Annotated in this window: 46 protein-coding genes (2 of these 46 only partly in view); 42 read left to right on the top strand and 4 right to left on the bottom strand. The window is 42.5% G+C overall.

The window, feature by feature from the left end:
- The 5 genes in view from MKX41_RS21380 to MKX41_RS21360 are tightly spaced (at most 13 nt apart) and all read left to right on the top strand, a layout consistent with a single transcriptional unit that may run on beyond the window.
- A protein-coding gene (locus MKX41_RS21380; RefSeq protein WP_076301001.1) for a hypothetical protein crosses the window boundary here: on the top strand, positions 1-242 show its 3' portion. Its footprint begins 40 nt before the window's first position; only the last 242 of its 282 coding nucleotides appear in the window; the start codon falls outside the window, past its left edge; its stop codon occupies positions 240-242.
- A gap of 2 nt (positions 243-244) precedes the next feature.
- Positions 245-445: a hypothetical protein gene (locus tag MKX41_RS21375; RefSeq protein ID WP_036681274.1), complete on the top strand. Its 201-nt coding sequence runs from the start codon at positions 245-247 to the stop codon at positions 443-445.
- A complete protein-coding gene (locus tag MKX41_RS21370) occupies positions 438-827 on the top strand; it encodes a hypothetical protein (protein WP_340972999.1) in 390 nt (129 codons plus the stop codon). The genes MKX41_RS21375 and MKX41_RS21370 overlap by 8 nt, the downstream gene beginning before the upstream one ends.
- On the top strand, positions 799-1,491 hold the full coding sequence (locus MKX41_RS21365) for a M15 family metallopeptidase (protein ID WP_340972997.1): 693 nt from the start codon (positions 799-801) through the stop codon (positions 1,489-1,491). The genes MKX41_RS21370 and MKX41_RS21365 overlap by 29 nt, the downstream gene beginning before the upstream one ends.
- 13 nt (positions 1,492-1,504) lie before the next feature.
- Complete coding sequence (locus tag MKX41_RS21360) at positions 1,505-1,786, top strand: holin (protein WP_094876686.1); 282 nt, start codon at positions 1,505-1,507, stop codon at positions 1,784-1,786.
- Between the two features lie 103 nt (positions 1,787-1,889).
- On the opposite strand, the gene MKX41_RS21355 is transcribed toward MKX41_RS21360, so the two are convergent.
- From MKX41_RS21355 to MKX41_RS21340, 4 genes are all read right to left on the bottom strand, one after another.
- Positions 1,890-3,200: an MBL fold metallo-hydrolase gene (locus MKX41_RS21355; RefSeq protein ID WP_340972994.1), complete on the bottom strand. Its 1,311-nt coding sequence runs from the start codon at positions 3,198-3,200 to the stop codon at positions 1,890-1,892.
- Positions 3,197-4,876 carry an ABC transporter permease gene (locus MKX41_RS21350; protein WP_340972992.1) on the bottom strand — a complete coding sequence of 560 codons (1,680 nt, stop codon included), beginning with the start codon at positions 4,874-4,876 and terminating at the stop codon, positions 3,197-3,199. Before MKX41_RS21350 ends, MKX41_RS21355 begins: the two co-directional genes overlap by 4 nt.
- A 5-nt stretch (positions 4,877-4,881) precedes the next feature.
- Positions 4,882-5,961, bottom strand: a complete 1,080-nt coding sequence (locus tag MKX41_RS21345) for an ABC transporter substrate-binding protein (protein ID WP_149647941.1) — start codon at positions 5,959-5,961, stop codon at positions 4,882-4,884.
- Between the two features lie 86 nt (positions 5,962-6,047).
- Entirely contained in the window at positions 6,048-7,016 is a 969-nt protein-coding gene (locus MKX41_RS21340; protein ID WP_149647922.1) for an ABC transporter ATP-binding protein, read from the bottom strand.
- Between the two features lie 166 nt (positions 7,017-7,182).
- Between MKX41_RS21340 and MKX41_RS21335 the strand changes: the two genes are divergently transcribed.
- From MKX41_RS21335 to MKX41_RS21155, 37 genes are all read left to right on the top strand, one after another.
- Positions 7,183-8,076, top strand: coding sequence for a LysR family transcriptional regulator (locus MKX41_RS21335; RefSeq protein ID WP_340972987.1), 894 nt, complete (start codon positions 7,183-7,185; stop codon positions 8,074-8,076).
- Between the two features lie 236 nt (positions 8,077-8,312).
- Positions 8,313-11,105 (top strand): phosphoenolpyruvate carboxylase, encoded by a 2,793-nt coding sequence (gene ppc, locus MKX41_RS21330; protein WP_076285561.1) that lies wholly within the window; start codon positions 8,313-8,315, stop codon positions 11,103-11,105.
- A gap of 1,152 nt (positions 11,106-12,257) precedes the next feature.
- On the top strand, positions 12,258-12,824 hold the full coding sequence (gene sigW, locus MKX41_RS21325; RefSeq protein ID WP_042192081.1) for an RNA polymerase sigma factor SigW: 567 nt from the start codon (positions 12,258-12,260) through the stop codon (positions 12,822-12,824).
- A gap of 122 nt (positions 12,825-12,946) precedes the next feature.
- Entirely contained in the window at positions 12,947-13,561 is a 615-nt protein-coding gene (locus MKX41_RS21320) for a zf-HC2 domain-containing protein (RefSeq protein WP_042192079.1), read from the top strand.
- 218 nt (positions 13,562-13,779) lie between these two features.
- Positions 13,780-14,610, top strand: a complete 831-nt coding sequence (gene cdaA / locus MKX41_RS21315) for a diadenylate cyclase CdaA (protein WP_042192076.1) — start codon at positions 13,780-13,782, stop codon at positions 14,608-14,610.
- Positions 14,603-16,060 carry a CdaR family protein gene (locus tag MKX41_RS21310; RefSeq protein ID WP_076285559.1) on the top strand — a complete coding sequence of 486 codons (1,458 nt, stop codon included), beginning with the start codon at positions 14,603-14,605 and terminating at the stop codon, positions 16,058-16,060. Before cdaA ends, MKX41_RS21310 begins: the two co-directional genes overlap by 8 nt.
- Before the next feature lie 111 nt (positions 16,061-16,171).
- On the top strand, positions 16,172-17,512 hold the full coding sequence (gene glmM / locus MKX41_RS21305; protein WP_340972981.1) for a phosphoglucosamine mutase: 1,341 nt from the start codon (positions 16,172-16,174) through the stop codon (positions 17,510-17,512).
- Between the two features lie 635 nt (positions 17,513-18,147).
- Positions 18,148-19,980 carry a glutamine--fructose-6-phosphate transaminase (isomerizing) gene (glmS, locus tag MKX41_RS21300; protein ID WP_340972979.1) on the top strand — a complete coding sequence of 611 codons (1,833 nt, stop codon included), beginning with the start codon at positions 18,148-18,150 and terminating at the stop codon, positions 19,978-19,980.
- A 329-nt stretch (positions 19,981-20,309) separates the two neighbouring features.
- A complete protein-coding gene (locus MKX41_RS21295) occupies positions 20,310-21,689 on the top strand; it encodes a hypothetical protein (RefSeq protein ID WP_340972977.1) in 1,380 nt (459 codons plus the stop codon).
- Between the two features lie 135 nt (positions 21,690-21,824).
- The gene (locus MKX41_RS21290; protein ID WP_340972975.1) at positions 21,825-22,649 is read left to right on the top strand and encodes a TnsA endonuclease N-terminal domain-containing protein; all 825 of its coding nucleotides are present in this window, start codon (positions 21,825-21,827) and stop codon (positions 22,647-22,649) included.
- A gap of 3 nt (positions 22,650-22,652) precedes the next feature.
- Complete coding sequence (locus MKX41_RS21285) at positions 22,653-24,857, top strand: Mu transposase C-terminal domain-containing protein (protein WP_340972973.1); 2,205 nt, start codon at positions 22,653-22,655, stop codon at positions 24,855-24,857.
- Positions 24,854-26,527, top strand: a complete 1,674-nt coding sequence (locus MKX41_RS21280) for an ATP-binding protein (RefSeq protein ID WP_340972971.1) — start codon at positions 24,854-24,856, stop codon at positions 26,525-26,527. Before MKX41_RS21285 ends, MKX41_RS21280 begins: the two co-directional genes overlap by 4 nt.
- Positions 26,528-26,541: 14 nt before the next feature.
- Complete coding sequence (locus tag MKX41_RS21275) at positions 26,542-28,332, top strand: TnsD family Tn7-like transposition protein (RefSeq protein ID WP_340972969.1); 1,791 nt, start codon at positions 26,542-26,544, stop codon at positions 28,330-28,332.
- On the top strand, positions 28,320-28,703 hold the full coding sequence (locus tag MKX41_RS21270; protein WP_340972967.1) for a hypothetical protein: 384 nt from the start codon (positions 28,320-28,322) through the stop codon (positions 28,701-28,703). The genes MKX41_RS21275 and MKX41_RS21270 overlap by 13 nt, the downstream gene beginning before the upstream one ends.
- Before the next feature lie 156 nt (positions 28,704-28,859).
- Positions 28,860-29,933 carry a Tn7-like element transposition protein TnsE gene (locus MKX41_RS21265; protein ID WP_340972965.1) on the top strand — a complete coding sequence of 358 codons (1,074 nt, stop codon included), beginning with the start codon at positions 28,860-28,862 and terminating at the stop codon, positions 29,931-29,933.
- 116 nt (positions 29,934-30,049) lie between these two features.
- Complete coding sequence (locus MKX41_RS21260; RefSeq protein ID WP_340972963.1) at positions 30,050-31,924, top strand: SLOG domain-containing protein; 1,875 nt, start codon at positions 30,050-30,052, stop codon at positions 31,922-31,924.
- Between the two features lie 116 nt (positions 31,925-32,040).
- Positions 32,041-32,322 (top strand): hypothetical protein, encoded by a 282-nt coding sequence (locus tag MKX41_RS21255; RefSeq protein WP_340972961.1) that lies wholly within the window; start codon positions 32,041-32,043, stop codon positions 32,320-32,322.
- Between the two features lie 64 nt (positions 32,323-32,386).
- On the top strand, positions 32,387-32,623 hold the full coding sequence (locus MKX41_RS21250) for a hypothetical protein (protein ID WP_340972959.1): 237 nt from the start codon (positions 32,387-32,389) through the stop codon (positions 32,621-32,623).
- A gap of 96 nt (positions 32,624-32,719) precedes the next feature.
- Entirely contained in the window at positions 32,720-34,177 is a 1,458-nt protein-coding gene (locus tag MKX41_RS21245) for an SIR2 family protein (protein WP_340972957.1), read from the top strand.
- 30 nt (positions 34,178-34,207) lie between these two features.
- A complete protein-coding gene (locus MKX41_RS21240; RefSeq protein ID WP_340972955.1) occupies positions 34,208-34,882 on the top strand; it encodes a TIR domain-containing protein in 675 nt (224 codons plus the stop codon).
- A 303-nt stretch (positions 34,883-35,185) separates the two neighbouring features.
- On the top strand, positions 35,186-36,193 hold the full coding sequence (locus MKX41_RS21235; RefSeq protein WP_340972953.1) for a toll/interleukin-1 receptor domain-containing protein: 1,008 nt from the start codon (positions 35,186-35,188) through the stop codon (positions 36,191-36,193).
- Between the two features lie 260 nt (positions 36,194-36,453).
- Positions 36,454-36,825 (top strand): iron chaperone, encoded by a 372-nt coding sequence (locus tag MKX41_RS21230; protein ID WP_076285549.1) that lies wholly within the window; start codon positions 36,454-36,456, stop codon positions 36,823-36,825.
- Between the two features lie 277 nt (positions 36,826-37,102).
- Complete coding sequence (locus MKX41_RS21225) at positions 37,103-38,872, top strand: sensor histidine kinase (protein WP_340972952.1); 1,770 nt, start codon at positions 37,103-37,105, stop codon at positions 38,870-38,872.
- On the top strand, positions 38,869-39,672 hold the full coding sequence (locus tag MKX41_RS21220; protein WP_042192060.1) for a response regulator transcription factor: 804 nt from the start codon (positions 38,869-38,871) through the stop codon (positions 39,670-39,672). The genes MKX41_RS21225 and MKX41_RS21220 overlap by 4 nt, the downstream gene beginning before the upstream one ends.
- 141 nt (positions 39,673-39,813) lie before the next feature.
- Positions 39,814-40,995: an extracellular solute-binding protein gene (locus MKX41_RS21215; protein WP_340972951.1), complete on the top strand. Its 1,182-nt coding sequence runs from the start codon at positions 39,814-39,816 to the stop codon at positions 40,993-40,995.
- A gap of 251 nt (positions 40,996-41,246) precedes the next feature.
- A complete protein-coding gene (locus MKX41_RS21210) occupies positions 41,247-42,611 on the top strand; it encodes an ABC transporter substrate-binding protein (RefSeq protein ID WP_340972950.1) in 1,365 nt (454 codons plus the stop codon).
- A gap of 62 nt (positions 42,612-42,673) precedes the next feature.
- Positions 42,674-43,660, top strand: coding sequence for a carbohydrate ABC transporter permease (locus MKX41_RS21205; protein ID WP_340972948.1), 987 nt, complete (start codon positions 42,674-42,676; stop codon positions 43,658-43,660).
- A complete protein-coding gene (locus MKX41_RS21200; protein WP_042192048.1) occupies positions 43,650-44,504 on the top strand; it encodes a carbohydrate ABC transporter permease in 855 nt (284 codons plus the stop codon). The genes MKX41_RS21205 and MKX41_RS21200 overlap by 11 nt, the downstream gene beginning before the upstream one ends.
- Before the next feature lie 289 nt (positions 44,505-44,793).
- Complete coding sequence (locus tag MKX41_RS21195) at positions 44,794-45,759, top strand: glycoside hydrolase family 43 protein (protein ID WP_340972945.1); 966 nt, start codon at positions 44,794-44,796, stop codon at positions 45,757-45,759.
- A gap of 432 nt (positions 45,760-46,191) precedes the next feature.
- Positions 46,192-47,964: a cache domain-containing sensor histidine kinase gene (locus MKX41_RS21190; protein ID WP_340972943.1), complete on the top strand. Its 1,773-nt coding sequence runs from the start codon at positions 46,192-46,194 to the stop codon at positions 47,962-47,964.
- A 1-nt stretch (position 47,965) separates the two neighbouring features.
- Positions 47,966-48,751, top strand: coding sequence for a response regulator transcription factor (locus MKX41_RS21185; protein WP_076300926.1), 786 nt, complete (start codon positions 47,966-47,968; stop codon positions 48,749-48,751).
- 114 nt (positions 48,752-48,865) lie between these two features.
- Positions 48,866-50,194, top strand: a complete 1,329-nt coding sequence (locus tag MKX41_RS21180; RefSeq protein ID WP_076300927.1) for an ABC transporter substrate-binding protein — start codon at positions 48,866-48,868, stop codon at positions 50,192-50,194.
- Positions 50,195-50,266: 72 nt separating this feature from the next.
- Positions 50,267-51,154: a carbohydrate ABC transporter permease gene (locus MKX41_RS21175; RefSeq protein ID WP_340972941.1), complete on the top strand. Its 888-nt coding sequence runs from the start codon at positions 50,267-50,269 to the stop codon at positions 51,152-51,154.
- Between the two features lie 134 nt (positions 51,155-51,288).
- Positions 51,289-52,053, top strand: coding sequence for a carbohydrate ABC transporter permease (locus MKX41_RS21170; RefSeq protein ID WP_445671346.1), 765 nt, complete (start codon positions 51,289-51,291; stop codon positions 52,051-52,053).
- Between the two features lie 10 nt (positions 52,054-52,063).
- Positions 52,064-54,316 carry an FAD-dependent oxidoreductase gene (locus tag MKX41_RS21165; protein ID WP_340972939.1) on the top strand — a complete coding sequence of 751 codons (2,253 nt, stop codon included), beginning with the start codon at positions 52,064-52,066 and terminating at the stop codon, positions 54,314-54,316.
- 32 nt (positions 54,317-54,348) lie between these two features.
- Positions 54,349-56,643, top strand: a complete 2,295-nt coding sequence (locus tag MKX41_RS21160; protein WP_340972938.1) for a glycoside hydrolase family 95 protein — start codon at positions 54,349-54,351, stop codon at positions 56,641-56,643.
- Between the two features lie 183 nt (positions 56,644-56,826).
- On the top strand, positions 56,827-57,671 hold the start of the coding sequence (locus tag MKX41_RS21155; RefSeq protein ID WP_340972936.1) for an S-layer homology domain-containing protein. Its footprint extends 2,473 nt past the window's final position; the window shows 845 of its 3,318 coding nt (coding positions 1-845); the start codon lies at positions 56,827-56,829; its stop codon lies off the right edge, out of view.

Genomic DNA, 57,671 nt, shown 5'->3' with positions numbered 1-57,671 from the left:
CGCTGGCGGATAAGTATGGGCTGGCTTATATTGTTGCGTTTATTTTGATGATTGTGCTCATGGTATTATTGCGTGCGATTGTCAAAGGGAACCTTGTACCGCGAGAACTGCTGGATCGTGCAGAGGAGGATCGGGATCGTCTGCAAGCGATTCTGGACAAGGAGCGCTCGGAGTTTATGCAGCCGACACTGGACGTCTTAAAGAAACTGAAGATTGACCATACGGAAGACAGGGGGAGTTAGGAATGCTGTCACAATGGATTCGGCGGCTGCTTCTCCCCCGGCATGTTGATAAAGAGATGGAGCTCCGCAGAGCCTCTACCAGCGTTACGCTGACCATAAGTCATTATAAAAATGTCTCGCAGGAAATTCAGGAGGAGATTGATCGTAACCGATTCGCCAAATATTTAGTTTATGATCGAGGGGATCATGATGCACATGATTGATTTTTTATTATTGGTGCTATATAGCACTGCTGCAGCCTGTGGAATATACATCATTTATCGCCACAGACAATATTTTTACGAACGATTCAAAAAAGGTGTGGTCAGCGTGTTTATGCTGGCTATGCTTTTTTTCTTAATGGCCTATACATTCAATATGTTAATCATTCTACTATTCCGTTTGGTAGCTCTACTAGGAATGGACTCGGCAGCATGGCTAATTTGGCTGCAATATAGCTGGGCTATCGCCCATTTCGGTACAACTGGTGGGATCATCATACTCGCAATATTGACCCGTTCGGGGAAATATGACCAATTTATTTATCTGAAAAAGATAGACAGAAAAGAGGATCATCATGCTGACACTAATGCAGGTGAAAAATAAATCAGCCTTGCGCTTAACAGGCCTACATCCCGTAGTCCGTTCCGCTGCCACTGCGCTAATTGAGCGCTGTTACAAACTCAACATACCCATTCTCATTACCCAAGGACTTCGCACAATTGCCGAGCAGGATGCTCTTTACGCACAAGGACGAACTAAGCCGGGAGCGATTGTTACCAATGCACGGGGCGGGTATAGCTATCACAATTTTGGACTAGCCGTAGATTTTGCTCTTTTGCTGCCAAATGGATCGAGTGTGTCATGGGATATGTGCCGGGACGGGAATAACAACCAGATCGCAGATTGGCAGGAGGTTGTAAAAGAGGCCAAGGCACTTGGCTTCGAATGGGGTGGTGATTGGACTAGCTTTAAGGATTACCCACATTTTCAAATGGCATTTGGCTTAATGCTCACTCAGTTACGTGCAGGGGCAAAGCCCTCAACATCTGCGGTGGAGTCAGCGTATAAGGTCATCAATCGGAAGGAGGAAGAAGAATTGAAGAGTGATATTATTGCCGTCGTAAAAGTTAACGGGGTTAAGGTTACAGATGGAGTTCTTGAAAAAGGCATAACCTACGTTCCCGTTCGTATTATTGCAGAAGCGCTAGGTGCACAGGTGGGGTATGATTCCGCCACTCGAACGGTTGAGATTAAAAGTACTCACTAAGGAGGTATCTATCATGGAAACTAGAGAGATTTTAGATGATGTTATGGCGTTTGCTTCTATATTAGCTGTATTCGTACTGGCTCTGGTTCAATTGGTCAAAAATAGTATCAACATCCCGCGTAATGCAGTCCCAATTATCGGACTATTAATAGGCTTGCTCATCGGAGCGGCAGCGTATCCTTTTACCGAACTGGATATCGTCCTTCGCCTTTGGGCTGGGGGGTTGGCTGGTTTATCTGCGACGGGGTTGTTTGAGCTAGCTTTTAAGGATCGACCGGGGACGACGAAAGAGTAAATGGATAATCGGTACGAATCATTAAAAAGGGCTGTTCCAAAACGTCTACATAGACCTAAGGAAGAGCCCCATTGTTTTTTTTACGAGATTACATAGTTAAGCTTCAGAACGAAAGCGTACTTCCAGGCAGCAAAGAGTACAGCCCTGCAAAACCTTCTCTTTCTAATATAGAAGTGACATGATCAATATGCGATTTGGGAGCATGAACGAGCACCGACCGGCGGCTAGGAATCGTTTGGAGCATTTCTCGAATATCCGGTAAGCCTTGGTGGACCTTATAGCGAATGAGTGAGATTGTACATCTCATGTCGCTAGATTCTTCTACCATAGAATGTTTAACGAGACGGTGCCCGAAACTGCCTGCCGCCAAATGTCCCGTGAAAATCACATGGTTCTTAGGAGAAGCAGAGAGCTGATGAAAATACTCTTGTGCTTTTGCCGACTGCATCATTCCATCATTGGTAAACACGATTGAGCTCTTGAGATTCAACAATGCCTTTGCTCGTTCCTCTGAATTAGATATAATACACAAGTTCTTTCTATTAAAAAGCATATCAACGCGCTGAATAGCGCCCTCTTTCAGCCATTCGGTCTTATCGCTCAAACCTCTTAAAGGTGCTATGAGCTCTTCTTCGACGATCAGCTGATCATCCGGGAAACACTCGCTTGCCCATACGATCAATTCCTGGCTTCTGCCATGGATAGGCACCGGAAGGAGGATTGAACCCCCATTTTGCAGAGTGTTACAGATCGCTGACTCTAATTGCTGTAACTTTATAAGCTGCTCATCAGGATCAGCGCCGTATGCGGCATCGATAATGGATAGATCGACGACATCTTTAGCTCCGGCTTCCATAATCGTAGGTGAATCTGCCATGAGCAGCAGCGACTCCTTCGTATAATCCCCTGAGAAAAATACGACTGTTCCGTCCCATTCGAGGATCAGCCAAACCGAACCTGCTAAATGTCCGCTTCGCCCCCATTGTACTCGAAGATTAGGTGCAATCCTCAGCCAAGTCTGAGGGGGGATATGCTCCTCCAAATACATGAACTGAATAGATTGCTTATCTATTTCTCCATAAGGCAGTGATGCGGACTGAGCAGCCACATATTTATCCCAAGCTTCGAAATAATCGGGAAGCTGTTTAACGGTAGCTTTCGTTGTCCATACCTTACCTGAATATCCATACTTATATAGTAGGGGAAGTGCTATGGAATGATCCTCATGCGCATGGGACAGAAACACTGCCTGCAAATGCGGGATGATGTCTGTATCAAGCAGGGGGTATTCACCTGGACCTTCTTTTTTGACACCACAATCGAGTAGAATACCAGATTGCCCATCTTTGTTCTGCAAAAGATAGGAGGAACGGCCATGCTCTCCGGCCCCTCCCCAAATCGTTAGTGTGCTCATCGTTGTCTCCGCTTTCTATCTGGGCTTAAATATTCTAATACTAGTAGTAATATAGTGGTAACGCCGACAGAGATTACTGCCATGGCCATCCCCATCGCTACAGCACCTTGTTCAAACTGGGCAAAAATATAGGTCGCCGATGTCTGCATTGAAGGTGGAAGAATGAGTAAGGAGGCTACCAGTTCCCGATTGGAAATGGTGAAGGTCATCATCCATCCAGCCACCATCCCCGGTAGAATGAGTGGGAGCAGGATACGGCGGAACACATAAAGCTTGCTTCCTCCGAATACTTGTCCCGCTTGCATAAGGGAGGAATCGATCTGCCCATAGCTCGCTTTTACATACTGAACAGTGTAGGGGATGAATAGTACAACGTAGGTAAGCACAACCATCCAGTAGGTATTATAGAGCGGAATAGGCATCCAGCGAGCATTCCATAGCAGGATTAGCCCTACTACAATTACAATTCCAGGAACTGTGTTGGGAAGTAGGCTGAATAGATCTGTAATTATCTGCTTGAATGTAGCTCCTTTTCCTACAGTTAAGGCAAACCAAGTCCCAAGAATAACTGCGATACTGGAAGCAACGATGGCTAATGTGAAGCTATTTAATAAGGCCTCAAGACCTTGAGAACCCGGTGATAGCAGCTCTGCATAATGTTTTAAGGTTAAATTGCTCCAAGATACGCCTTCCCCTCGCAGCTTCAACAATGAGGCTGTAATGATCGAGAAATAGGGAATGCCGATAGATGCTAGAAGTAATAGAACAACATATCCCCAACTAAGAACCCCTACAATTCCAGTACTTTTATAACGTTTGGTACGAGTCCCTTTTCCGCCTATTAAGCGATAAGAAAAGCGGCTGCTAATTAGAGTCTGGATGTACCACATGACGAGACAAACTCCGAGCAGCAAGGAAGCTAGTGAAGTAGCCTTTCCAAAATCTATTGGCCAACTAGAGATATACTTATGGATCTCAGAGGTCAGAACGTAAAAGCCGATCCTACGACCAAAGGTCGCAGGGGTACCAAATTCGGCAATCGTTTTGACGAAGATGAGAAGGGCTCCAAGCCCATAGCTGGATAATAGCAAGGGAATGATTACTCTTTTAAATCTGTAAAAGAACGGAGCGCCATGAACAGAGGCTGCTTCCTCCAGATTGCCTCCGATCTGCAAAAGCGCATTACGCAGCAGTAAATACAGGAAGGGGAATAAATGCAGGCTCATGATCAGCACCATCCCTCCATAACTAAAGAAATACGGAGTCAGCACGGAGGAAGCGGGCAGAAACTGTTCCATATACCCACCCGTTTGCATAAATAACATCCAACCCATTGAACCAATGTATGGCGGAGTCATAAAAGGGATTAGTAGCACAACATCTAGCCAATTATGATGCCCTAAGTCCGTTTTAGCCATAATCCAGGCCAGAGGTAGTGCAAATAGCGTAGTTAGTAGAATAACGCTTACCCCGAGCCCGATAGAATTCAGCAGTACCTCAACCAGATCATGACTACCCATAATGGTTCGTAGTGGCGCGGCTATATCCAGCTGCTCATTGGGATAGATACTGGTCCAAAAAATGAGCAGGAGTGGCAGCAGTACGAGCACTGTCAGTATAAATAAAGCAAGTCCGCCGCTCACCCATTTAAATGAGCGTAAAGAGTTAATATTCATTACGCTTATTTAAAAATTTGTGTGAAGGTCGAGGAAACTTCATCACTATGTTCGTTCATCCATTCCCATTTCACATCAAATGTCTTAATTTCATCGAGATTTGCACGATTCTCTGCTTTCACATCGGTTCTGCCTGGCAATAAGTAGGCTTTAGCAACTAGCGCTTGAGCTTCATCAGATAGAAGATAGTCGATAAAAGCTTTGGCATTATCTACATTCGGGCTTGTCTTAATAATCGCAGCCGGGCGAGGGCTGATTACTGTTCCTTCAGCAGGGTAGACGATATCTACAGGCTCTCCATCAGCTTTTGCCTTATAAGCCATGTAATCTACACCTGAGGCAACGACAGATTTAGCACCGGTAATAACCGGATCAAGTGCCTCCTGATTGGCGCCCGCCATCGCTACACCATTGCTTTTGTATTGTTTAAAAAGATCCCAACCGCTGTCCCCTTTAGCGCTTAAATATCCAGTTACAAAATCTAGTGCCGAGCCAGATAGCGAAGGATCTGGAATATTGACGGTTCCTTTCCACTCCGCTTTAGTGAGATCATCCCATGAAGTCGGAGGTGTGCTTACTTTTTTAGTATTGTAGACAATCCCTAGTGCGGATGCGCTATAGCTAAAATAATTGCCATCTGCTGTGTCTGACCAATCGCTAACGAGCTTATCTGCATTAACCGCCTCTTTATATGGAAGCAATAATCCATCATTCTTCATCCCTTGCATGGACGGAAGGGAGGCAAGAACAACAACATCGACTACTGGATTGGATTTCTCTGCTTCCATACGGGCTAATATTTTTCCAGTAGTGCCTTGGAACATTTCAACCTTCACACCGGTTTTGGCTTCAAAGCCGTCTTTAATTTTATTGGCTAGACCTTCAGGACCTGCGCTGTAGACGACAAGACTGCCACTCAGAGCTTTCTCTGTGGGTTGTGGTGCTTCAGTTTGAGCTGTAGTGTTAGCGGTTGAAGTCGGATTGCTTGCGTTAGCAGCAGGAGTGTTAGTAGAGCTACAGCCGGCTAGACTCGCTCCGATTATAGTTGTTAGAAGAAGTGTACTAAGTCCTTTAGTGTTATTCATTGATTTCAATGTGAATGCCTCCCTAATATTTTTTGCATCTTGCTGCATGGAACAGCATCATACGAGCTATTCCATGCAGTGGACGCTTAATTCAGATGATGGATCTGGTGCTCTGAAGCGTAGACCTGGATCGTCTCTCCAACAGGTAGACGTTGATCATGATAAGCGGTCCAAGCGGTTTGGTTCTCCATTTCTAGAATGACCTCATAGCGATCACCCATATAGCTCACATGTCGAATCGTCCCCGTAAAAGGGAGAGAGGAAGCATTCTCCTGAGACCAACGTAAATGTTCCGGACGAAGCATTTGCTTATCGGGAACGATCCAGTTGGATTTTCCAATAAAATGAGCTACAAAAGGATGATTGGGTTTCTGATAAATCTCCTCAGGAGAACCTGTTTGTAAAATAGTTCCACCTTGCATCACGACCACTTCATCTGACATAGACATCGCCTCGGTTTGATCATGGGTGACATATAGAGCAGTAATACCCATGTTCCTCACCAAGGAGGTTAACTCCAGCCTCATTTCATCTCGCAAGACTGCATCCAGTGCACTTAACGGCTCGTCGAACAATACGAGTTGGGGTCTAGTAACTACAGCTCTGGCAAAAGCAACCCGTTGCTGTTGTCCACCGGACAGCTGATGGGGAAAGCGTAGCTCGAGTCCTTCCAGCTTTACGGATCGAAGGGCTTGCTGAACCCTAATCCGTAAATCCTTTTTCTGCTTAGAGGCACGAAGTCCGAAGGCGACATTCTCGAAGACAGTTAAATGCGGCCAGAGCGCGAAATCTTGAAAGACCATGCCAAAGTTGCGGCTATGGATGGGACGACTAATTTTTTTGTTGCCTGAGAAAATAAACTCGTCATCCATTAGGATTTCTCCAGCATCCGGTGTTTCTAGCCCAGCAATCAGACGGAGTAGTGTCGTCTTTCCACAACCTGAAGGACCGAGTAATGTCGTAAAGCTTCCAGCGGGAATCTTCAGATCTGCAGCCTTCAAGGCATGCACATCTCCGAATTTCTTTTCCAATCTGTGGATTGTAATTTCCTTCATCTCTATCTACCTGCCTGTTCTTAAGCTTGTTCTTAGTGTAAAGGTAAAGAATTCCCGCTATATTTGCTGAATGTAACTGTGATATTAACTTTTTTGCCGATTTATTTTAACATTCATAGAATTCTTCTATGTTACCGTTTAGTGAATAGGCGAGGAGTGGATGATAATGAACCTTAATTTAATCAAGCTGGAAATCGTAGAATTGCTAAATAAACATAAGAAAATAACTACAGTAGCCGATAAACTCGGACTGAAGCAGCCCACCGTTACGTACCATTTGAAGAATTTAGAGCAGCAATTGGGGGAGAAGTTATTTGAATCCAGAATGGATAAAATGATTCTTACGGAGAGTGGAAAAGCGTTTCTTCATTATGCGACTAAAATCAATGCACTAGCTGCAGAAGCGGAGCGGGTTGTAAAAGAGTTCAGTCAGGCGGGGCGAGGAACGCTTAAGATTGGTGCCAGTTACGTTCCAGCTACTTATATTCTTCCGAAAATATTGGGGCTGTTTGGAGAACAACATCCGGGGATTACGATCTCTTTATCGGTTAAGCCTTCCCCTGTAATCAAAGAAATGCTGGCTAGCCATGAGATTGACCTTGGTATTTTGTCTACAGAATCTTTTTATCTACCAGATCTGCATACTCAAGCCTTGTGTGAGGACGAGCTCGTGCTTGTTTTTTCGCCATCTCATGAATTTGCCTCATTTACTAATCTAAACCCGGCTATGATTGCTTCAGCAAGTTTTATATTACATGACAAAGAGTCGAGTACACGCCAACTGACGGATAAATGGTTTGAGCGTGAAGGGAATGAACCGAGGACCTATATTCTACTGGATTCACTGGAGGCCATAAAGCAATCGCTTATGAGTGGAAAGTACGTTTCGTTTATATCGCGTCTTGCTGTGGAGGATGAGGTAGCCAGAGGAAGATTGCTAATGCGCACCATTCCAGATTATAATTTTCAAAGACATATTTATTATTCGTATAATCGCGATCGTCATTATTCTCCGCTTATTGGCCTGTTCATCGATCAGATTCGAACGCTCCGTATTTAAATACACATAATGAAGGTATGCTAGAGCCATTATATATAAGAAAGAATACATAAAATATAAGGACTGTATAAATTGAGAAATTGGTGTATAATCTTAGATACTGTGTCGCTTTACAGCGCAAAATAGTTGGAGATTTTCACGCAGTTTTATTGTATGATATGAGGAAAGCTTTAATAGGCGATTTTTAGACAGACAATAATTAACACATTGATCCGGAAGAGAATGGGGGGAGCAGCATGACCGAACTTACGACTACCGTCAGCAAAAGCAACTCTAACAATCTGCTGCGACGGGACGTACGGTTCTTGGGGAACATTTTAGGAGAGGTCTTGGTTCACCAAGGCGGTAACGAACTACTAGAGATCGTGGAGAAAATTCGCGAAACCAGTAAATCGCTGCGCTCACTATTTTTACCTGAACTGCACAGTGAATTTAAGGAGTTAATCAATTCTTTGGATCCAGAGAACCGTCATCAGGTAATAAGAGCGTTCGCTATTTATTTTCAGCTCGTGAATATTGCCGAACAGAACCATCGGATTCGCCGCAAACGTGACTATGAACGTTCAGCTGGGGAGACAGTCCAACCCGGTTCTATAGAAAGCGCGATTAAAGAGCTTCGTGAACGTGATTTCTCTCATGAGGAAGTTAACGAGATTATTGCAGGATTATCTCTGGAACTTGTAATGACGGCACATCCAACGGAAGCTATGCGCCGTGCTATTCTCGATATTCATAAGCGGATATCTGATGATGTTATGGGTCTGGATAACCCTACCTTAACCTTCCGGGAGCGTGAACAGCTCCGTGAGAAGCTATTAAATGAAGTGATTACGCTATGGCAAACGGATGAACTGCGTGACCGTAAGCCTACCGTACTCGATGAAGTACGTAATGGGATGTACTATTTCCATGAGACGATCTTCCATGTATTGCCCGATGTTTATCAAGAACTTGAACGTTGTCTCAGTAAATACTACCCAGGGCAGAATTGGCATGTACCAACCTACTTGCGTTTTGGCTCATGGATTGGTGGAGACCGTGACGGTAACCCTTCGGTAACTTCTACAGTTACTTCACAGACCTTGCGCATGCAGCGTAAGCTGGCGATTCGGGAATATCAACGGATTATGCGTGAACTCATGAAATATCTAAGCTTTAGCACAAGTATTGTTAAGGTGACGCCTGAGCTAGTAGAATCCATTGAAGCTGATCGTGAGATCATTAATCTTGGCAAGATGGAAGAATGGCGCAATGACAATGAACCTTACCGTATTAAGCTTAGCTATATGATCTCCAAGACACAAAATGTTCTGGATGATGAGAAAAAAGATACTCTTGAGCGTTATTCTACACCAGAAGAGTTTATCGATGATTTGAACGTGATTGACCGCAGCTTACGGCATCACTATGCCGATTATGTGGCCGACACTTATATTAAGAAATTGATCCGCCAAGTGGAGCTGTTCGGTTTCCATACGGCGACACTTGATGTGCGTCAGCACAGTCAAGAACATGAGAATGCTATGACTGAAATTCTGGCGAAAATGAACATTACGCCGGATTACTCCAAACTGTCTGAAGATGAGAAGATTGAGCTACTGGAGAAGCTGTTGAATGATCCACGTCCAATCACTTCTTCTTATCAGACGTATAGTGAGGGTACAGAGGAATGTCTTGCAGTGTACCGGACGATCTTCGCTTCGCAAGAAGAGTACGGCAAACAATGTATCACTAGTTATCTGATCAGTATGGCAGAAGCGGCAAGCGATATTCTGGAGGTTATGGTCTTCTCCAAAGAGGTAGGACTATTCCGCAAAGATAATGACGGTACAGTCGTATGTACGCTGCAAGCTGTGCCACTTTTTGAAACGATTGATGATTTGCATGAAGCACCACAAATTATGAATAGATTGCTCAGCATGCCTATCTACCGCGATGCAGTAAGAGCAATGAATGATTTGCAGGAAATCATGCTTGGATATTCAGATAGTAACAAAGATGGCGGCGTGGTTACCGCTAACTATGAACTGCGTGTTGCTCTGAAAGAGATTACAGCTACAGCCGATAAGTTCGGAATCAAGCTGAAGTTCTTCCACGGTCGTGGTGGAGCGCTCGGCCGTGGCGGCATGCCGCTTAACCGCAGCATTCTGGCTCAGCCAGCCTCGACGATTGGCGGAGGCATTAAGATCACCGAGCAGGGAGAAGTTATCTCCTCCCGTTATTCGATGCAAGGGATTGCTTACCGCAGTCTAGAGCAAGCGACATCTGCGCTTGTGACTGCAGCGATCAATGCGAGAATTCCACAAGCGGATTTATATGAAGAGAAGTGGGAAGAGATTGTTGCCCGTATCTCTGAAGTTTCGCTTCACAAATATCAGGATTTGATATTCCGTGATCCGGACTTCCTGACTTATTTCAAAGAATCTACACCTCTGCCTGAGGTTGGAGAGCTTAATATTGGTTCACGCCCTTCCAAACGGAAGAACAGTGACCGCTTTGAAGACTTGCGTGCAATTCCGTGGGTATTTGCGTGGACACAAAGCCGTTATTTGCTTCCAGCGTGGTATGCTGCTGGAACCGGACTGCAGAGTTTCTATGAGGGTAAGGAAGAGAATCTGAAGATAATGCAGCATATGTATGAGAACTTCTCATTCTTTACTACACTGATAGATACGCTGCAAATGGCTATTTCAAAAGCGGACTTGATCATTGCTAAGGAATACGCCAGCATGGGCAAGAACGAAGAAGCGCGTCAACGGATCTTCGGCCAGATTGAAGATGAATTCAAACTGACCTCTGAGCTGATCCTGAAGATTACTGGCCAGCAGGATATCTTGGATAACGTCCCTGTGATTCAGGAGTCGATTAGACTCCGCAATCCTTACGTTGATCCACTTAGCTACCTGCAGGTTCAATTGCTATCTGAGCTTAGAGCGCTCCGTGAAGTTGACGGAGACGATAGCGAATTGCTTCGCGAAGTATTGCTTACCATCAATGGCATTGCCGCTGGTCTTCGGAATACCGGCTGATATAGTCTTAACACAAAAAGTCCGCCCTTTATCGGGGCGGACTTTTTGTGCTTGTATAGGAAATTACGCAGTATCTGGCAGATTCTAAAAGATTACTTTCATGGATTCATGGAAATGCACGGTCATCATCTGACCAAAAGTCTTCATAGAAGCATTATAGACCGAGAATAAAGCGATGCGCTGTGGCACACGCGTTATGGACATTGCCAGGAATGTGTGCAAAGGATGCACAAAAGGAGCGCTGGAATCCGTGTTTATTTGCATCTTTATAAGAATTACTGTCTGTTCGCACACATAAACATTTTTAAGTTTCATATTTCTCTGCTTCAGGGTCAAAATGCTGAATTAAAGGGGATTATTACCTGTAAATCGGTATTTCAAGCTCATTTCGATAAAATATAGGGAATTGTTCCCTTTATATCAGCTGAACTTGGTGTAATTAATTGAATTTGGCCAATATACAGGGAGAAATTCCTTATAACTTGGTCATAAAACAGCTGTTACCTAATTTATAGGGAGGTTTTCCCTATAACTTGTTCCATCAAAATGAAACCCTAAACCTACACTGGAGTTCTTACTCGCCAAATCACCGAAAACCCTGCGGAAAGTATAACAATGTCTGCTCCATATGCGACAAATTTAAACTAACAGAAGCCTATTCAACCGACGGGATGATTTTGTTGCTTAATACGAGCTACTTTGCTCATAAACTAAATATTGTGCTGCGAAGTGATTCTTTTGTCCTGAAAAATATTGTGGTGCTTTGCCCAATATTGATCTTTCAGGCCCTACCCAAGTAACCGAGATGTAAGCGAAGGTAAATAGTGTGGCACTTATTATTCAGGTGATGGAGTAGCGTAGAGAATGTTTGGAACTGTAGGAGCGTTAGCGATCGCCTTTATTGTCAGATTTCTACCGCAAGTAGCGGTTTTAAATCAGGAAATCTGACAATAACAGCGACCGGAAGTCCAAATATTTCTCGAAGCTGCACTTAATCACTTATACCAAGTTGTCCAGTTTTTAACTCAGTTTACAGAGAAGGTTACAATACAATCCTTGATTTTTACACAAACTTGAATTACGATTTAATTGCTTGTACCGTGGATATTTGAAAATAAATACCAAGGGCGGCAAGTCTGGGGGAGTTAACAGGTGGAGAATTTGGAAGGCAGATTGACAAAGCTCGCCTTAAAAGGCGACCAAAGGGCATTTGCCGAGCTTGTGGAACTATATAAAGACAAAATATATCATCTGGCGTACCGGATGCTGAACAATCGCCATGAGGCGGAGGATATAGTTCAGGAGACCTTTTTGCGTGTGTATAGAAACTTGGATCGGTATGATGATAAACAGAAGTTCTCTACCTGGATTTATCGGATTGGAACGAACCTCTGTATTGATAGATTACGCAAACGGAAACCAACCTATTCGCTCGATGCAGATATGAACGATCAGGAGGGCCTTGACGGCTATTCGTTGATTCCAAGTGATAATGTAACACCTGAGACCGAATTACTGCTCTCTGAGACACAGGGGCTAATCTATGAGGCCATTGACAGTCTGCCTGTGAAATACAGGTCTGTGATGATTCTTAGATACCTGCAGGATTTGTCGCTTCAGGAAATAAGTGATGTGCTCGACATGCCTGTAACCACGATTAAGACGCGTGTACACCGAGGTCGTGAATTTTTACGTAAAAAATTAGGCCCGAAAATGTAAAAATAGATTTTTTTTTATGAAACATCTTTGGGAGAGCGACGTATGTAAGTTAAGCAAGTCTTATGTGTCCTGACCCTTTGTCTTAGGATAATTAAATAGCACTCATGAAAGGATTGGCTCCTATGGAATGCAAACTGGCCGTCTCTATGATGCACGACTACTTGGATGACGACTTGCCCGATCAGCAGCAGAGGGAGTTGAAGGAGCATCTTCTATCCTGTCCAGATTGCCGTGCAAAGTTTAAAGAATTAGAACAGACAGATATGTTGATGTTCTCCCTAATGCATCAGAATCCTGTTGCCTCAGATGATCTTGTGAGCCGGATAATGAGTTCATTGCCAAAGACCAAGAAAGAAAATGCTTTTGTTACTTGGATCAAGAGACACCCTGCACTTACAGCGGCATCTCTGTTTCTTGTCGTAATGCTGATGAGTTCCGTAACTTTTTGGAGTCCAGATAGACAACTTGTAGTTAGAGGTGCAGATCTGGATCAAGTGGTTATCAAAGGGGATACTGTAATCGTACCTTCCGGCAAGATTATTACCGGTGACCTTACCATAGAGAATGGTAAAGCACAGGTATATGGGGAAGTGAACGGCAACGTAACAGTCATTGACGGTTCTTTGTATCAGGCTTCAACAGCTCATATTTCTGGGCAAGTCAAAAGCATAGACCAAGCGGTAAGTTGGCTCTGGTATAAAGTGACGAACATGTTCTCTGAAGTTGCCTACCGTTAAAGAAAGCGACAGTGGTTACCTTGAGCTGGAATATTATTTTGCGCCTCTTTTTCCGGAAAGATGGCGCTTTTTTGTTGCCTAAATTTAGAAAAATTAGAAAATGGGTGAGGGGCTAAACTTGCAACTGGAGCCCGAACGTTATAACCTAGATATTGATACAGATCTAACAGACATTTTACATAAACCCAGCTAATATGAAATGACGGGGGTTTTAGGCAATGAGTTATTTTACAGACTTAACATGGAAAGATTCCATTAAAGATATTATTGATATACTGATCGTCAGCTACATTATTTATAAAGTGCTTAATATGGTCCGCGGAACTCGAGCGATTCAGCTGCTGAAGGGGATTCTGGTCCTGGTTTTGATTTGGGCTGTGAGTACCATGCTAGACCTCTATACGCTCAAATGGCTAATGAATCAAATGTTTACATTCGGGGTGCTGGCGGTCTTTATCATCTTTCAGCCGGAACTACGAAGGGGACTGGAGCAGCTTGGACGAGGTAAATTTTTCGGACGGGCTGGGGAAAGTGATGAAGAACTCAGTAAATTAATTGGCGAAGTGATTAAAGCCGTAAATTATTTATCCCATAGAAAAATAGGGGCATTAATCGTATTCGAGCGAGAGACAGGCCTTAATGAATATACGGAATCGGGTATCGCCATGCGTTCTTTAGTCAGCTCTGAGTTGCTGATTAACATCTTTATACCTAACACCCCTCTGCATGACGGAGCCCTTATTATGCAGGGGAATCAGATCGCCGCGGCTGCATGTTATTTACCTTTGTCTGAGAACCCTTTTATTAGCAAGGAACTGGGGACAAGACATCGCGCGGCTATCGGGATTAGTGAGGTTGCGGACTCTGTGTCTGTCATTGTCTCGGAGGAGACAGGACAGATTTCTCTGGCCATCAATGGTCAAATTGTAAGGGACATTAAGGAAGAATCAATGATTTCGAAGCTCCATCAAGAGCTGAGTGTAAGTTCATCGCTGAAGGAGAAAGGTTCAACTTTCTGGAAACGGAAGGGGGACAAAAATCATGGATAAGTGGATGAGCAATAACAATTTCAATAAGATTCTAGCCCTTGCATTTGGGATCATACTGTTTACTATGGTTCGAATCGACACTGCGCCTGTTGGACAGACCACGGTCGATACTAAATCGAAGATTATTGAGAATGTAAAGATCGAAGAGATCGGTCTAGATAAAGATAAATTTGTACTGGAATACAAGGATGTAGATAGTGTGAGTATGGAGGTTAAGGGGAAGAACTCGGATATCTCTTTTCAGTTCTCGGACGACTATAAAGTGACCCTTGATCTAAGTAAGGTTGAGCCTGGAGATAATACGTTGCCACTCTCATATTCATTACCTAGAGGTGTAACTCTTGTCAGAATGACTCCTAAAGAGGTCAACGTACATGTAGAGCTGCGAAATACAAAATCTTTTCCCATAACATTGGTTACCAAGGGAGAACCAGCAGCGGGGTATCAATTAGGTACCCCAGTCTTGCAGCCTACGGATACTGTTGAGGTTACGCTGCCAGATAATGAGTTAAGCAAAGTGGTGAAGGTACAAGGCACTATTGAGCTAAATGGCGAGAACGAAACCTTTAAAGAGAAGAAATTGAAGCTGCATGCTTATGATAATGAAGGAAAAGAAGTGAAGGATGCCGTCATTGAGCCGGCTACCGTTTCGGTGGAATTGCCAATTACCTTGCCTTTTAAGAGCTTACCGCTGGATATTGGCTTTACCGGACAACTTCCGGGTTCTCTCGTCTTATCAAATGTAACGCCTGAGCTGGAATCAGTCGTGGTATATGGTCAAGCCAATGCGTTAGCTGCATTATCTACCTATGAAGCAAGTGTCGATCTTAGCGCTATAGATTCTGCAGGAACGAAGCAGCTGAAGGTAGAACTGAAACCTCCGGCAGGAACTGAGAAAGTAATGCCTGAAACCGTGAACGTTTCATTAACGATCTCAGAAATTGCTGAACGGACGGTTGAAGCGGTACCCATCAAGTTACAGGGTGTCGGTGATGAGTTTGAAGGAAGTATTGTTAATCCAACAAGCAAGGATATAGCCCTTACCTTAACAGGTGCACCTACTTTGCTAAATCAACTAAATAAAGACGATATAGGTGTTGTGGCTGATGTGACTGGCCTGACTGCCGGGACTCACGAGGTTTCTTTACGGGTATCACTGCCTAAATTCATCGCACTGGCTAATTCAAGTGTGCCTCTTACGGTAACTGTACAGTTGCTGTCACCTGCAACGCCGGTGCCTACGCCTCATCCAGACACGGGTAGTGTAACTACTCCTGAGCCAAGCTCTGAACCTGTTATAGGCGATGAGGAGGCCACTGAGAAGCCTACCCATAGCGGAGAAGTTGGAGCTACAGCGACGCCTGTCCCCACGGATAGCAGTCCAGAGAATAATGGCACAGCTAACACAAGTACGAATTCCGAGAATCCTGTAGGTACAGGGGGAACGTAACCTTTTATTGAAATACGTCTTTTAGGATATGTCCCAAAGGTACACCAAAATAGTATTCAAATCATAGGATAGAACATTAAGCTAATGTAGCGTATTCAAAGGAGAAAAATAATGGGGAAGTATTTTGGAACTGACGGTGTGCGGGGAGTAGCAAACCGTGAATTAACTGCAGAAATGGCTTATAGCATTGGTCGCTGTGGAGGATATGTACTAGCGGGTAACGTGCATAAACCAAAGGTTGTCATTGGGATGGATACACGTATTTCCGGACCTTTGCTCGAATCGGCTCTTATTGCTGGTTTGCTGTCTATTGGGGCAGATGTAATCCGTATAGGTGTAGTGAGTACACCTGCTGTTGCCTATATTACGAGATTATTAAAGGCAGATGCAGGGGTCATGATTTCGGCATCACATAATCCGGTTGAAGATAATGGCATTAAGTTCTTTGGCGGAGATGGTTTTAAGCTTACGGATGAAACTGAGCTGCGTATTGAAGAACTAATGGATGCTGAAGTTGATGAATTGCCTCGTCCTATCGGCTCTGGTTTAGGTATGGTTACGGTTGATAATGACGCCAAGTACCTCTATCTGGAGTATTTGAAGACAACCATTTCTCAAGATTTCAAGGGAATTAAAGTTGTACTCGACTGTGCTCACGGCGCAGCGTATGAACTTGCACCAAGATTGTTCAGAGAGCTGGGCGCTGAGGTTATTTCTATTGGTGCTGAGCCTGATGGATTGAATATTAATGCTGGATTTGGTTCGACACATCCAGAGACTTTGCGTGAGGAAGTATTACGTCATGGAGCGGATTTGGGACTTGCTTTTGACGGAGATGCTGACCGATTGATTGCGATCGATAATAAAGGCGATGAAGTTGACGGAGACTTTATTCTCTGTATTTGTGGGGATGCAATGAACCGTTCTGGTAAGCTGAAAGATAGCACGATTGTATCAACGGTTATGAGTAATATCGGATTCTACAAGGCTACCGAGAAATTATCCCTCAACACTGCTAAAACAGCTGTCGGCGACCGGTATGTGATGGAAGAAATGCGCCGTGGTGGTTTTAATCTAGGTGGAGAACAGTCTGGACATGTTATCTTCCTTGATTATAATACAACAGGTGATGGTATTCTGACGGCTATCCAGCTGGTAGATACGCTTAAAGCTTCCGGTAAGCAACTTAGTGAGGTTAAGAGCATGATGACGAAATACCCGCAGGTACTAGTCAATGTTCGTGTACAAGATAAGACCAATTATCCTAACAACCAGGCTATCGAAGCAGCTATCGCTGAAGTAGAAGGCAAGCTGGGCGACAATGGCCGTGTGCTTGTACGTCCGTCGGGTACGGAGTCTTTGATTCGCGTCATGGCAGAAGGCCCTGATAAGGCAGATCTAGATCTTTATGTGAATCAAATTGTAGAAGTTGTTCAACGCGAATTGGTATAATTCATTACCATACCTATATAGCCGGTGTAGAGAGCGATTCGCGGACTCGTTACACCGGTGTTTATTATTTTTGGATGGATCGTCTGAACAGGGATTTGTGAAATTTAGGTTGGTGCAGCATTGCCAAAGTAATGTAAGGTGCATATAATAGATTAAGTGTCATTCTAGAAGGAAAGCGGGGATTGTGAGGTTTGCAATAGCAAGCGCCAGAGCTTGGTCGAGCGCGGGGGAGAAGGGAAAGCTGCTACATGGTTATGTAGACAAGGGCTTGAACGGATCACGGCAGACGTAAGCTGACGAGGTGGAGGTGTTCGAAATGTTCGGCGGGGACCTCCCGGTGATGCACCAGAGCCGTAAATGGAGACGGAAAATGGAAGGGCGACCTTTCACACAACGTTTTCATGGGTGCATAAGAAATATAAAATTCATGTGTGCGCGCATCGTAAAGAAACACGTTGGTTCTGCCACGGCAGAGAAGAAGGCTGTGCATTTCATGAACATAAGATGTAAGTGACAGTTTATTTTGTTGATCCAAAAATACAACAGAATATTTGCTTTTTCTCAAAAACATGCCGCACGGCACGTTTCTTTCCTTATGCCGCCACATTACGATAACTCGGACGGGGGAAATAATAATGTGTGGTATTGTAGGATATATTGGTAATCAGAATTCGCAGGGGATCTTGGTTGAAGGTTTGAAGAAGCTGGAGTATCGGGGATATGATTCCGCTGGTATAGCTGTATTCACTGGGGAAGGACTGCAGGTAGTGAAAGCACAAGGCCGTTTGGCGAATCTGCAGTCGAAGCTGGAAGGCAGCCCACTGGCAGGTAGCGCAGGTATCGGACACACACGCTGGGCAACTCACGGTAAACCATCCGATGAGAACTCCCATCCACATACGGATAACAGCATGAAGTTCTCGGTCGTTCATAACGGTATTGTCGAAAACTATCTGGATCTGAAAGAAGAGCTGATCGCTGGCGGATGCCACTTTGTCTCCGAAACAGATACAGAAGTTATTTCACACCTGATTGCTCGCGAATATGATGGAGATATTGTGAAAGCTGTGCAAAAAGCGATTACCTTCATGCGCGGTGCTTTTGCATTAGGCGTCCTGACTGAATATGAACCAGATAAATTGGTGGCTGTGCGTCAAGCAAGCCCGCTCATTATTGGTCTTGGCGAAGGAGAAAACTTTATCGGGTCAGATATTCCTGCATTGCTTGAATATACCCGTAACGTATATATTTTGAACGACGGCGAAATGGCAGTCTTGACAAGAGATGCTGTCGAACTGATGACGATTGAAGGAAACTTTATTTCTCGGGAAATGATTACTGTCGATTGGGATGCAGTTACCGCAGAAAAAGGCGGCTACGAGCATTTCATGTTGAAAGAAATCCACGAGCAGCCTAAGGCTTACCGCGACACTATGCGTGGTCGTATTAATGCTGAAGGCAACAAGGTTGTTTTGCCAGAGTTGAACATCACAGAAGAACAAATCAAGAACATCCGTAACATCCAAGTTGTTGCTTGCGGAACGGCATACAACGCTGGTGTGGTAGGACGTACTATGATCGAATCTTTGGTTCGTATTCCAGTAGAGAATGACATTGCTTCGGAATATCGTTACCGTTCACCAATTGTGACCCCGGAAACTTTGGTTATCGTTGTCAGTCAATCCGGTGAGACTGCAGATACATTGGCGGCTCTTCGTGAAGCGCAAGCTAACGGTGCACATGTTCTGGCAATCACAAACGTAGTAGGCAGCTCTATTGCTCGCGAAGCGAATGATGTGTTGGTAACCTTGGCAGGTCCAGAAATTGCAGTAGCCTCGACCAAAGCCTACACTTCACAATTGGTCGCTTTCGGATTGTTTGCTCTTTACTTGGCTGAAATTCGCGGTACACAAACCGAAGCACAAGTTGCTAAGATTCTAGCAGCTATGCAAGCTCTACCAGAACAAGTGGAAGAGATCCTAGCTCAAAAAGAAGCGATCAAAGGTTATGCAGAACAAATTTCTGAGCACAAGAACCTGTTCTTCATCGGCCGCGGCGTAGATTATGCTGTTGCTCAAGAAGGTTCCTTGAAGCTGAAAGAAATCTCTTATATTCACTCCGAAGCTTATGCTGCAGGTGAATTGAAACATGGTACGTTGGCTCTGATTGAGGAAGGCGTTCCGGTTATTGCCCTGGCAACTCAGGAAGCTGTGCTTGAGAAGACCGTCAGCAACATCAAAGAAGTGAAAGCTCGCGGCGCAGACGTGCTTGCAATCACTCACCAAGAGCATTTGACTGACCTGCTTAGATCAGTGGATCAAGTGTTTGTAATTCCTAAGACATTGCCAATGCTGACAGCAGCATTGTCTGTAGTACCTCTGCAATTATTGTCTTATTATGCTTCTCTTGCGCTGGGTCATGATGTGGATAAACCACGTAACTTGGCGAAGAGTGTTACTGTGGAGTAGGTTATAACCTTTCCCAAACAATAGTTGTCAGAAGAAAATAAAGTATTAGACTGAGAAAATAAAGTTGTAGACTGGGAAAATAAAGTATTAGACTGACGTAATTGGCCATACTGCTATTAGGAGCTCTTCTACTGTCTACAGAACCTACATCCAGAATAACATCATGACTTCAACAGGGCAGCCTTCGGGTAGCCCTGTTTCTTTTTTAGTTCAGGTTCAAATACTGAGTAAGAAGAGATAATAAGCCCTCAGTCACTAAGTGTAGTTAGTGCCTTATGGATGTACATTCAATCTGTATGCTGACAGATAATTATAGGAGGAAAAATAATTTGAAACTTCAAATAGAATCTTGGGCGGAAAAAACAAATGCCTTTGAAGGAATAGGTTTTGATCTATTTAAAGAATCAGTAGCTTGTTATAAGATCGGTGCTTATCGATCGGCTTTTTTAATGTCATATCTTGCCCTAATGCAGACCATAAAGCAACGCGTGCTTAATTTTAATTCTAAGCCTGAGCATGTAGAGGAGAGAAAATGGAGGAACTTCCGGGAAGAGTTGGAGAAAGATAGAAATTGGGAAGAAGCTGTTATGAACATTATTATGATGTCAAAACCGAAGTTTATTAAAGCTACAAAGATGTATGAACTTGATGGAAGAATAATTAGATTATCTAATCATGACGAAGTTATTGATGAGTTTAAAAAATGGAGGCATACAAGAAATCAGACCGCACATGCCAAGGTTGGCACAATAAATAGTGCTACAGTTGAATGTTTTTGGAATTTTATTCAGGATAATCTTTTTAAATTTCATGTGAATGGAGGACTGGAATATTACAAGGAGGCTATATTTAAATCTTATAGAGATCAATACGAGAGAGTTACAATTACATTCAAGGAACATCTAAACGCACTTCCTACCGCAGAATTAAACAAGGAAGAATTAATTAGTTTGTGGAGACATTTGAGATCTAACATAGCAAATCTACAAGCAATAAACAATGAGAATTTAATTTTACTTTGGAATGAAATATTATATCATAGCAACCCATTGATAAAAAGTAGCTTTATTGATTTTGTCAAAAGCAGTCCATCCATATTTATTCGGTTCTATAGCTTAATTCCAGAAGTGTTGTCAATTATATTGGGTCAAACTGAAGGACATTTGTTTAAGAAGGATACTTTATATACATGGATAAAGGAAGAAATCAATCATTATGAAAATCGAGTTTTTTGGAAGTTGGTTACTGAGATTATTGAAAGATATACTCCTAAGGAGGATTTATTTAACTTTTATGAACACATCAATATACTAGATATACGTATTTTACCTAATGATCTTGAAACCGATATCCTTAAGCGAAACTCCTTTTTTGACTCAAAGGAAGATAGACTTTGTTCTTATCTTATTTATAGTTATAACGATGCTCCGGATCAACTAAGGAACATAGAGATAATTTATTACTTACTTAAACATATGACCTTAAATCCAAGAATAGTAAGAGTGTTAAATAGTTTCGTGGATGGTTTGGCAAATCATGATTATCCTATAGTCAATCAACTGTACTATTCAATAAGAGACTTTATTGAGGGGGATAGGTTATTGGCAAGCAAAGTGAAAAGTATAGCTTCGGAAAATCAAATTGTATTAAGTGAGTCGCTATCAAGATTTATTGCAACAGCTTTAGAGGATGGAACGACTAGTATTTAAAATTACGTTGCGAAAGAATAATACATTAACCGAGGGCTTCTACTGTCTACAGAACTTACATCCAGAATAACATCCTGACTCCAAACGGGGCTGCCTTCGGGTAGCCCTATTTTCTTTTAAGGAGGTGTTGTCATTGTGGCCAAACGAAAACGTGAAATCACAGACGCGAAGATTGATAGGTTTATCAAAGAAGGCAGAGGACAAGGAACGGGAGCCGATTATCTTCCGTGGCTGCGAGTACAGGATGTGCCCTCAACAGGCAGGTCGACTCGGGGTGTCGGCTGGACCACAGGCAGACAACACACCTTCTTGTCCGATTTGGAACGCGATTATTTCTATGCTCTGGATTATGCCGATGGAGTAACAGACATCCGTGAGCAATATCCCCTCCTTCCGCTTGAGGAGACGAAGCTGATTGCTGACAAGCTTGGTATCGCACATCCCAAAGACCCTAGAACTGGCGTGGATATTGTTATGACTACGGACTTTGTAATTATATATAAAGATAAGGAATATGCGAGGACGGTTAAGTCTGCTAAAGAGCTGGAGAACGAACGCATATTAGAGAAATTTGAAATTGAACGAACATACTGGGAGTCTCATCAGGTTGATTGGGGAATTGTGACCGAGCGTGATTTACCTTATACGTTAATCCGCAATGTCGAATGGATTCATAAAGAGTACCATAACGAGGATGTCGAGAAACTTGGGATCTTTGCTGTCCAGAGTCTGGAGCGTTCACTCGCTGCTTTAATACAATCAGGGACTGCAATAGCTAAAGCGTTTCTCGCATGCGATGAACAAATGGGGTTGGAAGCCGGGACAACCCTGGCTATGTTCAGACATTTTGTAGCCAGAAAGATCTGGTCTGTAAACATGAATGAGAAGATTAATCCATCGAATAGTGCTAATGGGTTTCATATCACTGGAGCAGATGGCTTATTGGCGAAAGGCGGCTGAGATATGCAGATACTCTATGAAAATATGGTAGTCGAATGGCAGTTGCCTGAGTCCGATGTGCGTCAGGTTGAGAGAATACTATGGATCTCACCAAATGAGGAATACCTCTACTGCATTGCAATGGATGATGATAAGGCTTTTCCTGTTATGAAGGCTTATTCGGAATATGCTGCAGGCATTGCATCGAAGCTTTGCAGACAAGTGGATTGGATCAATGATAGCGTCCCAGTAATTGATACTGATATTGCCCCTGAGCATTTGGCGCTCCGTGATAAGTCATGGGACACTATCAAAGATATCGTCCTGGATGAGCCGAACTGCTATGACAAGAAATTCAGAGGGGCTCAAATCCAAGAGGTTCAGGGACGGACTACTGTTCATAAAAGTACAATTTATCGCTACTTACGTAGATATTGGCAGGGAGGGAAAATGAAGAATACGCTGCTGCCTCACTATAACAATTGCGGTAGTTATGGCAATGATCGTACTCCTACAGAGGCCAAACGTGGGCGTCCTCGAAAGTTTGAACATGAGCCAGCAGGTATAAACATTGACGAAGAAATCAAGCAGTTACTGAGATCAGGAATACGATTATTTTATAACACCAAGGAGAAATCTCCTTTAAAACATGCTTACCAAAAGACACTGGAGAAATTCTTTGCGAGCGGGTACCGCCAAGAAGGACAAGCTCTGATTCCCGTACTGCCTCCCCCGGAGAAGTTGCCCACATTTGGCCAATATAAGTATTGGTTTCAGAAAGAGCAGAACCTTGCAAATACACTGAAGAGTCGACACGGTAAAAAGAGATATGAACTGAATCACCGCCCAATACTCGGGAGCTCTACTCTTGAGAGCTTCGGTCCAGGCTCCAGATTTCAGATTGATGCTACGGTTGCAGATGTTTATCTGGTTAGCGAATATCAGCGCGAATGGATTATTGGCCGTCCGATTGTTTACATTGTTATCGATGTGTTTAGCCGCTATATAACAGGGATATACATTGGCTTGGAAGGCCCTAGCTGGGTTGGCGCCATGATGGCTTTAGCTAATACAACAGCTGATAAAGTAAGGTATTGTGCCGAGTATGGCATTAAAATTACCGAGCAGCAATGGATGAGCAGCCATTTGCCGCAAAAGATTACAGCGGACCGCGGTGAGTTGGAGGGTGATAAACCGGCTAGACTTATTGACGTTCTTGGTGTGGATGTCGAGAATGCCCCGCCTTATAGAGCAGACTGGAAAGGAATTGTAGAGCAACAGTTTCGTTTGGTGAACTTGAGAAGTGTTCGATTTGTACCGGGGGCAATCAAGGAACGCTTCAGAGAACGCGGCGAACGGGATTATCGTCTTGACGCTAAATTGACGTTACGAGAGTTTACTCAGATTATGATTCAATACGTTCTTTATCATAACAACAATCACCGTATGCTCTGGTATGATCGCAATGAATTTATGGTAGCAGATAATGTCGAGCCGATCCCGTACCAATTATGGCAGTGGGGGATAATAAACCGGACGGGGCGCTTAAAGAAGCTTCCGGAAGCTATTGTTAAGCTCAACCTCCTTCCCCAGGGAGAAGCTACCGTAACATCTGCTGGAATCCAGTTTAAAGGTGTTCATTATGGCTGCGATTTGGCTATGCGAGAGCAATGGTTCGTTAAGGCCAGGGTCGGCAAGACTTGGCGAGTAAAAGTGTGCTATGACCCGCTTTCCACTAATGAAATCTACTTATGGTTGGATGCGGGAAGACAGTTCGAAGTATGCACGCTGCTTGATCGAGAAGAACGATATCTTAACAAGAGATTTGAAGAAATAGACGACTTATTGGAGATTGAACGATATCATGGCAGACATCATGAGATAAATAATATGTTGGCCAAGATTGACTTGGATGCGCAGACCCAAGCCATTGTAGAGCAAGCGACGAAAAAGACAAATGAGGCGTTACGCAATAGCGATACAAGCAGTAATCAACGTGTTAAAGGAATCAGGGGGAATCGGAGTGGAGAAAAGCAGTTGAATCGGCCACAGGAGGTTTTCCAACTAGCTGAATCTCGTACAGTTGAAGGAAAGAGCTCGAAGGACGATAACGTAGTACTACCGATAAACCGAGATGCAACAACAAAATCGCAAGAAGCCTATATACCTCCGGCTGACAAGCTTTCCAAGATTAAAGCCTATTTGCAGGAAGACGGTGATGAAGAGTGAACGAGATAGATGTTCCATTATTTCACTTCAGTCGTGGTCATTTTGTGGAGGCCGATTATCAAGATCCGCTGCTTGAGGATTATAGGAATAATCCTCTCTTGGAGGCTTTGCCGCCTATTTGGGACGACAAGACTGTAGCCAAGCAGCTGGCATCCAATCCGAGTTTCAATATTGCTGAACGAGGATTACCGGTCCATTTGAGAATGCATTGTGTACAGCGGATTTCAAGAGATTTCTTCAGGCCATTATCGAGACATCTTGAACTGCAACAAAGTATCTCCAGACTTATAAGGGATGGTTATGTAGGCCGAAACCCTCTTACCCCTAACTATGCTTTCAGAGCCCGTAAAGACGCTTATGAGCTCATATTGAAAGGTCATACAAATGGTTATCCCGTAAACACACCAACATCTGCAGGTTTTGCTTTGGTTGGCATATCAGGTATCGGAAAATCAAGCAGCCTGATGCGTATTCTCCAGATGTATCCGCAAGTCATTCTGCATCGAAAGTATAAAGGTCAGCATATGCCTGCTCCCTATCAAATTGTATGGCTAAAAATGGACTGTCCGCATGATGGATCTATACGAGGCTTATGTTTAAATTTTCTACTGGCTGTCGACAGCTTGGTCGGGACGAAGTATTACAAGAAGAATACGACAAAAACGACGGATGAATTATTGCCGATTATGGCTCAGGCTGCCGCCGTACATTGTCTTGGCGTACTTGTCATTGATGAAATTCAGAATCTGCAGGAAGCAAAAGATGATCGGGCTGCACAAATGCTGAACTTCTTCGTCCAACTGGTGAATACGATTGGTCTTCCTGTCATTCTAGTTGGTACCTATAAGGCGCTGCCTGCCTTGAATGGTGAATTCAGGAATGCGCGGCGCAATAGCGGGCAAGGTGATGCAACCTGGCACCATTTTCAGAAAGATGAGGAATGGGAATGGCTTCTGCAAGGGTTGTGGAAGTACCAGTGGACCGACAAAAAAGTAGAGTTAATACCTGAGTTTATAGATATCATGTTTGAGGAATCTCAAGGTATATCGGATATTGCAATTAAGCTGTTTATGCTGACGCAGTGGCGTGCGCTGGACAAGGAGATAGAGCATATTACACCGGAACTTATCCGCTCTGTGGCCAGAGATCGATTTACGCTGATTAAGCCAGCACTTGAAGCGCTGCGATCGGGGAAGAAGAATCAAATTCAAAAGTTTGCAGACATATATGACAGCGTATCTATAGATGACTACCTAGATCGAATTGAAGCAGAGAAACGGAAGGTTGCGCGGTTTGAGGTGATAAAAACCGAGCTTGGTTATGACTTGCAAGAGCAAACGGTTTCTGAAGTTAATGTGTGGCTGATTGAGGCTGGCATAGGAGAAGCCATCGCATTAAAAGCAGCGCAGACTGTAGTACAGAAGCATCTTCATGAAATTGATACCGTAGATTTGCACAAAGAAGCGTTGAAGATTGCTTTACAAGTGCAGAATAATACTTCTTCCACTAATAAGTCTATTCCGCGAAGCAAATCGAAAGTGAAGTCAAAACCGACAGAGCCAAATGATTTACGCGTAATTGTATCTCAGGGCAAGAAGCAGAAGCTGCCGGCATACGATTCCCTCAAAGTTGCCGGATATATTAAAGATCCAATGGAGTTTATCGGATAGAAGGCGGTGAAAGTATGGATATGTATGGCGGTATGCCTCTCCCTTACCCGGATGAGTTACTCTATAGCGTGATTACTAGATTTCACCTGCGGATGAACAACTCCAGCCCAAAATGGACATTCCGGGAATTATTCGGTACAGATCATGTTATTCCTACATTGGATCTTCCCAGTCATCTCGATAATCTATCCCCGAGAAGCCAGATCATGGGTATAACATCGGATCAATGGATTGACGAGCATACGTTATATTCATACTACGCCCCCTTTCTTCCGCAGAGTCGGAGCCGACAATTAAAACAGATGATGAAGAGCAATGACGGTTCAGGGATTCATACGCTGGTTGGTATTACAGCGAGTTCCATGGAGCGGAACGGTGAATTGCACTTCTGCCCCTCATGTTATGAAGAAGATATCCAGCGATTTGGCGAGCCTTACTGGCACCGTGTGCACCAGGCTGTCGGGGTCATGGTTTGTCCAGAACATCGTATTGTGCTTCACAGAGTAACACATCCTGTTTCAGATCGGCACGGTTTAACGGTGTTGCCTATCGCAAGACACTTATTTCAATCCCATCCATTGGTATTGCCTGTTCCAGAAAGGACTCACCTACGATTGCTTGAAATTGCTCAGGATGTTCAGTTGTTGCTTAGCGTTGGTCACTCACTTCATCTATACGATTCCAGAGACTCTCTATTACATAGATTAAGTGAACAAGGCTTTTTGACCCCATCCAATCGAATTCGGCAGCGCGAGCTTGAGATGAAATTGAGTTCTCATTATGGCAAAGAAATGCTGGAGTTCCTGAACTGTCAGACCTATGGAAATGATTACTCCTGGCTGGCAGTGTCTACAAGGAAAGCTCGTAGAGCCGTTCACCCTTTAAGACGATTGTTGCTTATACGTCTCCTCTTTGGTTCTTTCAGTAGCTTCCTGGAGCAAAAAAATACGAGCCATTCTCCCTTTGGTAAAGGCCCGTGGCCATGTCTAAATAAGGCTGCAGATCATTACAGAGAGCCATGTATAACTCACTTGAAAATTACACGTTGTTCAGACACTGGAAGACCGGTAGGCACATTCAATTGTAGCTGCGGGTTCTGTTATTCGAGAAGAGGCCCGGATCAGAGCACAGAGGAGCGTTACCGCATCGGCCGCATTAAAGCCTTTGGACCTGTCTGGAAGAATCAACTAGTGGCTTATATGGACAAGGGTTTATCGTACCGAGCTGCCGCCGAGAAGCTTGGCGTGGATACAAATACCGTCATTAAGTACACACGGCTTAATCCGGAACATGAGAGCTTCAGCAATGAAGTGATCTTATCGTCTGCGTCTCCCCTAACAATAAAAAAGGGAACTTCCAAAAAGAAATGTAATGCGCATAATGCACGCTACATTCGTGTTGACTGGGAGAAGCGCGACCTCGAATTGAGCTGGGAGGTTGAAGAGGCATGCAATAATATGCTTGCGGATCGGGGAATGAAGCTTGTTCGAATTACATATGCCTCAATTGGCAAACGTATTGGAAAGCTTGCATTAATTGAAAAGCATAAAGATAAGCTTCCGATCACGATGGCTATATTATCGAACCGTCTCGAAACAGTTGATCAATTTAAAATACGCAGGATCGGATGGGTTGCAGAACATATGCATGATGAGTTTCCCATTAAACGATGGAAATTAATCAGAAAGGCCGGAATGCGACCAGGTTATTCTAGTGCGGTATCTGAGGCGCTTGATTATTATAGCGGTCAAGGATTACATAACTTGAACTTTGCAGATAGGGTGGCGACGCAGTGGCTTCAGTAGAATTCAGTCCTTGGCCTTTTGAAGAAAATGAGGATGTTGAACTGATTTGGTTCGGATCGCCGTACACAGATTATAAAGGTGACTGGAGAATTCGAGTTGCCTTTAGAAGAGCACGAGGTGAGGTTAAAGTCCTGTCTCGAGCCTGGGGCGCAATCCCTCTATTACGAATCGGCCAAATATATACCAAGGGTGTGCTTAATCAAGTCCGTCCAATGAGCGGATCGTCTTATACATTCACCATACCTTCACTTGGTCAGGGGAAGTTGGTAAATGGATTTCAATTACCTAAGCGTCTCATCGACTTTGGAAAGAATCCGGAGTTAGGAACGCAAAACATTATTCAGTATACAGTGGGTAATATATCGGTTTGAATTCCTGTTATCGAGCTTATTAGAGCAATGTTCATTAACTCTCGGCTAATGGCATATTCGCTGATGCAGCCACATGGTTTAGAACAACTTATTGAACGATGTGAATTTGAAAATCAAATACTTCAATTTCATTTAGGAACCCGGGTACCTAATACAATGGCTAATGAGAGTAATGCCCGTCATATGTCATGGATCTATCTAGACCCCCAAATGAATACCATGTGGAATTCCGTTTATCAAAGATTGTTCAGTAGAGCAATAGCCGAATCTCCTACTAATCCTAAGAAGGTATTTAGAAAGGGAACTCCTCTTGATGTAGAGCTCCCGTCTACCGGTCCAATCGAGCTGATGGTAAGAGGCGATCAGTTCATCAATATGGTTTTGGTGAAAGAAATTATGGGGTTTGCTGGCTTTACACATCCGGCCAACGAAATTGACTTCTGGCATCACTCCAAAAAGCGGCAGGAATCAGTCTTTGGAGACAGGAGGTTAAGGATACCCGATCAATCCAAGAACGACGACGTTATAATTAATGATAACAGTGAACATGCAAAAGAAGATACAAATCAGGATGTGATTGAAGCACCTCCTACTTTTATGAAATTTATTAACCACCCGATCGTGAGAACTCAAAAGAAAAGTGTAAAGCAAACGCATGCAGGAGACGATGTGGTCGTTAATACAGGTAGAGGCGGTAAAAGTCTGGACCAACCCAGACAGGTCAGTGTTCAAGATTCAATCGTGGGTGGCGATACCCCGCCCATTGATTTTCAAACTTTAGAGATGGTCCCAATTTCTGAAGCTATTGGTCTAGAAGATTTTTTCAAAATGATAGCATTGCTGAAGGAAATGACTTTGTATTCTATTCGAATGTCTATAGTTCGAATTCCACCTGGCAAGCGGTTTTCAATATGTCCGAATGGTGCGCGCCGGACCTGTGCAATTGTTCAAGTATCAAATAGTATGTTTACAAAGTACATACTGGAGGTTGCGCGGCCGGATGATTGGTCGATCTCTACGCTTGTAATAGAACCGTTGCAAGATATTACTCTAAAGGTAATGGAATATGAGATAAAGCACCTAATGGATGGATTAGTTCAGAAAAATGGTCATTGGGATAGGTATTTATTGGACAACTTTATCAGGTTAAATGTTGAGAAGGTAAAGCACTATCAGAACGATACAATTAGAGATTGGGTACATAGAATTGTGGCAAAGCTTCAACAATGAAGAACTATTCAATTATTTCGGAATTATGGTACAATATACCTAGGAAATTATGGTTCTTAAGATTGTGTAAGTTGCGTTTGCTAGAGTTTTAAGATTTATATTACCAGAGGTGTTTTATGCGAGTTTATATTATAAAACCAGTACTTACATTAGGGTCAGATGAGCAAGCTCATAAATTTTATGGATTTTGTTTGGATGAATTAAATAGGCATGCTGAGACTAGAGTAATTCAAAACGATATGAACTTAATTCAATCTACGGGTCAGCCTACAGAGAGAGATATCGTCATTTTTTTTAATCGTGCTGATAATAACTACTCTGCAGTATTTGATAAGTTTCTTAGCGAAGGGGTGCATTCTGGCGTAAAGTTCTATCCCGTTTCAATATCTTCTGTACATCGAGTGCCTCCTAGATGTATACCCGATCCGCAAAGCTATGATGTTAAGGAAGCTATTGAGCGACGAAATCTAACTAATTCACAGCTAGAGACAATTGCAATAGCTGTTGCTAGAGATGCTATCTCTATTTTACAACCTACATTAACAAGAAGAAACATGTCTTTATTTTTAAGCCATCGGAGGTCCGATGGTGAAGAGGTTGCAGGTGGATTTTATGATGCTTTATGTTTAAGAGCCCAAAATCGTTTTCGCGATTTAAGTGATATTCTTGTTGGAGATAAGGCACAAGACGTAATAGAAAACAATCTTCGTAAGAGTGATGCTGTAATTTTTTTAGATACTCCTCAAAGTGGCGACTCAGAATGGATTGAACTGGAATTGAAAATGGCGTTGTCAATGAACCTGCCTATAGTATGGGTAAAACTAGGCGAAGAGAGTGGACGTGTGAATCTGAGAGTAAAGCCTGCAGAGTCTCCACACTTTTGGCTCAAATTTATTGATTTGAGTTTGAGAGAAATGGATCAGAATCTAGTTGATTCTGTAATACATAAAGCTTTTGAAATATCACGTGAGAAGTCAATGAGTATTTTTGGACATTTGCAAAGAATGAGAGAATTGGACAGGGAGGGTAAAATATCTCTGGAATTAATAAACGAGCAGTCTTATATGTACGAGGTGAAGATACCTAGAAATGGGTTTCGTTATATTCAACGCCCAATGACTCATCTTATTAGCTTCTACGGAAGAATTCCAAGAGATGATGACAGATTTTCCTTTAACCATTCAATTATTGAACAGGGATATTCAAAACATCCAAGGTTAGGACATGTATATGATGCAGCTATAATGCTTGCTCCTATGGCTTCACAAAATAATCAAGATTTAATAGAAGAACCCCATTTTATTGATTCTTGTGATGAATACATCTCCAGTTTAGAGATTTACTCTAGAGGGAGATTATTGTTAAGTCAAAAAAAGGGTTTGATAATATCAGGGGCATTTCCAGACTGTGAGCCGGAATACCAGCAACTATTGTGGAGTGCTCTCTGTGCGTTCATCCAAACAATATTAGATAGGAATGGAAATGTGATTTTTGGAGCCCATCCAACATTTCAACAAGTCATATTTGATATTGCTAAGCTACGTCGTCCTAATGATTATATACAAGCGATTCACATGTTTATCTCAAAGTACTTTGTTACTCAAGCAACTATTGATGAAGTATCGTCTCATGCAGTTGTGACAGGAACTGAAAACGTAGAAAATGATCGAGGAAAGAGTTTATCAACAATGAGAAAAGCAATGATTAATCATGAAACAGCCGTATGTATGATCGTATTAGGTGGAAAAACTCGACGGCCTGGATTATCACCAGGTATTGATGAAGAAATAGAGCTGGCTAAAGCCGCTGGTCTCCCAGTATTTCTTGTAGGCTCCGTAGGAGGAAGATCCGCTGAAATTGCAGCAGAGTTTCAGGACACTGCATGGCAAAATAAACTCAATCCTATGTCTATAGAGTTTAACCAAGAACTCATGGTTAGCCCGAACTACGCTACGTTAGCTAATAAATTACTAGATGCTTTAGGAATTTAATTATTTCTTTTGAGGCGCATTGGTAAGAAAGAGCTCATGCTATCATGGCAATAGTCCTTCAGGATAAGCGAAAGCTTCTTCATTTCAGAGATTAATCATTCAGGTGGGTGAAATTGGTGGCCTTATTTAACAAGAGAGATCTCATAGCCAGAGCGGATTCTGAATTGTTGAAGAGTTTTTCATCAAAAAGTGCTTCAACAATATTAGAAAGTGCAGCACTTCAATATGATAGGTATTATGACATTTTTCTTTCGCATAGTTTTTCAGATGCTAAGGTTATATTAGGCTTGAAAAAAGAAATTGAAGACATGGGCTTTTCTGTCTATGTGGATTGGATTGAAGATAAGCAACTAAATCGTTCAAATGTTTCAAAAGAAAACAGCAGAAATACTACGTAAACGAATGGTTAATTGTAAATCTTTATTTTTTGCAACATCAGACAACTCTTCGGATTCTATTTGGATGACTTGGGAATTAGGCTATTTTGACGGCATCAAAGGGAAGGTTGCAATCTTACCAATAACTGATCAAGTTAATAATCGGAATAGCTACTTAGGACAAGAGTATCTTGGATTATATAGCTATGTAACTAAAGATTATACTATGGATGGGAAGCTACAACTTTGGATACAAGATTCTCATGAGGTTTACATTAACTTCCCTTCATGGCTAGAAGGTACTAAACCTTTCAAGCGTTAAAAATAATCTAATAATATTGAAGAGGACCTAATTTTACTAAGGCATGGCTATCAATTTTATATTTAGCTATGCCTAATTATTTTGGAGGAGAAATAAATGTCGACGCATAAAGAAGTTTTGATACGAGAATACCTTAAAGCTCTTCACGAAGAAAATGCAGCTCTTTTTGCTGGGGCCGGCCTTTCCGCAGCATCAGGCTTTGTTAACTGGAAGGGATTGTTAAAGGAAGCAGCTGAAGAACTGGGACTTGATATTGAAATCGAAACAGATCTAATCTCATTAGCACAGTACTTCTTTAATAAAAACGGAAGGCAAAGACTTTCTCAATTGGTTATCGATAATTTTTCAGCGCAAGCGCAATTAAATAAAAATCATCGTATTCTGGCGCAGCTCCCCATAAATACATATTGGACAACTAATTATGACCGGCTAATTGAACGATCATTAATTGAAGCCGGTAAAAATCCGGACGTTAAAATTAAACAAAATGATTTTGCTCTTTTAAAACCTAGACGAGATGCAATTGTATACAAAATGCATGGAGATATTGAAAGAGCTGACGAGACAGTACTGATAAAAGACGAGTACGAAACATTTCACGAGAAAAATCAGCTGTTTTCAATTGGTCTTAAGGGAGAGTTGATTTCAAAAACCTTTTTATTTATAGGATATAGCTTTGAAGATCCAGATTTAGAGTATATATTAAGCCGAATACGAGTATTGTCGGGACAAGACGGTAGAAACCACTATTGTTTTTTTAGGAAGGTCAATCGAAATGAGTATAATTTTCTTTCTCAAGAAGAAGGCGATGAGAGGTTTAAATATGATTTGATTAAACAGGAATTGAAATGTGCAGATTTAGAAAGATATCACATTAAAGCTGTTTTAGTAGATGAATACGATGATATTACTGATATTTTACAGGAGATTTTACAACGTTATAGTCGTTCCAAGATTCTCTTATCGGGAAGTGCGGTTGAATATAGTCAGTTTGTAAGTGATGAGAATGATGCTCAAAGATTCATTCATACTTTAAGTCAAGAAATGGTGAAGTCTGGATTCAAAATTGCTTCAGGATTTGGCACAGGGGTAGGAAGTGCGGCTATAAACGGGGCTTTAGATTATATATACTCCACCAATACGAGGAAAATTGATGATTATTTAATGTTGAGACCATTCCCGCAATTTGCAACTAACGGAATGGACATACAAGACTTGTGGGACAGATACAGAAAAGATTTTATATCAGATGTGGGATGTGCTGTATTCTTATTTGGTAATAAAGTTGTAGGTAATCAATTGGTTAATGCAGATGGCGTTAGAAAAGAATTTGAAATCGCTATTTCTCATGGGGTAAAGGTTATTCCAGTTGGTGCTACCGGTTATATGAGTAAGATTTTATGGGATGAAGTTATGGATAATTTCGGTAAATATTATGGTGATTTTCTGCAATTGAAACCAGACTTTGAGTTCATTGGGATTGCAACAAATAATCATAATGAAATAATCAAAAGAATTTTAAAAATTATTAATACTCTGAGGATGGGTAGATAGAAGTTTTATTGAAAATAAGGGGGAATCTAAATGGGAAGAAAGATTTTTATTTCTTATAAATATTCCGATAGCAGTGTTTATCCACTTAATAATAACTATTTCACAACTGTAAGAAATTACGTTGATGAGCTTCAAAGTAAACTCAAAGATGATGATCATATTAATAAAGGTGAAGCAGACGGAGAGGATCTTAGCGAGTTTAAAGATGAAACTATTTGGACAAAGCTAAAGGATAAAATTTTTGATAGTAGTATTACCATTGTGTTTATTTCAAAAAATATGAAAAGTATGTTTTCAAGTGATGCTGACCAGTGGATTCCTTGGGAGATTTCCTATTCATTGAAAGAACTTTCGAAAAATGGAAGAACAAGCGGAGCTAATGCATTGCTAGCTGTTGTTTTACCAGACCAATCTAATAGTTATGAATACTATCTTCAGGATAACTCGTGTCCTTACTGTAATTGTAGAACGTTAAAAACCCATACTTTATTTACAATCTTGAAGGAAAATATGTTCAATATAAAATCCCCAAATTATAGTGATTGTACTAACCATAGCGATGTAAATAAAGTATATACAGGAGAATCTTCATATATAAGATCTGTTAAGTGGAAGGATTTTATTGATGATATCGAAAGTTATTTGCAGATAGCTTATGGCATTAATGAAAACATAAATTCATATAATATTCGAAAAAGTGTATAACAGGGGACTGGGAATATTAAGTTGTGCGAGGTATCAGGATTATGGCTGGTGTAGCTCAAAGAAAATATACTGGAGAAACTAACGGATTAACAATAACATAATTCAAATATTGAGATACATATATGGTATATTTCCTTATAACAACGCTGTAACCGTATGAATGGGATGAACTAAATAATTGTTAAAACAATAAACTCTACTGAGTCTGATTGGGTTGATTTTGGATTAGACTGTTTTAACAATCTAGGAAAATCAATATTTATATCAGGTGAGAAGATATACTATTTACAGGACTTGATTATAATGCTGAGAATGAAACTGTTCAATGAAATCGGAGTGATTGACATTAAAATTCACGAGTATGAGAAAGGCTTAGTGTGGGATGAAAATGATGAATTTATTGATCAAGAATGGGGAGAATTAAAAGAGAAAGTAAAGAACACACACGGTGGAATAGGTATCATAGCAGCTGATTTTGATGAGTTGTTGAGGTTTTGGGAATTACATCAACTTTCACAACCAGAACGTAGACGAACTCATTTTGCAAAATTAGTTGAGAATGCTCAGGCAGATGAGGATATTGAATTATTATCCGAAATACTATCAATTATTTTAATTAAACCATGGAGAACAAATTTACAAGCGGGTTGGTTCATATACTACCTAAGAAAAGGAAAAAACCTTGAGTTTTTTGATGTTGATCGTGCCTGTAGAGTTCTTAATGAGTTATGGGATATTCATGAATATGCTACGAAAGTGCTCATATTTACACTGGAGAGTTTCATATGGGAAGATACTTTGATTAGTGAATTGTTGAATGAGTCAAAAATATTGCGTAAAGAACTTAGACATATGTTAATTCCGGCGAAAGTATTTATCTCTTATTCAAGAATTGATAAAAATATTACATCTCAATTGCGTAGTAAACTTGATAAACATGGGATAAAGGTATGGATGGATACAGAAGAGATACTACCTGGAGAAAAATGGAAACAAGAAATTAGGAATGCTCTTGAAATATCAGAATTTGTTATTGTGTGTTTCTCCAAAAAATCCATTAATAATACTGAGGGTTATTTTTATGATGAATTAAAAATAATAAGAGAGATAATGCATTCAAGTAGTCAAAGTGCATTGTTTTGTATTCCTATTGCAATAGATGACTTTGATAGAAAAATAACACCAAGTGGATTTAAAGAGAATCATATTTTAGATTTACAAGAGGACATCGATATTACTGTAAATAAGATAAGAGATACGATTATTAAATTCAGAAGTACAGCTATTGTAGATGTAGAATCCTCAGTCTAATACTTTATTTTCTCGAAAATAGTGGATAGTTATTACATTATCTTATTCAGTCTAAAACTTATTTCTCAATACCTGACGATTTTGTAACCAAAAAACCCCGTCAAATCAACAACTTCAGTCTAATACTTTATTTTCTTCTAACAATAGTACCGTTATAAAAAGTTGCACCCTATCACCCCGTTGGATATGATTATCTAACGGGGTGTTTTTTTGTAACTACGCCTGAACAAAAGGCGATTCTGAGGTTAGGAGTGATCGACATGGAGGTTTTTGCAGACTATTTAGCGCAAATTGATAACCCGCAGCATCGGGAGCGAATGGAAGAGGTGTTGGCTTGGGTAACTAAGAAATTCACAGATTTAAAACCAAAAATTGCGTGGAATCAGCCTATGTTCACTGATCACGACACCTATATTATTGGCTTTAGCGTATCCAAACAACATATGGCTGTTGCGCCTGAAATCGCAGGAATTAATCATTTCTCAGATGCAATTGTACAGGCAGGCTATGATCACACCAAGCAGTTGTTACGGATCCGATGGGATAGTCCGGTTGATTTCTCATTACTTGAGAAAATGATCGAGTTTAACATTATGGACAAGGCAGATTGTTCAACTTTTTGGCGAAAATAAAAAATTAGTTAGCCTCGATGATGAATACATCATCGGGATTTTTTTAATTAGGAGTAAGACACTCCTACATAAAAGGTTGCTAGAGATGGAGCTAATTACCCCGTCTGTCGGTATTGGGGGCGAAAATATTAGTTCTTTTTGTCGAATCCATAATTCTTTCTTAGCGGATCATTAGCAAACATGCTAATATAATGACTGAAAAGGTTGAAAGCCCTTACTTTTTTACGCATAGGGGCGATCATCTCATGTTCACATGATAAAGAGGGGAAGAGAATGCATGCGGCGGATACTGTCGATGTTAAAGTTAAATACGCTGCGAAATCAAATGTTGCTCGGTTTCCTCGCCGTCATGCTCATCATTCTGACGTTCGTTGGAGGGATTACGTTCCATTCAGTCTCGACGCTACTCAAGAATAATGCGGAGAAGCATATTCAGCAAACCGCGATTCAGGCTAACGGCCGTTTGGAAAGCGTTCTCGAACAGATTAATTCTCTGACGACGCTGGTCTCGACTAACGATTATATCCAGCAACTTCTTTTACGCGATATAGAGGGTCATCCCGCTACCTTTACGGAACGGCAAGCGCTGCCATCTATTATCAATCTGGTCCAAATCTACACGGACGGCATCAAATCTGTTGAGCTTTATAATAAAGACGGAGTGAGGCTGTATCCTCTCGACGGCAGCACCCTTAGAGATAAGGTACCCGAAGATTGGATCGAAATGGCGACGAGAAAGGAAGGTAGTCTCGTTTGGTTCGGTATTGATCCGCTCGATCCTACATCGCTTGTGGCGATTCGACAGATCAGCCTTATTGATCGGCATTTCACAACTGGAGGGTATTTACTCATTCGCTCAGACCGAGATAAGTTTGCACTTAAAGACTCTTTATCCGGGGAAGGGGACGGAGAAACAGTATTACTTCTCGCTCCTGATGGGCAGTTCATCACGTCTAACGATGACAGTATTTCACAAAAGACAGCAGCAAAGCTGGTGGAGGAATCCGACGATCAGAATGTTTCCATCGGCAAACGATCCTTTATCGTTGTCAAACAGCGGTCTTCCGTGACAGGATGGACGCTACTCATCTTAACCCCGGTTAACGTCATCACCAAGGGGATTTCGGTCTTGCGGACGACCATTGTCGTATCGGCTTTGATGGGTACCTTACTGTTCACCCTGCTTTCTTTTTTCCTATCTATACTTATTACCAGACCTGTGTTCAGGTTGATCAAAGCTATGAGAAGTACCCGTCTAGGCATCCTGAAGCCTATCGAGAATGTATCGTCCACTATGGAAATTCAGGAACTGAATTATTCCTATAACAAAATGGTTGATAATATCAACGAGCTGATCCAGTTGGTTTATGAGAAGGAGTTATCCCGGAGTCATACGGAGTTGAAGGCACTTCAAGCGCAGATTAATCCGCATTTTTTGTTCAATACCCTAGATGTTCTGTACTGGTCACTGTTGGATAGGGATGAAGATCAACTGGCAGAGTATGTTGTCGCCATGTCTGATTTATTCCGCTATACGATCACCGGCTCGAGTAAAGGGGGATGGGTGAAGTTACAGGATGAGCTGGAGCATGTAAAGCGATATTTGCTTATTATGAAGATGCGATTTGAAGATCGCTTGGAGTGGGAAATTGAGGCTCCTCCTGAATTTTCGAATGTGGAGTTACCCCGACTGTTGCTGCAGCCCCTTGTAGAGAATGCCGTATTGCATGGGGTCGAGAGCAAGATTGAACCGGGATGGATAAAGCTAACGGTTGCTGGAGATGAAGAATGGGTCACCATTACGGTGGAAGATGACGGGATGGGAATGGACGAGGAGATGCTGAGCTCTCTTGTGGAAGGGCTGGATAGCGGAAAGGTATCTTCTTCAAAAGATTCCGGTGTCGGAATCGCTAATGTGCATAGAAGGCTTCAACTATTTTTTTCGAGAGAGAATGAGCAGGGTGCGGCAATGACCATCGATAGCCAAAAAGGTCAAGGCACCCGTATAAACATCAAAATTCCTGTTCGAGGAGACAAAATGTCATGAGAAGCCGAACAATTCTTATTGTCGACGATGAACCGAGATCTAGAGAAGGAATGAAGAAAATACTAGAGGTGTGGGCAGCCGGTCATTATGAAATCCTTACGGCAAGCAATGGGATCTCGGCTATTGAAATTTTGGAGGAAATACCAGTGGAGCTCATGATATCGGATATCCGCATGCCGGGAATCAGTGGTCTTTCTTTAGTTAGTCAAATAAGGGATAAAAAAATACAGCGTCAGCCATCCGTTATTCTCATCTCCGGTCATGCCGAGTTCGAGTATGCTCAGCAAGCGATTCAGTTGTCCGTAGTTGAATATTTGCTCAAGCCAGCCAGCCGGGAAAAGCTAATCGCATCTGTGGAGAATGCCCTGAAGGCAGGGGAGGAGCAGGAACATATCGGCTTCATGCGGAAGATGGCCGATCCACAATTAATGGCCATAAGAGATGAAGATGCCGCATTAAGCGATCCGGTCCGTCAGGCGATAGACTATGTGGAAATGCATATAGAAGAGGCGATCAGCCTGCAGGAAGTAGCCGGACTTGTTCATCTGAACGGGAGCTATTTCAGTTCTCTTTTCAAGGAGCAATGCCAGATGAATTTCAGCGAATACGTCGCCCGTAGAAAATTGCAGAAAGCGAAGGAATTACTGCTGAAAACGAATCTGCCTATAGCGGAAATTGCCAGCCTTACGGGTTACCAGACGGTTAAATATTTCAACAAGCTGTTCAAGGAATACGAAAGAATGAGTCCAGGGCAGTATCGTTCTTCCATGAGGAATGGTATAGAAGCGAATATCCAATAACGGCTCGGCAAGGGGGGGATATCTACGAAAAGGATCGGATTATCCATTACCCTTTTCTTAACATTGTTGTTGATAACAACTGCTTGCAATGGGGATAAGGGGAATAGCAGCAAGAGCGACGGCGAGAAAATCACTTTAAAAATGATGCATCTATGGCCGGATAGCAATAACTCCGCGCAAAACAAAATGGTAAAAGAAATCATCAGAGAATTTGAAGAAGCTAATCCGAATATCACCATCAAGACGGAAGTTCTTGAAAATGAGCAGTATAAAAGTAAACTGAAGGTACTTGCCGCTTCCAACGATCTACCGGACATCGGATTCACCTGGGCAGCAGGCTTTATGGATCCTTATGTTAGGGGAGATAAGTTTGCATCCGTGGACGATCTTTTACAGGATGAGTTGAAAGGGAAATTCGTAGCTGGTACGACGGAGGGGTACTCCTTTGATGGGAAGACGTATGCCCTTCCTGTCGAACTAAACATAGTTCCGGTCTACTATAATAAAGAAATATTTTCAGAATTTAATCTGCAGCCTCCCCAAACCTTGGATGATCTCAAAGCGATCATTCGAACACTGAATAACAATGGCATAACACCGGTTACTCTTGGAGGCAAGGACGGTTGGCCGGCTTCCTTCTGGTACATGTATCTAGCTGATCGTATTGGGGGACCTAACCTGATGGATAAAGCTGTTGCGGATCAGGACTTCACAGATCCTTCCTTGCTAGAGGCTGCAAGACAAGTGCAAGAATTGGTAAACCTGAACACATTCATCAAGGGCTACAACGGATTATCCAATGATGAAGCCAAGGTACAGTTCATGAACGGAAAGTCAGCCATGTTCGTTACAGGGACTTGGGAGCTGCCAGATTTCACGACCACAACAAATATAGCCCAAGAATTTAAAGTCAACATCGGTTATTTCAAGTTCCCGACAGTTGAAGGCGGCAAAGGCAACGTGGATGATTGGGTCGGTGGTCCGGGCACTGGATTGTTCGTTTCCAAAAATTCTAAGCATGCTCTGGAGGCTAAAGAATTCGTGAGCTTTTTCGTTCAAAAGTGGGGAGAGCATTCTGTTGTCAATGCAGGCGTAATCCCGGCTACCAAAGTAGATACTGCGGCCATCAAGCTACCGCAAATGTTCATTGATCTATTAAACGAGTTAAATAAGGCTAATAAAGTAACTCTTTATCTGGATACACAAATGAAGCCAGTCGCATCTACCATACACATGAATCAGATTCAGGCATTGTTCGGTGAAGCCGTCACACCAGAAGAATTCATCAAGAAACAGGATGATGCGCTAAAAGCGGATAAGTAATGATCAGAAATATAAACAGAGTCATGGAGACACCGAGGGATTGATCCCTTGATGTCTCTTTTTTTGCGCTCTATAGAACTGAATCTAAAAATAGTGGAAGTTTTCCTAAAGAGGGTGACCTTATGCTTAAGGATTGCAGGATCTATAATTATGTATGCGGTTACATAAAACCGAAGTGATAATACAAAAGGGGAGGCAAAGATATGAAAAGTATGAAACGTAGTTTAGTGGGGCTCTCTACATTGCTCGTGATGTCATCTGCTCTCGCAGCATGTGGTGGGAACTCGAATTCTAATTCTAATTCATCTAGCTCAAGCCCAACGACTGCACCAGCAGCCAACGCTACCGAAGCTCCATCAAAAGGAACAGGTGAGAAAGTCACTATCAATCTCTGGAGCTTTACAGATGAGATTCCTAATATGACCAAGAAGTACATGGAAACTCATCCGGACGCGAATGTTGAGTTCAAAACTACGGTTATTGCAACCACTGATGGTGCTTATCAGCCTGCTCTTGATCAGGCTCTGGCAGCTGGTGGAAAAGATGCCCCGGATATTTTTGCAGCTGAATCAGCATTTGTGCTCAAGTATACACAAGGCGATGCATCCAGCTATTCGGCCAACTATTCTGACCTGGGCCTTGACGACCAAATGGTTAAGGACGCTGGTATCGCTCAATACTCGGTTGACATCGGTAGCCTAGACGGCAAATTGAAAGCCCTCGGCTATCAAGCGACTGGCGGTGCCTTCATCTATCGCCGCTCCATTGCGAAGGATGTTTTTGGAACCGATGATCCAGCCACTATTAAAAATGAAATTGGACCAGGCTGGGATAAATTCTACGAAGCAGCCGCGAAGCTGAAAGCTAAAGGATACGGCATCGTTTCCGGCGACGGAGATATCTGGCATCCAATTGAGAACAGCTCGGACAAGGGTTGGATTGTTGATGGCAAGCTTCATATCGATCCGAAGCGGGAAGAGTTCCTTGATCTCTCTAAAAAGTTAAAAGACAATGGCTACCACAACGATACAACGGATTGGACGGAAGCTTGGTACGCCGATATGTCCGGTGCCGGCGCTCAACCGATCTTCGGTTTCTTCGGTCCTGCTTGGCTCATCAACTACGTGATGAACGGTCAAGTAAAAGACACGAATGGCGACTGGGCGGTTTCCGAACCACCGACAGGCTTCTTCTGGGGTGGCACTTGGCTGCTTGCCAACAAAGACGTTACCAAGGACGAAGCCAAGAAACAGGCTGTTGCAGACTTTGTGAAGTGGGTTACACTCGACACCTCCGAAACGGGACTCCAATATTACTGGGCTAACGGTACGATGAAGGAAGGCGAGCAAGGTACGAAGGACAGCGTTGCTTCCTCCGTTGTCATGTCGAAATCAAACGGCGAAGTTCCATTGCTCGGTGGTCAGAACATGTTCGACGTATTTGTACCGGCCAATGCAAACGCTTCAGGTAAAAACTTGACCCAGTACGACGAAACAATCAACAAGCTCTGGCGTGATCAAGTACGTGAATACACCGCGGGTAACAAGGACCGTGCCAAAGCGATCGAAACCTTTAAGCAACAAGTCAAAGACCAACTTGGCATTGAAAGCGAATAAGAAGGATTCGGAGGGGCGGGGGAGTAATCCCGCCCCTTCATATCAACTAAAGAGGTGAGAGCATGCGCCGCAAAAATGTGAACTATTCGAAATACGGTTATATTTTTACCTTTCCGTTTGTCCTGGCATTTCTGATTTTCTCACTGTATCCCATTTTATATACCGCAGTCATTGGATTCACCGATATGAAAGGAATAATACCAAAACCGATCCATATTCTTGATAATCCTTTTCAAAACTTCAAAGATCTTCTCTTTGATAATCCTTCGTTCCGGAAGTCTTTGATCAACACTGGATTGCTCTGGATTACTAACTTCGTTCCCCAGATGCTTCTCGCGCTCTTGCTAACGGCATGGTTCACGAATAAGCGTCTCAATATAAAGGGACAAGGCTTGTTCAAGGTTCTGCTCTATATGCCTAATATCATCACAGCAAGTACGATTGCCGTGTTGTTCAGCACTTTATTCGCCTATCCGATGGGTCCTGTAAACAGTTTGTTTCAAATGTTGGGATGGACCGACGCTCCGGTGTTCTTCCTGCAGGATAAGACGACAGCACGGGGCATTGTCGCATTCATCCAGTTCTGGATGTGGTACGGCAACACCATGATCGTCCTGATTGCTGGCGTTATGGGTATAAATCCTGCTCTCTTCGAGTCTGCATCGATTGACGGGGCTAACGGGTTTCAAACCTTCTTCCGCATCACACTTCCGAGTCTGCGTACGATATTGCTGTTCACACTGATTACATCGATGGTGGGTGGTTTGACCATGTTCGATATTCCGCAATTATTCCTTGCGGGCGGGCCGGACGATTCTACGCTTACCACGTCCATGTTTATCTACGGGCAAGCATTCAAGGGCAGCTATATGTACAATCGTGCTGCAGCAGCGAGCATGATTATGTTCTTGATTTCGGCAATATTGGCCGGAATACTGTTCTACGTGATGCGTGACCGTGATGCGTCAAGACTTAAAAAAATACAAAAACAAAAGAATAGAAAAGCTGCTATAGCAGACCGTGAGGGAGGTGTAACACATGGCAAATAATCAGAAAAGCGGAACCGTTAACCGAAAGATCAACAAGACAATTATCTATGTTGTTTGCATCTCTTTGGCGGTGCTCAGTATCCTGCCGTTTTGGATCATGTTTGTAAATGCCACACGCTCTACACCGGAAATTCAAAGCGGACTTTCTCTGCTTCCTTCGAGCCACATGATGAGCAACCTACGAGTGTTGCTCGATAAGAGCTTCGATCCGCTTCAAGGGTTCCTGAATTCATTTATTATTGCCAGTTCTGCAACCCTCTGCACAGTCTATTTCTCGTCCTTGGCGGCCTATGGGCTCGTCACTTACAGCTGGAAGCTACGGGGGCCATTTTTTACCTTCATCATGTGCGTGATGATGATTCCCTCCCAAGCGAGCGCAATCGGATTCTATCAGTTCATGTATAAATTACATTGGACCAACAATTTTCTTCCGCTGATTCTACCAGCAATTGCTGCACCTGCGGTGGTATTTTTCATGCGTCAATACTTGCTCGCAACTCTGTCGATAGAGATCGTGGAAGCTGCACGTGTAGATGGGTCTGGTGAATTCTTCACTTTCAACCGGATTATCTTACCGCTGATGATGCCGGCAGTAGCAACACAAGCCATCTTTGCCTTTGTGGCTAACTGGAACAACCTGTTCATGCCGCTGATATTGCTGACACAGAAGGAGAAATATACTATGCCAATCATGGTAAGCTTGCTCCGAGGTGATATCTACAAAACGGAGTTCGGCTCGATCTATATGGGTCTGGCTTTGACGGCTTTACCGTTGTTTATAGTTTACTTCTTGTTATCCAGATACATTATCGCGGGCGTGGCACTTGGTGGTGTCAAAGAATAACCCCGGTAAGCTGGCTTCGAATAAGGCAGCACCGTGGAACCAATCAATTCCAATCTAGGCCTGTTGATTAGCTAAATTATAGTTATGGAAATGTGAGAACATTAGCTGAAAATACTTTAGGAGCGCCTTAGTGTACCTTTTTTTGAAATATCAGAAAGTATAAGTTTCACATGTCTACTCATGTTCTGATATTTCTCGCAGAAACGGAACCGTCCCTATAAGGACGGTAAAATCCATTTCTGCTTGGCTAATCAACAGGCGTAATCTCAATCAGGAGGAGAGTCCTATTATGGCAACAAAAAATGAACCGTTAGTTACCCATCTCTATACAGCCGATCCCTCCGCTCATGTATTTGAGGGCAAGCTGTATATTTACCCATCCCATGATATTGACCATGATGGACCTACGAATGATAATGGGGACCAATATGCGATGGAGGATTATCATGTATTTTCCTTGGAAGATCCTTCATCCCCCTGTGTAGATCACGGAGAGGCGCTTCATCTTCGGGATGTGCCTTGGGCTTCGAAGCAAATGTGGGCGCCCGATGCCGCGTACCGGCAGGGGACGTATTATTTGTTTTTCCCGGCCCGGGACAAGGAGGGTGTTTTCCGTATCGGAGTGGCTACGTCAACTTCTCCGTCTGGTCCTTTCCAGGCTCAAGAAAGCTATATCGAAGGGAGCTTCAGCATCGATCCAGCCGTATTCGTGGACGAGGATGAAAGAGCCTACATGTATTTTGGCGGCTTATGGGGCGGACAATTAGAAAAGTGGCAAGACGGTATTTTTCAACAAGATGCGGTAGAAAAGGGCCCAGAGGAACCGGCTTACGGTCCTTGGGTGGGCGAGCTGAGTGAAGACATGCTGTCATTCAAATCTGACCCTCAGGAGATCTCCATTATTGATGAAGAAGGGAACTCAATCCTTGCGGGTGATGAAGACAGGAGATACTTCGAGGGTCCATGGATGCACAAGTATAAAGGGAAATACTATCTCTCGTACTCTACTGGCACAACCCATAAGATCGTCTACGCGGTGAGTGATAAGCCTTGCGGACCTTTTGTTTTTCAAGGAACGATCCTGAATCCAGTCGTTGGCTGGACGACCCATCATTCTATCGTGGAATTTAACGAGAAATGGTATTTATTCTATCATGACGCATCGCTTTCTGGCGGCGTGGACCATAAACGCAGTATGAAATTCACGGAACTCCATTATGAAGAAGACGGCAGAATCCGGCCGGTAGAGCTTTAATCGAACGACTCGACCTTTCTATGAGTTCCTTATGAAGACCTACTTAAGGATGTCTTGAAGCTAATACTTCAGAGACATCCTTATTTGTCTTTTCATTTCTGTCAGAGCCTTTTGATTTTAGAAGGCAAACCCATTATCTAATATTGTATTCATTTTACAGGGGCTATCGCCCTATGGAGGGCAGATGTATAATCATGGAATAAAGCGCAAAGGATTTGAAGCGATGAAATTATATTTGTTTATTATTCAAGCCTTTTATTTATTATCGCTAATTCCCTAACACGAGTGGAAATTGGATTAACCGTCCAGTTCCCTTCGTGTTTTTTGCTCTGCACAGCATCATATAATCATCTCTCTTGACAATCATGTATTGAAAATCTAAAAATGAGTGGAAGAAACAATAAAAAATTCAATTAGGTGGGAGGGAATGGATTGGCACGATATTCATTAAAGCAGGTATTAAAAAAAGTTGTTCCATCATCATTGAAGTATAAGCTTTTCGTTGCATATTTCTTATTGCTGCTTATACCTCTATCATCCATTAACCTATATAACTTCTACACCGCTGAAGAAAAGATGTGGTTAAAAAATAGTGAACAAAGCCAAAGCTCATTAGAAAAGATTCGGCAGGAGTTAGAAGATTATATGGGTATTGCTGCAAAAACAATGATATTGATTGAACAAGACCCATCCACAGAACAAAGATTGAAGCACCCAGAGCAATATACCTATCTTGAACGGAGAGACGAGATTGAAGCACTTCTCAATGGATTTATGATCAGTTTGTTTCTCTCTGCCCCCCCTGTGTTCTACACCATCTCAGATCTTAAAGACAATGTATTCTTAACGTATAGTCCACTGAACAATGACAATCAATCAAAGACCATGATGGCGATGTACTCGGAGATGCTCTCCAACAACGAAACTTACAGATGGCAAAGAGAGGTGAATTATGTAAACCGAGACTATACAACGAGTCTGGATATATTGTCCCTATACAGTGTTCTTAAGGACAAATCATTAAACCCTTATGCTATCGTGCGTATAGGTATAGATTATAGGCAATGGATTTCTAAAATGAAGAAGAATTCAACGCAAGGTGAACATTATTTGATCATGGACAAGAATGGCGAGATCATACTTACGACTGGAAGTAGTGATCAAGTTAATGGTGCTCAGCTATTTGAGAAAATGAAAACGATTACTTCCACAAAAATAATGGATAAACAATTTGCTTATCATTATAGTTACGTTCCAAAACTCGAATGGTATTTAGTCCGCATGGTACCGCTTGATACCTTGTTTGCAGAAACCAATCAATTGAAACGTTCATTTTTCTGGACTTTTACCATACTGACCGTATTGTTTGTCATGGTGACATTCTTTATTTCATCTAGTGTGAGTCGTCCTCTAAGGGAATTGCAATTGAAAATGCGACAACTGGCGAAGACGAATCTTAAAACGCGGTTAGATGAAGAGCGCTTTGATGGAGAAATACTAACCCTTGCACAAAGCTTTAACTCGATGGTAGTGGAAATTGAAAGTTTGATTTCTAAGCTCAAGATAGAGGAGCGGCAAAAGGAGGCTGTCCGATTTCAAGTTCTGCTCTCACAGATGAACCCTCACTTTTTATTAAATACTCTAAATACAATAAAGAGTATGTCTGTTATTCCGGAGGAACAGCATAAGGTCCATGAGGTATGCATCGCACTGGGCAGAATCCTTGAGACAAGCCTGAATACCGACGTTGATATGATTTACTTGGAAGAAGAAATGAGTATGATTCAAGCTTATTTTTTGATCCACCAGCAACGTTTTGGAAGTCATATTCAAATTAAATATGAATGCGAGTCTGATCTGAACCACACGCTTGTTCCGAAATTTAGCATACAGCCGCTTGTGGAGAATGCAATTACACATGCCTTTCAGACGATTGCAGAACCTGTCATTACAGTGCGAGCTAGTAAGCAGGAACAGAATTTAGTGATAGAGGTTTCTGATAACGGAATGGGCATAGAGAAGGCAGGGGCTATCAAATCTTTAAGACGGCGTAAAGGGATTAGTATCGACAATATTAAAGAGCGATTACAACTTTTGTTTAAGGACAAAGCGAAGTTCTCAATGGTCTCTTCTGAGCAGGGGACAACTGTTCAATTGACTATTCCATATCTGCTATCAGAGCCGTATCGAAAAGGAGAGAAATAACATGTGGAGAACACTTCTTGTTGAGGATGAGATACATTCATTAAGCTACTTAAGAAATTTTATTTCATGGGAAGAGGAAGGCTTTTCGATTGTCGGAGAATGCCACCATGGGCTAAGTGCATTTGAGTTTATTAAAGAGCACCAACCTGATTTAGTCATATGCGATATTATGATGCCTGTAATGGACGGTATTACACTTTTGAAAACTGTTCGTGACAATGGCTATAATTGCAGGTTTATCATGTTAACTTGCATGAGTGAATTTGAGTATGCGCAACAAGCAATCGAGCATGGTGCGTCAGGATATATTCTGAAGTTATCTTTAGAACGTGAGAAGATGCAGGCACTATTAAAAAAATTGAATAAGGAACTGCAACAAATGAGGAAGTTAACGATGATCGAAAAGATTTTACCGGAAAGCAAGCCGACTAATACTAAACAGACCTTCACGGATCACCCTGAAATCAATAAGATCATGAATTATATATATCAAAATTACAAAGACCAAATCACGCTGAAAGAAATGTCCGCTTATATCAATATGAATCAGAATTATGTAAGTGAATTGTTTAGTAAAAAAACAGGCCATTCGCTTATTTCTTTTGTCCAAAAGGTGAGAGTGGAGAAGTCCATAACCTATTTATGCGATACAGATTCGTCAATTTCGCATATTTCAGAGTTATGCGGTTTTATAAATGTAAATTATTACATACGAGTTTTCAAAAAAATTATGGGGGTAACGCCAAGTGAATATCGGAGATCCACAATCATGCCCTATAAAAAATAAAAAACGTAAACACGAAAAATGTGTAATTTTACACGAAATCTGTTTCTGTGAACGCGCTTACTCCGGTGATATGCTTTAGCTGTAAAACTTAACTTAGAACACGGAGGGGTTAATGTGAAGACAAGAAAGAGATATTCTGCACCTGTAGTGTTACTAGCTATCACCCTAGTACTAGCAGCATGCGGTAAATCAGGGGACTCTAGTACTAGCATCAATGCAAGTGATAGTCCATCTAAGCCTTCGAGTAGCGCTGTTTCAGAAGAGCCTGTAAAACTAACATTCTGGGGCTCCGTTCCAGAAGAAGCGGGTCCGCAAGAAGCAGTAGATGCTTGGAATGCAGAGAACCCGAAGATTCAAGTGGAGTATATTCGATACGTAAATGACGATAGTGGAAATCTTAAGCTGGATACAGCATTGGTAACGGGGCAGGATGTAGACCTTTATGTGAATTATAACAAGGGGTTTCTTGGTAAACGTGTTGACAGTAAGGCTGCTCTTGATTTAAGTCAATTTAGCGATTATGACATTTTGGATGCCATGGGTCCTGAGGCGGCAGATTGGCAAGTTAACGCTAAATTTTATGGCATACCAACAAGTAAAGGAAATAACTTTATTTTTCTTAATAAAAATGCTTTAGACGCAGCAAATTTACCAATTCCTCCACTGGACTGGTCCCAGAATGATTTACGTAAATATGCGAAGGTGTTGAAACAAGATTTTGAATATGGCTATGCACAATTTGATTGGTACTATTATATGCAAATTGACGGCACCTTCCAAAATGCGATCGCTGAAAATAAAACTTCGAAATTTGATGCCCCAGAGGTCAGAGAAAGTCTGCAAAATTGGCATGCCATGATGCATGAGGATAAATCAATTCCAACCTATGGGGATCAAAGTGCTTCTAAAATGGCTGTGGATGCAATGTTCTTAACTAAAAAAGCAGCTATGCTTGGCGCCGGTGGCTGGATTTTTAGATCATCTAACAATCTGACAGATTATCCTCGGGATTTCAAAATTGCTTTTGCCACTATACCAAGTGCAGTAGATAAACAATCGAATTTCAAAATTGAAGGCGGCTTAGGCGATGTGGTTTCTATTAATGCAAATTCAGAGCATAAAGAAGAAGCTTGGGCCTTTCTAAAATGGTACGCGGATGTTGGTTCGCAATATTTGGCAAAGGGAGGAAGAATTCCAGCCTCTAAGCATACGGATTTGGATCAAACTGTTAAATTGATGACAGCTGGCATGGAGGATCTTTATGACATGGACTCGCTAAAAGCAGTTGTACTCGGGAACAGTCCTAAATATATCAACAGCATTGACCGTAAAGTATCGGATATGAGGAAGGAAGAAATAGAACGTTATTTCCTAAAAGAGAAAAGTCTAGACGAAACAATTAAAAGTATCGTTAAGAGACATAATGAATTATTGGCCCAGTAACAATTGATAGATTTCTGGAGGAAGCATTCAGGGATTCAGGGAATCTTCCTCCACCTACTCGGAGGTACTTCTATGAAGTGGAATTATAACTTAAAGCAGAAGCTGGCAGGATACCTATTTATCACACCGAGCATGATCGGCATTATATTTTTCTTTTTGGTGCCTGCATTATTCTCATTCTATTTGATGTTTACGGACTGGACTTATATGAGTGGAAAATCACCCGAATTTATAGGTATAGATAATTTTAATAGATTATTTAATGATGGGTCCTTTTATCGATCAATTAAGAACACTTTTATATTTGTTATGAGTGTGCCCGTATCCATGTTTATTGCGTTTTTTATTGCTTATTTTTTAAATCGCAAGGTTTACTTTCAAAAGCTGCTCAGATCCATGTATTTCTTACCTTATGTCATGAACGGCGTGGCTATTGCATTTGTATGGATGCTGTTATTTGAACCCCAAAATGGTCCTATCAATGGAACGCTGAGAGCGATTGGTATATCTGACCCTCCTGGATGGCTGTCTACAACAAACACTTCAATTTACGCCATCGTTATTATCCAGGTTTGGATTATGATTGGCTACAACATGATTATTTATCTTGCAGCCTTACAGGAAGTATCACCAGAATTGCTGGAAGCAGCAAAAATCGACGGCGCTAAGTCGAATCAAATTGTAAGGCATATCATGTTGCCGTTAATCAGTCCATCTTCTTTTTTACTCCTAATTACTGGCTTTATAGGCGCGATAAAATCCTTTGGCATTATACAGGCGATTACTGGTGGCGGACCAGGGGATAGTACGACAGTCCTATCACTATATATTTATAAATCTGCATTTCGTTATTATGAGATGGGTTTTGCCTCAGCGGCGTCATGGGTGCTCTTTGCTTTTGTTCTCATCCTCATGCTTTTCAATTGGTACGCACAAAAAAAATGGGTGCATTACGGGTAAAAGGAGGCTAAACCATGAAAGCAACTGTTATAAATCATATTCTACAGAAACAAGCATCCGTTAAGAAACGGACGCGTCCAATAGAACTCCGAAAGCTAATTCCAACGGCCATTGCATTAATCTTCGGTGTACTTATGATTCTCCCGTTTATATGGATGCTTAGTACATCTGTAAAAACACCGTTAGAAGTGTTTGACTATCCGATTAAATGGATTCCGGATAAGTTTCAATGGAGTCATCATTACAATGTTTGGTTTGGTGAACAAAACTTTATTCAATATTATTCGAATTCATTAAAGGTGGCCGTTCTTTCAACGGTAGGTTCATTATTCGTATCAAGCTTAGCGGCATATGGATTTGCCAGAATTGAATTTAGGGGTAGAGATTCATTGTTTCTGTTGTACTTATCCATGATGCTTATCCCTCCCCAAATTTTATTCGTGCCAAAGTTCATTATGTTTAACGAAATGGGTATTTTTAATTCACATTGGGCATTAATCTTGCCTGGCATCTTCACCATCTTTGGCGTGTTTTTGCTTCGCCAGTTCTTTATGGGTATTCCGAAGGAGATCACGGAAGCTGCATTAATAGATGGGGCAGGCCACTTTCGGATATTCATTCAATTAATTGTACCACTAGCTAAACCAGCCATTGCCACACTTGCCATTCTGGATTTCTCGTGGAATTGGAATGATTATGAGAATTCACTAATATTTCTGATCGATAAGAATCTATACACGATACCGCTGGGGCTACAGAATTTTATTTTAGAAAATTCAATCGATTATAACGGTATGATGGCGGCAGCTTCAGCAGCGATCCTGCCTATGATAATCATATTTATAATTTTCCAGAAATACATCATTCAAGGTGTTGCCAATGCTGCGGTGAAAGGTTGAGGTGAATGTAATGAGGGAGGAAACCATTCAGATAGACATTACAGTAGTAGGAGGAGGTTTAGCCGGTGTCAACGCGGCGATCGCAGCTGCTCGTCTAGGACGAACCGTTGCACTTGTTCATAATCGTCCTGTTCTGGGTGGGAACTCCAGCAGTGAGGTGCGCGTCTGGGTCTGTGGGGCAACCGCGCATGGTAAACACCGTAATGCGCGAGAGACGGGTATCATGGGCGAATTGTTTATTGAGAATCAGTTCTGCAACCCGGATGGGAACCCTTATATCTGGGATCTAGTTGTAATGGAGGCAGTGAAAGCCGAACCGAATATCCGTTTGTTCTTAAACACTGATGTGCATGAAGTTGAAGCTGAGGGAGAAGCGGATCAGAGACGCATCTGCTCCGTCACAGGCTGGATGATGGGTTCCGAACGAAAAATTCGACTGAAAAGTGAAATTTACCTCGATTGTACAGGTGATGGGCTGATCGGATTTCTTGCTGGTGCTCAGTACCGATTGGGACGCGAAGCCCATAACGAGTACGGAGAGGCTTGGGCTCCTGAGAATGCCGACGATATCACTCTAGGCAGCACGATCTTGTTCTACACCAAAGATGCGGGTCATCCTGTAAAATATGTACCGCCAAGCTTCGCTAAAGATATTTTGCAAACAACGATTCCTATAACAAGGGTAATTCGCAGTGGTGATTCTGGTTGCGATTACTGGTGGGTCGAGTGGGGGGGCGAGCTAGATACCGTACATGAGAATGAGCGCATTCGGGATGAGCTATGGTCTGTCATCTATGGAATATGGGACTATATTAAAAATTCTGGCAAGTTTGACTCTGAAAATATGACGTTAGAATGGATTGGTGCGTTGCCCGGCAAACGAGAATATCGCCGCTTTATAGGCGATTACGTGCTTAATCAAAACGATATTATTGCACAACGAAGATTTGAGGACAGCGTCGCCTTTGGTGGTTGGTCGATCGACCTTCACCCGCCTCAAGGTATGTATTCGATAGAAAGCGGTTCGAAGCATTGGCATATGGATGGTAGCTATCATATTCCGTTTCGGTCACTTTATTCAATCAACGTCTCCAACTTGATGTTTGCGGGACGTAATGTGAGCGCAACGCATATTGCCTTTGGAACGACCCGGGTCATGGCGACCTGCGCAGTTATGGGTGAGGCAGCGGGAACAGGCGCTGCAATAGCGGTACAGCATGGGGGTTCGCCACGTGATGTCTATGAGATACATCTGGAAGAGCTAAGTCAGACACTGCTACGACAAGACGCTTCTGTCCTTGGTATCGTCAACCATGACGATCGTGATCAGGCGCAGAGGGCAACCATTTGTGCCTCAAGTACCCGAGTACGGCTTGCTGCAGAGAATCCATCGGACAAATTCGCGCTAGAGACAGATGCTGGCTTGCTGTTACCTGTTAATCCTGAGCTTTCAGAGTTGGAGTTGCTGCTAGACTCAGCTGGCGATACCAAGTTAACGGTAGAAGTATGGAGCACGGGAAGTCCGCAAAATTATGTACCTATTCAATTAGAAACATCGGCGACAGTAAGCGTTTCAGCTGGCGAAGCTCAGTGGGTGAGTTTCCCATTGTCTTGGAAACCGGGTACTCCGAGGAATGCATTCATTATTATAAAGTCCAATTCTTGTATTACCCTGCGCGTCGATGATCGTTACGAGACTGGCGTTCTAAGTTTCCGTAAAAACGATGGTGTGATGGAGACGAATACACTCACGGATCAGCAAGAGGATCAACTGTTGGTCATGTGGAGGACTAATGGACTTGAACGAAAGACTTTCTGCTTTCGCGCGTTTCCAGAGATAGAAGCCTATAGTGCGTATAAAGCGATCGACGGTTATCGTCGTCCATACGATGGTCCTCACGCTTGGAAATCGGAAGAACTGAGCTGTGGAGAAGAGGCCTGCCTAGAATTGAGCTGGACAGACAGACCTGTCGAACTGAATCAAGTACACATCGTCTTTAACGATGACGTAAATGAAGATCTAATTAATCTTCATCATCACCGTACTACGTTCGATACTATTCCGGAGCTTGTTCGGGATTATCGACTAGAAGCATTTTCGGAAGGAAAGTGGACTGTATTACATCGGGAAAAGGGGAATTACAAACGAAAAAGAATACATCGTTTGCCTGCTCCAGTCAAGGCAAGTGCGCTTCGCCTCGTCGTGGAAGCTTCAAATGGAGGTCGTTTTGCGGAAGTTGTTGAAGTTCGCGTCTACTCATAATCATTCATTACGTACCACTGGGAGGCGTTATTATGATTCAAGAAGAGTCATCGAATTATTCGAAACGAATTTGGTTCAACAAATCTGCAACAGATTGGAATGAAGCTCTACCTGTTGGAAATGGCAGGCTAGGAGGCATGATTTTCGGTGGTGTTCGAGAGGAAAGGATCGCACTCAATGAGGACAGTGTATGGTCAGGGCAACCGCATGAGAATGAAAATCCTTTGACGCAAATTTCGTTAGATCAAGTCCGCGACTTGCTATTCCAAGGCAAACACAAAGAGGCGCATGATCTTGCACATGAAACAATGCGCATTCCTAATAACCCGAATTACGGAAACTATCAGCCGCTTGGCGATTTGTTGCTCTCATTTAGGCTGCCAGAGGGTGAGCCGTCTAATTATGAACGGGAATTGGACTTGAATACAGCGATTACAACCACATCATACCGTTTCGGAGAAACTCATTTTTTACGTCGAGTATTCTGCAGCTTTCCGGATCAAGCACTTATCGTTAGGTTAGAACAGGAAGGGCAGCTTCTTCGAGATTATGCTTGCACGATTATGTTGGATCGGAAACAACCGGTTAAGCTAACGTTCGATGGCTGCGATACGCTCATGATGAGCGGGGAGTGTGAGGATGGCGGGGTTGGTTTTGAGGTGCAGCTGCGTGTCGTTCTAGAAGAGGGTTGTGTCTTCCCAGTTGAATCTGGCTTGCGCCTTGAAGGCTTTCGAACGGCAACTATATTTATGACCGCTCAAACTACTTACCGGAAGAGGGAACCTGCACTCGTTTGCCGAGAAGAATTGGATAAAGCAGTGTGCAAAGGTTACGAAGCTATCCGATTGTCTCACGTAAAGGACCATGGTGAGCTGTTCGAACGGGTTCAACTGCGCTTAGACGAAGGTGGGAAAGAAAACATACCCACGGATATTCGGCTAGAAGCATTTCGCCATGGAGAAATTGATCTCAGCTTGATTGCGCTGCATTTCCACTTTGGGCGATATTTACTCATTGCATGTTCGAGGCCTGGGACGCTTCCGGCTAATCTTCAAGGCATATGGAACGAGAGCTTTACACCACCCTGGTTCTCCGACTATACGATCAATATAAACCTGCAGATGAACTATTGGCTTGCAGAAACCTGCAATCTGTCAGAGCTTGCGGAGCCCCTTTTCACCTTTTTGGAGGCGTTACGCCCGGAAGGAAGACGAACTGCTTTGGAGCGTTATGGCAGCAATGGCATTGCATTCGGCGTTCGTACGAATCCTTGGCACACGACGACCCTTCGGAACTACGTGCATTTGCTGTGGCATGAAGGAGCAGCATGGCTGGCTTCACATATGTGGGAGCATTATTTATTTAGCGGTGATCTCGATTTTCTGCGACTGAGGGCTTATCCGTTCATAAAGGAGGCAACACTCTTTTATCTCGACTTTATGGTTGAGCACCCGGTTACAGGACACCTAGTATCTGGACCGACAACGTCGCCCGAGAATCAATATATCGCGCCTGACGGCACAATCGGAAGCCTTGATATGAGTCCAGCAGCTACGGTGCAAATTATTAACGAGCTTTTTGAACAATGCATTAAAGCTGGCCCCGTAGTTGGTGAAAACGAGGGTTTCTTGGAAATAGTTTCCCAGGCTAAGGAGAGGCTACCCCCTTTGCGTATCGGTAAGAAAGGACAACTGATGGAGTGGTCTGAGGATTATGTAGAAGAAGAACCAGGTCACCGTCATATGTCCCATTTGTACGGCCTTTTCCCAGGAACCAGTATTCATCAAGGGAGTCCAAATTTGATTGAGGCCGCGAGGCGTACGATTGAACTACGCTTGGCAAATGGCGGTGGTCATACTGGCTGGAGCTGCGCGTGGTTGATTAATCTATTCGCACGTTTAGAGGACGGAAACCAAGCGGAAACTATGATTGAGATGCTGTTGCGGCACTCTACACAATTCAATCTCTTAGACGTTTGTCCGCCATTTCAAATTGACGGTAATTTCGGCGGATCAGCAGGTGTGGTTGAAATGCTGCTGCAGAGCACTTCCGATGAACTTGCTTTACTGCCTGCTCTTCCGGACTCGTGGAGCAACGGCTTCGTTTCAGGTTTACGCGCACGTGGAGGCTTCGAGGTTTCCATAACGTGGGAGGTAGGCTTGCTAAAAGAAGCGCGTATTGTTGCTTCACGTGAACAACAATGTTTTATTCATGCTACACAAGCTTTCATTATTGATGGCGAAGCTGCAACAATACAACGACTTGCCCCGAATCGAGTTTATGCAGAAGTGAGCGCAGGGGCTTGCTTGATTATCCGCGCCGAATAATTAGACATATGAACAGACAGAGAAGATCACTTATTGTCCTGTAAGGTGATCTTCTTGGGTTCTTCAAAAGAGGAAACGAATTTGAATTTTAACTTAGCTATGGATGTAGCTTTTTATTATGATCAACTTTATGTAAGCGCATACTTTTAACGGTAGATCAACTGAAGGGAGTAGATCTCTAGCATGGTTAAAAAGATATTATTTCAATTCATGCTGTTTTCATTGTTGTATTTCTCAATTTCTGCGGTTAGTTTTGCATCTTCCATTGTAATTGATAATGGGGATGAAGGGTATGAGGAGAACGGTAAATGGGAGAAGAGTGGTGTGCTGGGTTATAAAGGTTCTGGATCAAGATATACAACCGAACCAGGGAGTTGGGCAAAGTGGACCCCGAAAATTCAGAATCCAGGAGAGTACGAAGTATTTATCTACAGCCTTGTCAATGCCGCTAGTGAGAGTAACGTCGAAATTGAGGTTGTACACGAAAATGGAACGGATCTTATATTTCAGAATTGGAAAGCTGGGACGCCAGGTTCATTAAGTTCATCAGGTTGGGTTAGTCTAGGGGTTTATACTTTCACCGAAGAGAATTCGGGATATGTAAAGATAACTAAAAACTCAAAGGATCGGAATTTATATACACGGGCGGATGCAGTGAGATTTGAAGATTTGAATCCTCAGGTACCAGAGGAGCCAGAAGTAGTACCATCAGCGACCTATTATATTGATCCTTTTAATGGAAATGATTTAAATACTGGAACTAATGCGGATGCTGCATGGCAAACTCTTGAAAAGGTCAATTCTGTTGTTTTCCAGCCAGGAACTAAGCTTCTATTTAAAGCTGGAGGGTATTGGAAGGGACAGTTGAAGCCTCAAGGATCGGGTAGTGATGGAAACCCTATCATTATTGATCGATATGGAACAGGCAATAAACCTATTATTGATGGAGATGGAATAATTGATGAGGGGGTAGTACATCTTTTTAATCAGGAGTATTGGGAAATTAATAATTTGGAAATTATCAATGA

This window comes from Paenibacillus sp. FSL R5-0475 (assembly GCF_038004585.1).
Lineage (GTDB): Bacteria > Bacillota > Bacilli > Paenibacillales > Paenibacillaceae > Paenibacillus_AQ.
This window is presented reverse-complemented; position numbering and strand designations above follow the sequence as displayed.

Bases quoted from the DNA above. Each gene is read 5' to 3' on its own strand.
- MKX41_RS21375 (WP_036681274.1), top strand. From the start codon at position 245: ATGCTGTCACAATGGATTCGGCGGCTGCTTCTCCCCCGGCATGTTGAT.
- MKX41_RS21370 (WP_340972999.1), top strand. From the start codon at position 438: ATGATTGATTTTTTATTATTGGTGCTATATAGCACTGCTGCAGCCTGT.
- MKX41_RS21365 (WP_340972997.1), top strand. From the start codon at position 799: ATGCTGACACTAATGCAGGTGAAAAATAAATCAGCCTTGCGCTTAACA.
- MKX41_RS21360 (WP_094876686.1), top strand. From the start codon at position 1,505: ATGGAAACTAGAGAGATTTTAGATGATGTTATGGCGTTTGCTTCTATA.
- MKX41_RS21355 (WP_340972994.1), bottom strand. From the start codon at position 3,200: ATGAGCACACTAACGATTTGGGGAGGGGCCGGAGAGCATGGCCGTTCC.
- MKX41_RS21350 (WP_340972992.1), bottom strand. From the start codon at position 4,876: ATGAATATTAACTCTTTACGCTCATTTAAATGGGTGAGCGGCGGACTT.
- MKX41_RS21345 (WP_149647941.1), bottom strand. From the start codon at position 5,961: ATGAATAACACTAAAGGACTTAGTACACTTCTTCTAACAACTATAATC.
- MKX41_RS21340 (WP_149647922.1), bottom strand. From the start codon at position 7,016: ATGAAGGAAATTACAATCCACAGATTGGAAAAGAAATTCGGAGATGTG.
- MKX41_RS21335 (WP_340972987.1), top strand. From the start codon at position 7,183: ATGAACCTTAATTTAATCAAGCTGGAAATCGTAGAATTGCTAAATAAA.
- ppc (WP_076285561.1), top strand. From the start codon at position 8,313: ATGACCGAACTTACGACTACCGTCAGCAAAAGCAACTCTAACAATCTG.
- MKX41_RS21320 (WP_042192079.1), top strand. From the start codon at position 12,947: ATGGAATGCAAACTGGCCGTCTCTATGATGCACGACTACTTGGATGAC.
- cdaA (WP_042192076.1), top strand. From the start codon at position 13,780: ATGAGTTATTTTACAGACTTAACATGGAAAGATTCCATTAAAGATATT.
- MKX41_RS21310 (WP_076285559.1), top strand. From the start codon at position 14,603: ATGGATAAGTGGATGAGCAATAACAATTTCAATAAGATTCTAGCCCTT.
- glmM (WP_340972981.1), top strand. From the start codon at position 16,172: ATGGGGAAGTATTTTGGAACTGACGGTGTGCGGGGAGTAGCAAACCGT.
- glmS (WP_340972979.1), top strand. From the start codon at position 18,148: ATGTGTGGTATTGTAGGATATATTGGTAATCAGAATTCGCAGGGGATC.
- MKX41_RS21285 (WP_340972973.1), top strand. From the start codon at position 22,653: ATGCAGATACTCTATGAAAATATGGTAGTCGAATGGCAGTTGCCTGAG.
- MKX41_RS21275 (WP_340972969.1), top strand. From the start codon at position 26,542: ATGGATATGTATGGCGGTATGCCTCTCCCTTACCCGGATGAGTTACTC.
- MKX41_RS21265 (WP_340972965.1), top strand. From the start codon at position 28,860: ATGGCTAATGAGAGTAATGCCCGTCATATGTCATGGATCTATCTAGAC.
- MKX41_RS21260 (WP_340972963.1), top strand. From the start codon at position 30,050: ATGCGAGTTTATATTATAAAACCAGTACTTACATTAGGGTCAGATGAG.
- MKX41_RS21250 (WP_340972959.1), top strand. From the start codon at position 32,387: ATGACTTGGGAATTAGGCTATTTTGACGGCATCAAAGGGAAGGTTGCA.
- MKX41_RS21245 (WP_340972957.1), top strand. From the start codon at position 32,720: ATGTCGACGCATAAAGAAGTTTTGATACGAGAATACCTTAAAGCTCTT.
- MKX41_RS21240 (WP_340972955.1), top strand. From the start codon at position 34,208: ATGGGAAGAAAGATTTTTATTTCTTATAAATATTCCGATAGCAGTGTT.
- MKX41_RS21235 (WP_340972953.1), top strand. From the start codon at position 35,186: ATGCTGAGAATGAAACTGTTCAATGAAATCGGAGTGATTGACATTAAA.
- MKX41_RS21230 (WP_076285549.1), top strand. From the start codon at position 36,454: ATGGAGGTTTTTGCAGACTATTTAGCGCAAATTGATAACCCGCAGCAT.
- MKX41_RS21225 (WP_340972952.1), top strand. From the start codon at position 37,103: ATGCGGCGGATACTGTCGATGTTAAAGTTAAATACGCTGCGAAATCAA.
- MKX41_RS21220 (WP_042192060.1), top strand. From the start codon at position 38,869: ATGAGAAGCCGAACAATTCTTATTGTCGACGATGAACCGAGATCTAGA.
- MKX41_RS21215 (WP_340972951.1), top strand. From the start codon at position 39,814: ATGATGCATCTATGGCCGGATAGCAATAACTCCGCGCAAAACAAAATG.
- MKX41_RS21210 (WP_340972950.1), top strand. From the start codon at position 41,247: ATGTCATCTGCTCTCGCAGCATGTGGTGGGAACTCGAATTCTAATTCT.
- MKX41_RS21205 (WP_340972948.1), top strand. From the start codon at position 42,674: ATGCGCCGCAAAAATGTGAACTATTCGAAATACGGTTATATTTTTACC.
- MKX41_RS21200 (WP_042192048.1), top strand. From the start codon at position 43,650: ATGGCAAATAATCAGAAAAGCGGAACCGTTAACCGAAAGATCAACAAG.
- MKX41_RS21195 (WP_340972945.1), top strand. From the start codon at position 44,794: ATGGCAACAAAAAATGAACCGTTAGTTACCCATCTCTATACAGCCGAT.
- MKX41_RS21185 (WP_076300926.1), top strand. From the start codon at position 47,966: ATGTGGAGAACACTTCTTGTTGAGGATGAGATACATTCATTAAGCTAC.
- MKX41_RS21175 (WP_340972941.1), top strand. From the start codon at position 50,267: ATGAAGTGGAATTATAACTTAAAGCAGAAGCTGGCAGGATACCTATTT.
- MKX41_RS21170 (WP_445671346.1), top strand. From the start codon at position 51,289: ATGATTCTCCCGTTTATATGGATGCTTAGTACATCTGTAAAAACACCG.
- MKX41_RS21165 (WP_340972939.1), top strand. From the start codon at position 52,064: ATGAGGGAGGAAACCATTCAGATAGACATTACAGTAGTAGGAGGAGGT.
- MKX41_RS21160 (WP_340972938.1), top strand. From the start codon at position 54,349: ATGATTCAAGAAGAGTCATCGAATTATTCGAAACGAATTTGGTTCAAC.